The sequence below is a fragment of the Microcoleus sp. Pol12B3 genome, assembly GCF_036701355.1.
Lineage (GTDB): Bacteria > Cyanobacteriota > Cyanobacteriia > Cyanobacteriales > Microcoleaceae > Microcoleus.
Map to the genome: position 1 here is coordinate 1 of NZ_JAUBQS010000006.1, position 57,671 is coordinate 57,671.

Genomic DNA, 57,671 nt, shown 5'->3' on the forward strand with positions numbered 1-57,671 from the left:
ATAGGGTTTCATCATGAGACTCCTCAAAAGATTGGGGTAGTGCTATTATCCTCTATCCTTTACATAAAAGCACTACCCAGCCCTTTACTCCGAGTTAACATAATTTCTTTGATTAAGCCACCAATCAAATTCCGCACGTCATCGGGTATAACTTCGCCCAAAAGACGGGCGATTTGATAAAGTGTTAACTGCAAAGGTTCAAAGATAGCGATCGCAGATAAAATAGCCAACAGCCCCGGAAACAGCGCCAGCATAGAATTGTAGGCCATTTCCGCAGACAGCCCCGGCAAGCGCTGTTCTCCCGCCTTCGCCCCGACTTCCTTGAGCGTGCCCCAAGTCAAACACCGACAAAACAGCCAAAAACCCCCAAATTTCCGTTTGAGAGCTCGAAGCAAGCTTAAAAGCGCCTTAAACAAAGCTAAAATCAGGTAGCGCAACCAGTAATAAATGTTCATAGCGCACAGGAGAGGGGGAACTCGAAAATGGAAAATGGATGCAGGACGATCGCGCAACTGGAAATAAGGAGCGTTACTTAATTAAGCCATTGCTAATCTAAAATCTAAAATCTAAAATCTAAAATCAATATGGCTCAGGATGTCAGACAGTGGTTAGATGAAATCAAGCGGCTGCAACAGCAGTTAACAGAAGTTTCGCGCGATCGCGATGAGGCCGGTGAAAGTGCCGCTCAGTGGCGCCAACTCTACAATACCGAAGCCGAGCAGCGGCGGAATGATGCTAAATTAACTCAGCAAATCATCGCTTCTCTGGAAGCACAAATAGAGCAATTACAAAATTTTTCCCCCCTTGTGCCCGAAGGCGATGATGCTGGGGTTGCTCGCCAGCAAGAAATCGCACAACTGCAGACAGTAGGCGAACTTAAAGCTAAGTTAGCAGAAGTTCTCGAAGAGCGCGATCGGGCGATCGAACAAGTTAAACAACTCACTCAAGCCCTCAAACAAGAAGAAGCCCGTCACGCCGAAACTAGCAAAAATTTAACTAGCGCCCTCGGAGATGCTGTTGACTTGCTCGCGAAAGCCCAAAATCCCGCTCCTGCAAAAACCGAGACAGTATATTCTTTGGAGATAGTACCTACTCGCACTGCAAATCCTGGTGAAACTGCCCTGGAAATCCGCCAAACTTCCGCCCCAGGCAAAAATCCCGCCCAGCTTCCACCTTCTAAAAATCAGTTACTCGACTTACCGCCCTTTGGGAATTAAGAGTTAAAAATTCAGGAATTGTCGGCATGGCGAGTCCCCTTAGCAGGTGGGATTTAGTCAGCGATGCGTTGTTTTTGCTGTTCCTGCTATTAGAGGGCATTAATTCATCCGCTTCTTTATTATTCCCCATCTACAGATGGTTTACTAATCGATCTAACTGTACTATATCCCAACCTATAATCTGCATTCAAAATTTTTAAAACATCCAAAAAATATTCCTCGCATCGTACCAACCTACAGTCTTTAGATAGAACTTAATCGAGCTAAATTTTACTACTATCGACAACGACTGATGCGCGAGGAAACTTCATGAACGCAGAGATATCCATAGTCTGGAAAAAGATTCAGAGCATGATCGACAGCTTTACGATCATGCTGCCTAATATTGTGCTGGCCTTAATTGTCTTTGCATTTTTTTACTTTGTGGGGGGGCAAATTAAGAGAGTGGTCAGGCGGCTTACTCGCAACCACCACCAAGCTCGAAATTTGGGGCTGGTGTTAGGACGGTTAACCCAGAGTACGATCGTTCTAGTTGGTCTGTTTGTTGCGCTTTCGATTGTAATTCCCACATTTAAAGCTGGGGATTTGATTCAACTGCTGGGAATTAGCGGGGTGGCAATTGGTTTTGCCTTTCGGGATATCTTGCAAAACTTCTTAGCCGGTATCTTAATTCTGTTGACGGAACCGTTCCGAATCGATGACCAAATTGTGTTTAAAAACTTTGAGGGAACGGTAGAAAATATTGAGACCCGCGCTACAACAATCCTAACTTATGATGGTCGCCGGATTGTCATTCCCAATGCCGAATTGTTTACGAATTCGGTGACGGTGAATACCGCTTTCGATAAACGCCGCACGGAATACGATTTTGGTATTGGTTACAACGACGATATTGACCGCGCCAAGAAGTTAATGCTGGAAGGATTGTACACCGTAAATGAGGTGTTGAAAGATCCTGCACCCGATGTGCTGGTGGTTGAGCTAGCAGAAAGTACCGTCAATATTCGCGTTCGATGGTGGATTGCTCCGCCGCGCCGAATTGACGATATGCGATCGCGCGACAAGGTAATTTGTGCTATTAAAAAAAAGCTTGTGGAAAACGGCATCGATTTGCCTTATCCCACGCGACAAATTTTGTTTCACGACCAAACAGAAGAAACCGATGGCGATCGCTCCCAGCAGCGTGAAGGATGGCCTGCGGGTAAAAGCAAGGTTCCGAAACCTCGCCCTATTGGGGGCTCTGTGGGAAAACAGGCCTTTGGGCGATCGCAACTCGACGGCAACGGACAATCTTAACCCCATCACAAGTCATGCAAAATGTCAAGCTGAGCAAAACTTTGGGATGCGCTGCACTTCGATCGTGTAACCGGAATTGATATCACTCGCCGAGCGATCGAAGGAGTAACAAACCCGATGGATATCATGCCTAATTTTCAAGCAAAAACCACAGTCCGATTGCCGTAAACTAAAACACGATTTTGTAAATGATATCGCACCGCCCTTGCTAACACAACTCTTTCTAAATCTTTACCTTTGCGAACCAAATCTGACACTTCATCGCGGTGACTCACGCGCACAACATCTTGTTCGATAATCGGGCCCGCATCTAAATCAGGTGTAACATAGTGGGCTGTTGCACCGATAATTTTTACCCCTCTTTCATAAGCTCTTTCGTAAGGATTTGCACCCACAAACGCGGGTAAAAATGAATGGTGAATATTAATCACATTGGGAAACTTTATGATAAAGTCTTGGCTCAAGATTTGCATATATTTAGCCAAAACTACTAAATCAATCTTATATTTTTTAAGGATTTCTAACTGTTGTGCTTCTTGAATAGCTTTATTGTCTTTAGTAATGGGAATATACTCAAAGTCGATACCGTATTGTGTGGCAATGGGCTTTAAATTTTCATGGTTGCTGATAATCAGCGGAATTTCACCTCTGATTTCTTGCGCTCGCTGTCGCCAAATCAAGTCTAATAAACAGTGATCTTGACGGCTTACCCAGATTGCGATGCGTCGAATTTTATGAGAGAAATGCAATTGCCAATTGGCTTGTAAGTCCTTGGCAATTTCACTAAAAGCAGGTGTTATTTGTTCGGTGGTTAAGTCAAAATCATCTAATTGCCATTCGAGTCGGCTCAGAAATAATCCGGCGGTAAAATCTGTATGGTGATCCGCGTGAATGATATTGCCGTTGTGGGAGGCTATAAAATTGGCAAGTAAGGCGACGAGTCCTTTGCGATCGGGACAGGCAATTAACAGGGTTGCAGTAGGCTTAGTCATGGTAGAATAGCAAAAGTGTTAAGTGTTATTTTAGGCGATCGGATCGGGTTTATCGTCGAGCGGGCGATCGCCGATCGTTAGTGAAAACAGAGAAAGCCAGTTTTTGCGATCGACTGAGTTTCTGAAAGCCTGCATCGGTTAGGGGTAAATAGAAGTTTGAATCATCTTTCATCGCCGAAGGTCATTCGCGAATACACAATATGACTATCCATAGAATAGAGTACCTGATTCTTTCTTCGGTTATAGAACATTATGAAACTCTCAAAAATGTGGCATCGGATTGGAGACTCTCTCATACTGAGGTGGCAGTAGCAGCCGAGCGCTTATTTCATAAAGGTTACATTTTAGCTGCATTTTGCACTGAAACGGAAAAATTAATTGAAGATATTACCTTAAATCGCTCTCAAATTCAGGCACACTTGGATGGAAAAATCAACGCTTTTTACTACTTAACTCCTCAAGGGGGAGCAAGGTGGGAAAGCTTAACTCATCCCAATTGGAACCATTATAGACAATGGTATATGGGTTATAGACGTGATGAAATAACTGGCTTAATTAAATCACAAATAACCTGTTGTTCTCGGCAGATAATCGAAAAAATCATAAATCTTAGCGAACATTTAGAAAGCCAAACTATTCTTCTAGAAACTTGTGTTTGGGAGAAAATAGAGTGCTGGGAGGCAACGTACTGGAAAACTTTACCCAAAGCTTACAAAGTTACTTACCAGTATCGACATTTTGAATGGTGCATCAACTCAAATACACCCCAAGAGTGGATTGACAAAGATCGACAAGCAAGGCAGTGGAACTCAGAAATTTTGCATTGGTATACGGAGCCAGAATTAGATACAAACCCATCAAGTTTGTTTGGAGATGAATATCTCAACTCTTACCCAGCATTAGCACAAACTCCGAATCCAAAAATCGAATACTTGATTCTTGAGTTTGCTGTAATAGACAACTACTACGAACTAAGAAGAGTTGCATACTCAATGCACTTATCTCATGCTGAAACAGCACTTGCAGCGGATTCCTTATTTCAGAGAGGGGACATTAAAGCAAAGGTTTTTGCCGATGAAGATGACACCGAGGGAACTTCAAATGTTATCTTAACAAGAGCTGGCATTCAAGACCACTTAGACGGGAGACTTCTAGCTAGCTACTATTTAACTCCTCAAGGTGGTGCTAGATGGGAAGCAATGGCTGATCCTGATTGGAATAAGTTTTCCATTGTAAATTTTCTTGGTCAGTTTCCTTATGAAGAAGGATTTCTCGGTACTCAACGAGAAATAATAGAGCAATTACTGGCTTTAGATCGTTTGCTTTTCATGTATGAACATATCCCAGGAACCGAAAAATGGAATGTACTGGAACCCTGGAAAGCAACTTATTGGAAGACTTTACCGCGAGGCTATTACGTTAGTTGTGAATTTCAGCATAGTGATTTGTGTCCTTGGGAATTAGATGACAATACTCCGGCTGAGATAGTTGAGGAATACAAGCAGGCGAGTCAATGGTACGAGAATGTCAAGAAATGGTATACAGACCCTTCCTTTGATTAGAATTCAAAAGTTTTACTCGCTCGCTTGTTATATAAAACCCTCTGTAGATATCGCTTGTCGCCGAGCCTAGATCCCCCTAAATTCCCCTTAAGAAGGGGGACTTTGAGTAATTTTAGTCCACCTCATAAGAGATTTTAACTAAGAGTGGAACAGGCATCTTGCCTGTTTCGATGGGCTTACGGGCGGGCAAGATGCCCAACCCCTACTCCCCACAAGAGATTTTAACTAAGAGTGGAACAGGCATCTTGCCTGTTTCTATCTTCCTTCTTCCTTCTTCCCTGTTCCTTCTTCCTTCTTCTAAAATCCCATCGCCCCAGCTACCGCATCCAAAGTCGGAGCAATGCCGCTTTTAAACAGATTGTTGCTGTGATTAATTGCGGTATCCGGGTCTTTCAAACCGTTACCAGTCAGCACGCAAACCACCGTCGCCCCAGTGGGAACTTGGTCTTTTACCTTCAGCAAGCCGGCCACAGAAGCTGCACTCGCCGGTTCGCAGAAAATCCCTTCCTGCGATGCTAACAAACGGTAAGCGTCCAGAATTTCGGCGTCGGTGACAGCGGCAAAACTGCCGCGGCTGGCTTCGGAAGCTGCGATCGCCTGTTTCCAGCTAGCCGGATTCCCAATCCGAATTGCCGTCGCCAGGGTGTCCGGGTGCGCCACCGGTTCTCCCGTCACCAACGGCGCAGCCCCCGCGGCTTGAAATCCCATCATCTGCGGCAAGCGCGAACATTTTTTTGCTTGGTGGTATTGACAAAAACCCATCCAGTATGCTGTGATATTTCCCGCATTTCCGACGGGAATGCACAGCCAGTCGGGGGCGTCGCCCAAGGCGTCAACGACTTCAAAAGCTCCGGTTTTCTGACCTTCCAAGCGGTAAGGATTCACCGAATTTACCAAAGTCACGGGGTAGTTAACAGCCATTTCGCGGACAATTTCTAAGGCTCGATCGAAATTTCCGCCAATCGAAATGACTTCCGCACCGTAAAGCAAAGCTTGCGCCAACTTGCCCAAAGCCACGTAACCCTCGGGAATCAACACGAAAGCTCGCATCCCCCCGCGTCGGGCGTAGGCGGCGGCGGCGGCCGAAGTATTGCCGGTACTGGCGCAAATTACTGCCTCCGCACCAGCTTCCTTCGCCTTGGAAATCGCCATTGTCATCCCCCGGTCTTTGAAACTACCAGTGGGGTTGAGGCCGTCGTATTTGACCAAGACGCGCACGTCTCTACCGATGAGAGAAGCGATCGCAGGTGCTGGAATCAGGGGAGTATTGCCTTCTTGGAGGGTCACTACCGGCGTGGTTTCCGTCACCGGCAGGTAGGGGCGATAAGCTTCGATCAAGCCGGGCCAGCCGTAGCGTTTCGGCTCGGCTGCGCGGGCAGCGGAGTTAGCAGCAGAGTCAGTAGCAGGTAGAATCAGGGTCACGGTGTCAATGGTTTTAGGCAATGGCCGAAGAATTTACACTAATTTTAGCTCGATCGGTTAATTTGATGTTTAATACGATCGGTTCAGGTTAAAGTAACTTAATGGTGTGAATGTGTAGATATGTCTACTCAATTACTGATGTCAAATAATTCATCGACTCTTTCCCGGCCTCAAGTCACCGCGAGCAATCCCGAAATGGCTAGTTCTTCTACGCTATCGACCAGTTTAGCCCGCAAAGTAAATTCGGTGAAGTGCCCCTACCAAGCCGATCAGCAAGTTAAGTTCCTGCACTTGCAAGCGGAAATCGAATCCTTGCTGCTGGAAGTGCAAAGCCTCAAACAGCAACGCTCGATCGCTGGCTTGCCGGCTCTCGACCCCATTTCTGGCAGCAACAGCAATTAGCAGACAACAGTCGCTAATGCTAATTGTCCTGCCCCTGTGTTATAAAAACAAAGGTTTTGCTACCCGCAGTGTTTTTTGCCGAAAGTGCTAGAAATTCCTAACTGCGGATAGCGATCGCTAGCTTTTGCTAAAACGCGCTTGCCTACAGCTCAACTCGTCTGCTGCTTGCTGGCAACGAGCTGACATTTTATGGCGCTTTTTTATTGCGCTAATTTGTTAAGCCATCCTCATGGCATACGGAGAATCGAAATCAGTTTATGACAGCATCGATCGAAAAACCACTAAATTTGACATCCGCAAGTGACACTTCCAACCTGCGCCTCAAAGATATTCTCAAAACCCTGCCGCGGGAAGTATTCGTCAAAAATCCCCGCAAAGCTTGGACAAAAGTAATCGTCAACGTTCTTTTAGTTGCTGTCGGTTACTGGGGCATAGCAGTATCGCCTTGGTTTCTACTACCCCTAATGTGGATTTTCACAGGCACCGGATTAACCGGTTTTTTTGTGATCGGACACGACTGCGGACACCGGTCATTTGCTAACCGCCGCTGGGTAAACGATTTAGTCGGACATCTCGCATTCTTGCCGTTAATTTATCCGTTTCACGCATGGCGGCACGGACACAATTATCACCACAAACACACCAACAAACTTGGTGAGGATAATGCTTGGCACCCGATGACAGCAGCAGACTACGCTGGCGCGCCCAAGGCTTTACAAGTAGCTTATAGTTTAATATTCGGTTGGATGTGGTGGATCGGCTCGATCGCCCACTGGGCAAAAGTACACTTTATGTGGTGGCGGTTCACAGGAAAACAGAAACAAGAACAAGTGCGGTTTTCTGTCTTAGTGGTTTTAATCGGTGCTGCGATCGGATTTCCGATTTTAATTGCAACCACAGGCATTTGGGGATTTGTCAAATTTTGGTTGATGCCCTGGCTGGTTTACCATTTCTGGATGAGCACTTTTACGATCGTTCATCACACAGCACCAGACATTTCATTTAAAGAACCCGAAGAATGGAACGAAGCCCAAGCGCAACTATCGGGAACAGTTCACTGCGATTATCCCCGCTGGGTAGAGTTTCTGTGCCACGACATTAACGTGCACGTTCCCCACCACCTTTCAACTGCTATTCCCTGGTACAATTTGCGCCTCGCCCACAGCAGCTTAAAGGAAAATTGGCAAGATCATCTCTACGAAACAGAATTTTCTTGGTCTTTAATGAAGCGGATTGCCGACAACTGTCACCTATACAATCCCGCTGGTGGCTATCAAACATTGCAGGAATTTAACGCTAAAACCAAGTAAGTTTTAAACGCGATAAAGGCCAGAAAAACCCGGTTTGTAAAACACAACCGGGTTTTTCGATATTACAATCCGTAGCCTTTGTAAAGGGAGGAATGCGCGCCCTACTGTCAATATCATAATCCCTACCATTATTAAATCAGTCATTTCCAATCTAAAATCTAAAATCTAAAATCTAAAATCGAATGACTTTCAATCCCAATAACTGTCGCAACGAAAGCGAAGTAGAAAGCAAACTGATTGTCAGCTATCTGCTACCAAAGTTAGGCTATACGCCGGACACTTGGCACCAAGAAATAGCATTTGGGAATATTCGTTTAGACTTCCTCTCATTTGCCACCCAAGTTATCCCCATACTTGTCGATGCAGAGTCGCCGATGAGTGTAGTTATGGAGGCTAAACATCCGAAGGAAAATTTAGACCGCCACCTGCGAAAACTCCATCGCTATTTAACAAGTTTGAGCATCCGCTACGGACTCATAACTAACGGTAAAGAAATTAGAATTTACCAAAGAGTTGCCGATGATATTCAGCTAGTCTTTAAGTGTGCTGGAAAAGACCTTGAAAATAGAATTGATGAAATTATCGCTTTAATTGGCAGAGATAGTTTAAAATTTATAAAAAATCCCGATAATCTCAAACTGGAAGATAGTAAAATTAGTTTGGTTAGTCCTGAGTTAGTTAGCGAAGTCCCAGTACAGCCCAACAATCCCGCCCCCGCAGAACCTGAGCCAAGTCAAATCTCTGAACCGGAACAAATACCTGAAAATTATCCAGTTAAGCCTCAAGTTAAATCCGATGTAACCGTTCCCCAAAAAAGCCAAAATACTATGAAAATCATTGCAGTTTACCATAACAAAGGCGGCGTGGGTAAAACTACAACAGTAGTCAACTTAGCAGCAGCGCTGAGCAAGAAAGGTAACAGAGTATTAGTCATCGACTTAGACAGTCAGGCAAATACAACCTTTGCGACTGGTTTAGTAAAATTTGAGGATGAAGAACAAGACGATTTGAAAGATAATAATATTCTTCAAGTTTTGCAATCAGAAGACTTTTTCTCGATCGAAGAAGTAGCTCGCAAGTCTAATTTTTGCAATCCCGAAATTGATGTGATTCCTTCCCATATTGATTTAATGCAATATGAAACGGAACTCAATCAACTAGATTACAGCCGAATGATTTTAATTCAAAAACTAGCCGAAGTACAGGATAAATATGATATTGTACTGATCGATACGCCACCATCGTTAAATTTTTATGCTAGAGTTGCCCTAATTGCGGCTGATTATTTAATTATTCCTTCTGACTTAAAACCTTTTGCGAATCAAGGACTGATTAATGTCAAGGATTTTATTAAAAAAGTTAATGGATTCAAAAAACAAATTGGCAAGAAACCTCTAGAAGTTTTAGGCGTACTCTCTTGCAAAATCTCAACTAATAGTAAATTTGTACAGTACAGTTTGCCCAAACGGAGGGAGGCAATTCCCAAACGCTACGGCTTTGAAATCATGGACAGCGTAATTTACGAGAGAGACGATTTAGCAAAGTGTGCAGAACAATTTCAAATCGTGGGAAATATGGAAATCTCCGATCCCATTTCAGTGCTAGACTTTAAGCCTGATTGCATCGCATCCCAAGAATTTGAAATGCTAGCACTCGAAGTTTTGGAAAAAATAGGTAAAAACTAATGAAAAAATTATCTCCGTCACTGGTTGCAGTTAAAAAAATAACATCCGCAGTTCCCCGTTCCAATTTTGCAGAGCCTGATTTGGAGAAACTAGCGAGACTGATTTTAGAGTCAGGAGGATTGATTAATCCGATAATTGTCCGCCGCAACGGTATGGATGCCTACGAAATAGTAGACGGAAATTTTGAATACTACGCAGCGGCGAGAGCAAAGGAAATAGAACCTCTCAAAGGCGAGACAATCGGAGCATTCATCCTGGAAGAAGAAAATGAAGAACTTCTCCTCGAACAACTTGAGATTCTCAGAAAAACCGCAATCATTGACAATCCAAGTGTAACTGTGGTTCCGCAACCGTCCTCCAGTTTTGAACAGCGGCTGACCAATATTGAAACTCGATTGGAAAACAGAATTAATGAATTGAAAGCCGAGTATACGCGGGAAAAACAGGCGTTGATAGAGAGGGTTAAAGATGTTGAAAGTCGGATTCCCAAACCTGTTCCGCTGTTGGAAGCACTCAACACTCAAGATAAATTCAAATTGGCTACAAATTTGAAAAATGCTGGCATAAAAGCTCAAACAATAGAACAAATCATCAAAGAGCGAGATTTGCAGCAGTTTGCATCTTTTGAAAATGTGTTGGAACGCATGAAAGGTAAAGGGTTAGGCGAGAAAACAATGATTAAGCTTATTGACAAGTGGCAAAAATATTTATAAGCTTTCAGCCATCTCAATTGCATTTTTGGGGCGCTCAAAGCCCGCCCGAAAAAAGTTGAAAAACCCGATATGACTCGGCGGTTAAAACCCATCCTACACGAACTTCCGTCCCTCTCGCTGGAGACTAAAGAATAAAGGGGATATTAAAGCTGGCTTTCGTATAAATCGCAACTCCTGCGACCACTCGCAACCCCAGCCCGATCGCCCTGACGCCAAAAAAAGTAAAGATGAGTAAAGCTGTGTATCCTTGGTGTCCCGCAGGCAGTTAAACTCATCACAGTGGCTTTTTTTAGGAATTGCTGTAACTTTTGCCGTAGCTTTCGGGGCGGGACGCCATCGCCCGGGCTGTCACCGCACAGCCAGCCGCACAGTTACAGCAGCAACGCCATATCTCCCCCAGATAACCGAGTTAGATCGCAGACTGGGAAGACTCAGCCCAAGAAACCCTTTAACTTACCAGAGTCTGAGTAAGGTGTTTGTCTCGCACCCTACAATTAGAGTTCTTGGGTTAGTCCTGCATCCCTTAAAACGCCGGCTGTAAAGTGCAAACATACATAAATACCTACACAGCAGATTTTAATGACAAAAGGGGACTTGTAACAAGATGGATCGATCGTCCGATCAAAACCGAATAGTTGAATATTTGCGGATTAAGCCCATTAGTCACAGTCAGATTTACACTTCCCAAATTGCAATACCAGAGTCTCATCGTGGCGAAATTCCTCGCGAACGCCGCGAAGCTCTCAGGAGAAGTTTGATCGAGCAAGGCAGCAACTTGATTCCTTTAATTGTACGCCCTACAGAAGCTTACAGCAACGAAGAAGAATATGAAGTGGTCTGCGGCTCAGATTGGTGTATTGTTGCTAAAGAACTCGGCACCGAGCAAATGTGGGCGTGGGTATTTGAAATGAGCGACGAGGAGGTAGCTGTTGCTCAAACAGAAATGGAACATTTAGCTCCGCAACCGACTCAGAAACCTGCACAAATTGAGACTCTACTGCAAGAATTTGAGCTATCATTTCAAAAAAAGGTAGAGAGTCTAACAAAACAAATAGAACAATCTGTTAAAAAAAATGAAGATTTACTAAAAAAGCAAATAAAAGCTCTAACTGAGCAGAATTTTGAGCGTAACCAAATAGAACAGATCAAGCATTTGCTTGAACAAGTTGAAAAAACATTTCATGAAAAGGTAGATAAATTGGCTAAAAAAATTGAACAATCGAGCAGCAACCGTCCGCCGACATCTGCTGTTATTTCTGAGGTAAATCTTGAAGGTGCTTTGAGACAGTTGGATGAATTGGAAAAACTGCTGTCAAGAAAACTAGAACGCACAGTCCAAACAATTAATCAGTTTGTTTCCGACGCCATTGAAGATGTAGAAAATGACCTGAAAAATCAAATTGAAACGCTCCGCAGCCAACTGGGAGCCGCAGCGACTCACTCAGAAAGACAGCCGGAGGCACAGCCGAAGAAGCAGCCAAAAACGCAGCCGAAGAAGCAGTCGAAAGCACAGCAGAAACCTCAGTTACCGCAGTTGCAGTTGGAGTTGCCGTTTTCGTCTCCGTCCCCAGAAGAAGACTACGAAAGTCTTTCGTTGAGACGGTTGAAGGCGATCGGCAAAGACAGGAAAGTGCGGGGATACGCGCGCATGAAGCGACCGGAAATTCTGGCCGCTCTCAGACAAACTGACGGTCAATAAAACGCTAATTGCTAATAGTTAAAAACTAATTATTGAGTGCTAGATCGCGTTTTTGGGCAAAAAGCGCGATCGGGGTTTCATGATAGTCTTGGGCAGAGATATGAAAAGCTTGCTAAAATAGACACACAACCTCTTACTCCTCACCCAGCAGCCATGTCCGCAACCGCAGAATTAGCTACTACCCAAGAGATACTAGAACAAGAAATACCAGAAAATGTTATCTTTCCGCCCGGCGATTTATACAGTGACGAACCTCCCGTGGAAACAGAACTGGATCTCCGACAAATAATCCTACTCCTCAACTGTCTAGAATGGCTGTGGCGAGATAGAAATGATTTCTATGCTGCTGGAAACCTCACCCTTTATTACTGTTCCAAGCAACTCAAATCGAAGGACTTCTGAGGCTCAGACTTTTTTGTGGCACTCGGAAGTGAACGTAAAACTCGGAAAAGCTGGGTAGTTTGGGATGAAGAGGGAAAGTACCCCAATATCATCGTTGAAATCTTGTCGCCCAAAACAGCGGATATAGACAAAAACTTTAAAAGACAACTCTATCAAGATACTTTTCGCACTCACGACTACTTTTGGTTTGACCCAGAAACTTTAGAATTAGCTGGGTTTCATTTAGTTGACGGGGAATATGAACCAATTGCACCGAACGAATTCGGGCATCTGCGGAGTCAGCAGCTCGATTTGAGTCTCGGAATTTGTGGCGAAAAATTGCGTTTCTTTACAGCAGAAGGAGAGCTTGTCCCTACTCCTGAAGAGGTTGCAGAAAGGGAGACTGAACGAGCCGACGAAGAGGCTCAACGAGCCGGACAAGAAGCTCAAAGAGCCGATCGCCTGGCCGCGAAACTGCGAGAATTAAATATTGATCCCGATACAATCTAGCGATCGCCCTTTCATTCAATTTTCCTGTATTGTAAGCTGGTTTAGGCGATCGCATATCCCGTATGCTGCCGAACGTGATAGGGATGAAACCCCAAAACAATCTTGTCTTTAGGCACTCCTAATTCTACAAGTTCTGCGGTAATTCCAGTTTCTATACCATCTTGTTGAATCCAAATTTTGCCGTCCCTAATTTCCACATGAACGATACACCCATGAATTCTTTGAGGCCCTTGCCAACCTTCATGTATCAGTAAAAAATTGTTTTGTTCGCGGTCAACAATAACGCTGTTTTTTACTTGCCCGTATGGGTAAGGAATCTGGGCATAACTATCTAATATGTTCTCAATAAATTGGCGATATTCATCTAGTTTATCCATCTGACAATTATCTACTTTGATGAATCAAAAACAATTAATTTTAGTCTTTTTTTTCTCAACAAAAGTTGCCCCAGTGGCTCAGAGAAAATATCTAGATAAACTTCTTCCCGAACAGCCAGATATATATTCCGTTCTGGTTCCGAAAGCTCTAAGATATCTTCGTAGACAATATACTGTCCCAAAGCTTCTTCTAAGTCATGAACGGGTGAAATACTCAAAAAACTTTTTACTTATACAGCAATTTTGCGACCTTGCTTTTCGGCAGCAAGTATTTTTTCTGCACCCAAATCGACGTAGAGGGAACGAGCGCCAATTTCTAGGGTTAGCGGATCGTTTGTTATCGTCCAACCGTCTTTTTCTAGAGCTGTTCTGACAGTATTGTGGTAGATGTCTTTTGCTGGCATATTCTAAGCTTAACCATCAAATCTTACCCTAATTATAGAATAACACAAGACTTTTGAAAACTGATAGCTCATCAATTCAAACTACTTATTGCCGCGTGTATCGGTGCTTCACCCCAATCGGAAAATACTCTGCATCGCCCATCTCCGTTAATGTCACCACAGGTAACTGATATTCTGGCGGAACGTAATTAGCAAATTCGCTGTTTAGCCGCCGCAATTGCGCGAGAATTGAAGATGCGATCGCCTGCTGCATCTCCTCGTCGCCCTCCACCCCCGCTGCTAATTCCACAACCACCGATAAAAACCGATTTTGATCCGCATCTTCCTTGACTTGCAGTACAAATTTTCCCGTCACCCATTCCCGAATGGTGGGAACTTCTAAACCTACGGTGACATTTTCCGGGTAAATGTTGGCACCGAAGTAGGAAACGGTAAAGTGCGATCGCCCGAATACATAGACAAAGGGCAAGCAGCGAATTCCTCTGGGGAACTCAGAAACTTTCATACCTGCTTCTTGCTGCAAACGTGCCACAGGGTTAAATCCCCATTCTGCCAAAAAATTGAGCATTGCTTCGTAACAAATTAAACCGCCGTTATCCGAGATGTGATAGCGTATTAGCGGGATGCCGTTGTCGCCAGAAAATAACAGCGTGCCGTCATTATTCACTTCAAAAAAGCGGCTTTTCGGATCGTACTGCACCAGCGTTGGCAACCGCGATTCCCCGAATAAATTGCGTGCTGCTTCCGGGTTGTTGGCTAAAAAGCGGCGGATGCAAATGCTCAGCGGTGTCTCGTTGCCCAAAACGCCGGCATCCGCAGTACCGTAAAGGCTCGCAGAGTTGTAATATAGATTGTCAGAATTAGTGCGATCGCTCACCAAACTCCGCCATTCTTCGCTAAACACTTCCCCCGCAAACACCATCTTAATTCGGTATTTTTGCCACTCCACACCCCCAGAAATTCCGCTATCAATCACATCCTTGATAAATGGCGGATATCCCAACAAAACTACTTGCTCAAAATGCTCCCCAAGTTCCTGCACAACTCTGAATATTTCAGTCTTATTATTCCCAGGCGTCACAACTGTAACGGGATAGCCCTTACTCGCTATATAGCGGCAGCAATTTGCCGTGTACATTCCGCCTACCCAAGTTCCCAACGCAAAGCAAATGACAGCTAAAGTTGAGCAATTGTCGGCGTAAAAACTGTCGTGAAATATTTGTTCAAAACGAGTTGCAATTTGCAACTCGTCGCTGATAAAACGCGGCCAAAATGTCGGGTTTCCTGTCGAACCCGATGAAACAGCAATGAAATCGCAAGTTTCTAATTTGCCCTGGTGGCACAACTGAGGTAGTGGGTGACAGCGTAAATAATTCTCTTTGGTAATTAGGGGCAATTTTTGGAAGTCTTCAAAGGTTTGAATTGAGGCGGGATTGATGTTATGTTCAGCTAGGAAAGTCTGGTAAGCTGGTACTGTGGCAGCGACTTTTTGGAAAAGCGCGATCGCCCCGGCTTCGGCAACTCGATTCTGCTGGTGTTGCAATCGTTCCTCAAGCGGCGCCCTCAAAAACTCTTCAAACGCCCCAATTGCTCGCTGACGCTGTTCTGGCTGCATGATTTGCTCCTTAAAATGCGTATTTTGCACCTCGATCGCTCAAGATTCCATTAGTAGCGCGGCGCGACCGGATGGCACATTGGGCTGGACACTCAAAATTTGAACACATTTTGAGGTCGATCGAAAATATGGCGCAGTGGATAAACTTCCACAGCACGAAACCGCTGTTTTCACAATAACCACAGGGGATAGCCAAGCTGCCGATCGACTAATAAACACTGACACACTATGGCAAGATTAATTCAGCGATCGCCCAAAATCCTCAGTCTCAGTCAAGCGTGAAAATCCGACGCAGCAAGTTCCAATGAACAATCCCATCTACCCCGGCATAACTCTCAACAACCACTACCGCATCGTCCGCGAATTGGGACACGGAGGCTTCGGGCGCACCTACCTCGCTGAAGATGCCCACCGATTTAACGAACCCTGCGTTTTAAAAGAATTTGCGCCCCAAGTACATGGAAGTTACGCTTTACAAAAATCCGAGGAACTGTTCGAGCGGGAAGCGGGAGTGCTCTACAAGCTGCAACACAATCAAATCCCCCGCTTTCGCGAACTCTTCCGCGTCAGTATCAGCGATCGAGGCTACCTATTTCTCGTCCAAGACTACGTTCCCGGTCAAACCTACCGCTTTTTGCTCGACGCCCGCAAGCGTCAGGGTTTGCGGTTTATAGAAGCAGAAATCAATCAACTGCTGCTGCAGATTTTGCCCCTGCTCGAATACATTCACTCTTTGGGAGTGATTCACCGCGACATCTCCCCGGACAACCTGATTCTGCGGAGTTCTGACGGGATGCCCGTGCTAATCGACTTCGGCGGAGTAAAACAAGTCGCCGCTACCGTAGAGTCTCTTTTCGCTGAGGCTAACGGCGCTCCCGCCCCCGCGACTCGCATCGGCAAGCTCGGCTACGCTCCCGTCGAACAGATGCAGATGGGAATCGTCTATCCCCACAGCGATTTGTACGCTCTGGCGGCCACGGTTTTGGTGTTGCTGACTGGGAAGGAACCGCATCAGTTGCTCGACAGTCAGACGCTGAATTGGAACTGGCGGGCGGAATGTTCTCTGTCTCCGAATTTGTCCCTGGTGCTGGATAAAATGCTTGCTCAACAGCCGAGCCAGCGTTACTCCTCGGCTCGCGAGGTAATGCTCGCTCTCTCCGGCAATCCGCCTTTACAGCCACCTTTGCCACCCGCCCCGGATTTTGGGATCGCGCAGCCGCCGGATCTCTCCCCTATACCCGTGCCCGCCCCCGCGCCAAAACTGCCGGGAACTCCGGTGCGAGTTGCAGCTATTGGCAATCAGCAAAAAATGCCTGCTTGGAAAATGGTTTTGTTGGTGGTGGCGGTGCTCTCAACTATGGGGGGAGTTGGCTGGTTTGCGGGCAATTCTTTGTTAAATCTGCAATCAAAAGTACAGAAAGTTCCCCAGGCTCCCAACCCGAAGCAGCAGCAAGAAGATGCTTTGCAAGATCGCTTTGTCAAGCTCAAAATTGACGATCGATTCTATAGCGGTTACGTCAACCTTGTGGACGAGACTTTTTATGCCAAATACCCGGAATTGGGGGGACGATTGTTAAAAGAAGGCGAGGAAGATCGCCAGTGGCGCGAAAGGTGGCAAAAAATCGGCGACGAGTTGCTCCATAAGCTGGAAAATCTCAGCAGCAATGCTAGAGCGCGGTTGGGTACTTACGACACCGCCGATATCGATCGCTGGAAAACTGAGGTTAACAAGCTGAATTTGAGCAGTCGGGCTTTGTACGATTTGGCTGATGCTAGGTTCTTTTATTGGTTTCCAGAACAGCCGCGCGATCGCAATCTCATCGGTTTGCCGATCGGACAAATTTGGCAAGCAATTACCGCCGACGAACTCGAAGCCTTACAAGCTGGAGCAACTATCGAAAGCGTTGAATTTGACCGCCTATCGAAGAGCAAACGCCTCACAGGCAATCTCAAACCCGGAGAAGGGAAAGCTTACATTGCCAGGTTCGCTCAAAATCAAACTTTGCGCGTGAATTTGCAAGCACCGCCCAAATCTACTCTACTGTCAATTTATACTCCGGGGCGGACAAAGGGCGCGCGAGCTTTGCTGGAAGATGCAGAGGGGCTTAGTTGGTCTGGATTGCTGGATGATGCTGGTTATTATGAATTCGTGGTAGTTTCTCAAGCATCTGAGCCGATCGCTTACGAGTTGAACCTGACGGCGGAATAACTGCTATTGACCGAAAGCATCCAGGATACAAGCCCCCGGATTCATCCGTCCAGAAATAAAAAACCTGTATCCGATAAAGGATTCCCCGAATTTATCCGTGGGGTCAATGCTAAAATCCAAAATCTAAAATCTAAAATCTAAAATCGGTTGACGCTCTCGATCCACCCAGGCAATAATAAGGTAATACCAATCAGATAAGTTGTCGGGTTCAAACAAAGAATATGCTGAGATTCGCGATCGTAGCTTTAGTGACTTTGGGATTAGTATTAGTGACTGCACTAGGTTTACATCCGGCCAATGCAACAGTCAGCACTCCCGAATTTTATGCTTGGAACTTTGCCTCTGTAGGCAGTAGCGAGCTGGTTTGTAAAAAGACAGTGGTAGTTCCGCAAGACCTGATTATTCCGTCATCATCAATGCACCCTGTCAGTATTACTTCGGCAATTGTAGATGAAAAGTTTTGCGCGAATTCCACTAAGCCAGTGAATTAATAAAGTGGATAATATGATGTCTGGTTATACAACCATAATTAAATTCTTCTTCAGTCGATATGAGATTTGAGATTTACTTTACAGATGAATCTGGAAGCTTGAACTTTAGTCTCAAATTGTTATCTCTCCCCGACTGTTATGCTTCGCAGCGATCCATTTTGGGGCTGTGTCAGGAGGTACCGTCCTGATTCATCCATCGAGAGAAAACAAAAATCCTAAGTACAAACACGGGCTAATTATGAACAATTAACCGGACATCATATAAGTGATTGCCTGAGTAATTTCCGCCATCCGCGCACTGAAACTGTTGGCTGAATTTTTTTAAATGAGAAACGGGGGTATTTTGTAATAAAAATTTATCAAACGAGTAGGGCCCAGAAGTTTTCTGCTCTTGAAAGAGATCGAACTCTTCCCTATTTTAGCAGTGTTTTTATTGTGACTTAAGAACCGAAGTAAAATATTCAGCCATTTGGCTAATCGTTTATTGGCTAATTGGCCGACTCGGTAATTCGTTAGTTTGAATATGCTAGAGTTAGTCAGGTTGATATAGAGTGCCATCTGTTATCTAAGTATCATGCTCAAAATTTTGGTAATTGAGGACGACGAATTAATCCGGGAAACTCTTCTGCAACTCCTGGAATCTCACAGCTACCGGGTCATTGCGGCTGAAAACGGTCGAGCTGGGGTGCAGATGGCACTTTCGGAGATACCGGATTTAATTTTGTGCGACGTGCAGATGCCGGAACTCGACGGTTATGACGTGTTGCGGACTCTGCGGCAAAACTCGCTAGCTGCAACAATTCCATTTATTTTCCTCACGGCTCAAAGTGACAAAACCGATTTTCGTCGGGGGATGGAATTGGGCGCAGACGATTACTTGACAAAGCCGTTTACCAAAGCTGAATTGCTAGGAGCAATTGCTTCTCGCGTCTTGAAACGGCAAACTATTACTCAACCGCTGACAGTCGCGCTTCACCAAGCAGAAGCCAGACTCAAAGATTTAGTTAACGACTCCACTAAGGTTACGACCCTCTCTCCTGAAAAGTTTGCTCTCGAAGCTTTGTTGCGCCACGCTTTGGCACAAGGTGAGTTTCAGGTATATTATCAGCCACAAGTGAATATTGCTACCGGCAAAGTTATCGGCGCTGAAGCTTTAGTGCGCTGGCAAAATCCCGATCGAGGTATAATTTCTCCCTGCGAATTTATTCCCTTAGCAGAAGAAACAGGTTTAATTATTCAGATTGGCGAGTGGGTGCTGCTTTCAGCTTGCGCTCAAGCCGCTAGTTGGCTGGCGGCGGGGTTTTCGCCCTTTACAATATCAGTAAACTTGTCGGCCCGGCAGTTGTCGGACCCGGAACTCAAGGCGCGAATCGTCCAAATATTGGAAACTACAGGTTTAGAGCCTGCTAATTTAGAATTAGAAATGACCGAAAGCGCTTTGGTGGAAAATGCGACTGTAGCAGGCGCTACTTTAAACGAACTTAAAGCTCTAGGAATTCGGATTGCTATTGACGACTTCGGCACCGGTTACGCTACTTTAGGATATCTTAAGCAATTTGCTTTTGACACTTTAAAAATCGATCGAATTTTCGTCCGTAATGCCAGCGAAGATACTCAAAATGCTGCTATTACTACAGCAGTAATTTTACTTGGTCACAGTTTGAATATGACAGTAATTGCTGAGGGAGTGGAAACAGAAGCAGAACTAGATTTTTTGAAACAACATCAGTGCGATATCATGCAGGGGTATCTGTTCAGTCGCCCCGAACCCGCACCGATAATTGAAAGTATGTTGGTTGCCGACCCGAGTTGGTTCGCGCCGCCCCCAGCAGGAGCTGCTCGCGCTGTCCCTTTTGTACCTGTATCCGAACCTGAAAAATCTAAAAACCTTTCAATGTCGGGTCTAGGAATAGTATAAGTGTCACCCAGATTTCAGTTTTACAGGATTAAATTCTTTCTTTTACCTTCTATTTTCTGCATAAAAGTTGACGCTTCCTCATAAAAAGTTGTAGCTTTTGATGATATGCGAACCAAATAAGGATATTCCCCATATTGCTCTACTGCTTCCGCTTTTATGCGCTAGGCGCTCCTAATTGGACTATTTGAGAAAGTGTGGCGTCTTGAAATTGTGAGCCTTTATCCAGTTGCAGGAGGTAAACTCATTTAAGTTCCTACTTTGGGACTGGCAGTTTCAAGAACTGTCCAACTGGAATTGGTGCAAGCCTGTCATGGAAAGAATATTAGTGGTTGACGACGAAGCAGACTGTCAAACAGTCTTAGCAATGTACTTGGAAAGTCAGGGATATCGGGTGGAATGCGCTAATTCAGGGGTGGAGGCGCTCTCAATGTTTGAAAATGCCCCCCCTGATTTGGTAATTTCAGATGTGATGATGCCGGAAATGGACGGGTTTGAGTTTTGTCGCCGTTTGCGAACTACCCGTTTGGGACAGTTAGTCCCGTTTATATTTTTGTCTGGTCAAGGGGAGATTGAGTCAAAAGTTGAAGGTCATTCGATCGGCGCTGACGATTATCTGGTAAAACCTTTTCAGTCTGAAGAAATCTTAGCTAAGGTAAAGGCGCAGTTAGAGCGCTCTCACCGGATTCACGCCGAGATTGTCCGACTGCTTCAAACTTCTAGCGGTAGGGCGGTGGAACCACAATTTGTGGCAGTATTGCCAGCACCTGCACCTTTGCCTTTAACACCAGCCGAGGAAAGAGTTTTTTGGGAGGTTATCCAGGGTTATACTAACAAACAAATTAGCGATCGGCTGTTTATTAGCCCCCGGACTGTGCAAGCTCATTTAGGCAGCATTTTCAGCAAATTACAGCTAGAAAATCGGGCACAGCTTGTGAGATTTGCCCTCGAAAGAGGGTACAAACCGCCTCAAACTTAACTCGGATCTCAACCTAGGGTGCGCCAGCCAGCCAGTCAGTCGATTTTAGATTTTAGATTTTAGATTTATTCCACAGATTCATCTGGGAGCTACAACTTTAGTCTAAAATTTTGATCTTTCCACGGCTTAAGTCGGAGACTTCTAGCGGTTTTTGGGCCGGGTCAGTCGATTTTAGATTTTAGATTTATTCCACAGATTCATCTGGGAGCTACAACTTTAGTCTAAAATTTTGCTCTTTCCACGACTTAAGTCGGAGACTTCTATCGGTTTTTGGGCCGGGTCAGTCGATTTTAGATTTTAAATTTTAGATTTTAGATTTATTCCACAGATTCATCTGGGAGCTACAACTTTAGTCTAAAATTTTGCTCTTTCCACGACTTAAGTCGGAGGCTTCTATCGGTTTTTGGGCGGGAGCAAAAATTCCCGTAGCTGCAAAAAAAATGGAGGCTGACGCACTCAGCAAGCAGATTATTCCACATTCAAAACACAATAAGGAAAAGTAGTGATCACGCAAACCCCAGGCCCCAAATTCGTACCTCGCAAGTTGGCACGTTCCAAATCAGCTTGCCGCACGTTATTCGCCGCATCAATATTTGTCCCGGTCAATTGAGCCCTAGGAAGCCTAGTATTTGACAAAATAGCATTCTGCAAATTAGTATCGCGCACATCGGCGAAAGACATATCCGCTCCGCTTAAATTCGCACGATTCAAATTAACTCTAAACAACAGCGAACGCCTCAAATCTGCATTCGACAAATTAGCTTGCAGCAGATAAGCTTCCCCCAGATTGGCATTAAAAAGTTTAGCACCGCGCAAATCCGCACTCGTCAGATTCGCTCGCCCCAAAAAAGCATTAGACAAATCCGCATTTCGCAGATTAGCACCATTCAATTCAGCACCGTACATCTCGGCATTAACTAAGTTAGCATTTGCCAAATTAGCATCACTTAAGTCCGCTTCTAGCAAATTAGCTTCATAAAGATTTGCTCCGCTTAAATCGGCTCCTCTTAAATTAGCTCTGTACAAGCTAGCCTTGAACAAATCAGCATTTCTCAAGTCACAGCCCTCGCACTCTTTAGTTTCCAGCAATTGCCTAACATGATCGGGATTTTGAGCTTTAACGGGAGCTACCAGCCCAAACAAAGCTAAACTTGCCGTTACAGTTGCCAAGAGTTTAAGTTTCACAAACAAACCTCACTGCTACTTCAAACAAATTATACTAGCAAACTATAGACTTTAAACCGATATCCTTCTCTCTTTTCTCTTGCTATTCGTTCTCGGCGCCCTCTGCGCTAAATCTTCAAAAAAATGATTTGCAGCCAAGGATATAGACCTGCTGACAGCAAGGCGGGCCAAGCCCGCCCTACTTAACTTAATTAAGCTTCATCTAAAGCAGCAACACCAGGCAATTCCTTACCTTCGAGCAGCTCCAAACTAGCACCGCCACCAGTAGAAATGTGGCTCATTTGTTCACCTAAATTCAACTGTTCAACAGCCGCCACCGAGTCACCACCACCGATAATGGTGGTAGTACCAGTTTTAGTAAGTCCCGCCAAAGAATGAGCGATACCTTCAGTTCCCACAGCAAACTTCTCCATCTCAAACACGCCCATGGGCCCGTTCCAGATAACAGTTTTGCAATCGGCCAAAGCATCTTGGAAAGTTTTTACTGAATCCGGGCCGATATCCAAACCCATCCAACCGTCGGGGATGCTTTCAACAGAGACAGTTTGAGTGTTAGCATCAGCAGCAAACTTGTCAGCAACTACCACATCAGTAGGTAACAGAAAAGCAACTCCCCGTTCCTTCGCCTTAGCTTCCAAAGACTTAGCCAGTTCCAGCTTGTCCTCTTCCACCAAAGACTTTCCAACGTTCAAGCCGCGAGCTTTGTAGAAGGTGAAAACCATGCCACCGCCCAACAGCAGTTTGTCGCACTTTTCGAGCAGTTTTTCAATGACTCCAATCTTGCTGGAAACCTTAGAACCGCCGATTATAGCAGCTAAAGGACGCTGAGGATTGTCGATCGCACTGCCGAGATATTGCAGTTCCTTCTCCATCAAAAACCCAGCCACAGAAGGACTCAGGTACTTAGTAACGCCTTCAGTAGAAGCGTGAGCCCGGTGAGCCGTACCAAAAGCATCATTGACATACAAATCGGCCACAGAAGCTAACTTCTTAGCAAATTCCGGGTCGTTTGCCTCCTCCTCTGGATAGAAGCGAACATTTTCCAGCAACAGCACATCGCCATCTTGCATCCCGGCGACTGTAGCAGCGACTTCATCACCGATGCAGTCATCAGTCTTTTTGACTTCTTTACCCAACAATTCCGACAGGCGCACAGCAACCGGCGTCAAGCGCAACTTCTCTGTCACACCCTTGGGACGGCCGAAGTGGCTGCACAAAATCACCTTAGCGCCCTTGGACGCTAAATCTTGAATTGTCGGCAGAGCCGCCCGGATGCGAGTATCATCGGTGATATTGCCGTTGTCGAGCGGCACGTTAAAGTCCGCCCGTACCAATACCCGTTTGCCCGATAAGTCCGATGCCGATAAATTTGCTACAGTTTTTTTTGTCACAGGATTAACCTCCTAATATGTGTGTTTTTGTCGAATTCCGTTGAAATGGCGGCACTGGTCACTTGCACTTGGGCCTCGGACGCATTCAACCGCGTCCGTACAAAAAACGGAAGATGAAACAAACGGCACTGATTGGCTCAACGTAAACATTTTATCGGAGTCCGCGTCCCGGAGATGCGCAGTATGTTCAAGACTGTCTTATTTCCTGTAGATCAAAGCCGAGAAGCCCGCGAAGCTGCCGAAAAGGTGGTCAATATCGTGAAAACCTACGGTTCTCGCTTAGTTATTCTCTCGGTAGTCGAGCCCCCAGCCGAGGAGGCCGACGCCCCCGCGCGAGAGGTGATGACTTCCCCCGAAGCAGTCGCCAAACTTCTTTCTGAGGCCCAATCGATGTTTTCCCAGCAGGGAATTGAAGCTGAAATCATCGAACGGGAAGGCAAACCTGCTTTCACGATTTGCGATGTGGCTGACGAAATTGGGGCCGATTTGATTGTGATGGGCTGTCGGGGGATGGGTTTAACCGATGAGGGGGCGTCTGACAGCGTTACCAATCGGGTGATCAATCTGTCTCCTTGTGCAGTTTTGATTGTGCCTTAGTCAGTTGACAGTTGTCAGTTGACTGTTGACTGTTGGCAGTTGGCAGTTGACAGTTGACTGTTGTCATTCAACAACTAACCAATAACAACTGTCAACTAACTAATAACAACTAACTAATAACAACTAACAAGTAACAAAAGTCAACAGTCAACAGTCAACAGTCAACAGTCAACTAACTAATGAAAATTCACTGGTATCCCGGTCACATTGCCAAAGCTGAACGGGCATTAAAAGAACAGCTAAAGCGGGTAGATGTGGTGCTCGAAGTCCGAGATGCCCGCATTCCATTGGCTACTTATCACCCCCAAATGCCAAGTTGGGTGGGGGGCAAGCCGCGAGTATTGGTCATCAACCGCATGGATATGATTACGCCTCGATCGCGCGAGGCGTGGGAAACATGGTTTGAGGCCCAGGGGGAAACTGCGTATTTTACTAATGCCGAGCACGGTCAAGGAGTAGACGCTGTGGCGGATGCGGTGCAGAATGCTGGGGTGCAGCTAAATAAAAGAAGGTTCGATCGAGGTATGCTGCCCCGTCCAGTCCGTGCAGTGGTGATGGGCTTTCCCAATGTCGGAAAATCTGCTCTAATTAATCGGCTGTTAGGGCGGAGAGTAGTAGATAGTGCTCGCAGAGCTGGAGTAACTAAATCGCTCCGATGGATTCGCATTTCTGACGAAATTGAATTATTAGACGCGCCTGGAGTGATCCCAACCCGAATTAACAATCAAGAAAATGCCATAAAATTAGCTATTTGCGAAGATATTGGCGAAGCAGCTTACGACAACCAGGTAGTAGCAGCAGCGATGGTAGATTTGCTGCAAGGGCTGGAGGCGGCTGATGACACGTTGATATCACTATCTGGTTTCAAATCCAGGTATAAATTAGATCCAGCCTCTAGTAATGGTGAAGATTATTTGCACGAGGTCGCAAAAGACAAGTATAAAGGAGATGTCGAACGAACGGCGCGGCAGATGTTAAACGATTTTAGAACTGGTGTGTTGGGTCAGCTTTCTTTGGAGTTGCCGCCGGCGTGATAAGGCTCGTGCCATACAACTAATCAGGAATGGTATTAAATAGAGACTTGCTGGCAGTGAGAATTTGAACTTCGTCTCCTATGTGTACTATTTTTTCGGCTGATTGAGGTGGCACTCTGGTGTTAACTATCAGCCGACTAATGTGATTTAAATGCCTTTTTACCAAGTCAGGCATTCTTTCATTATGCTTTGCTGCTAGTATTTTTTTAAAATTTGGATAAGCTTCTTTCGCTGCATAATTTTGCATAGATAGGAGACAGGCCTGGCCCGGATTAATACCTTCTAATATTACAGTCCCTATTTTAAACCTAACAATTTCATCAGATTGTGAGAAAAGTTGGTCTTCCCAAAAAGCCGGGACATCTCCTATTTCAATATTAGCTCGCAAGCGATGGCGCATCTCGTTAACGCAAACTCTCGGAAACCAAGATGCAACTTCGGCAATTGTTTCGGTACTGATAATGGTTGGCCCTGGTGCAGCAAGATTGTCGGGAAAACCAGTCAGCAAGTTTTCAATTAACTTGACGGAGAAACCGAAGTAATTGCTCAACCAAGATTCTATTCCCAAGCGTTCTCTATCTACATGAAAAAATATTTCTTGTTCGGTGCCTTGAATTTTCAGGCCGGCAATTCTCTTTTTAATGTCAAAGGATAAGCGTAGAAAACAGACTCCGCTGTTGTGCTTGCTGTTAACCAGTTCTCCTGCTGCATCGCAGATTGCAAAAGAGCGATCGCCTTCTAGAGCTCCGCTGGCTAGAATAGTTGCTTGACTGACTGCTATGCCGTCAAGGGACTTGACCGGATAGATATGAATGCTGGCGACGTAGGACATTTCGAGCCCTTGATAAATAATTTTCGTTTTAGATACATTCTAGCATCCCGGTAGAAGGATGACCGCCGTTGACTTTACTAAATAAAATATGAATGAAATAAAAATAGGTCACTTTTTTGAAGTTGACATTTTGCCGGAGCTGCGTGTAAAGAAAAATCAAAGAAGTCTGAGTGAGATTGTGGTAGATATTATGCTATAAAATAGAAAAAATTGAACCGAGTTATAAGCAATGACTGAAAGCGGAAAACAAGGCATGATTTCGCGACGCAATTTAATGTTGAAGGCTGGTGCAGGGATGCTCGCGGCAAGCTTGGCACCAGTGCTTTTACAAGCCCAAGCAGCAAAAGCAGAGGCAATCTCTGACCTGACTCCCGACGCTGCTCTCAAGAAATTGATGGAGGGGAATCAACGCTACATTGAGCAAAAACGGACATTTCCCGACCAAGCTCGATCGCGGATTGTAGAAGTAGCACAGGGTCAACATCCGTTTGCAACTATCCTGGCTTGTTCTGATTCGCGCGTTGCTCCCGAAATTATTTTCGACCAAGGATTGGGGGATTTATTTGATATCCGAGTAGCTGGCAATTTTCTCGACGATGTGGTTCTCGGAAATATAGAATATGCGGCCTTAGAATTAGGCGTGCCACTATTAGTAATTCTGGGTCACGAACGCTGCGGTGCTGTCAAAGCAGCTTTAGATGGCAAAACTGTGCCTGGTCACATTAGCACTTTGGTGGCGGCGATTAAACCCGCAATTGATTCGACTAAAGGTCAAACAGGCGATGCGTGGGATAACGCAGTCAGAGCTAATGTGAAAATGAATGTAAATAACTTACAATCATCGTCGCCTATTTTAGCTGAAGCAGTCAAAGCGGGCAAGCTTAAAGTTGTTGGGGGGCGCTACGATTTGGATAGCGGCAAAGTGGAGATAATTGCTTGATTTTAGTGGTTGTATCTCATATCTTGGAATATTTTTAATGAACAGGCTTTCGGGCCTGTTCCACGAGAATTTGATTGTGGGGTGGGCATCCTGCCCGCCCATAAAAGCCATAATTTCAGTTACATTAAACCCATTTCTTGCAGTCCCCGGCGCAGGCGTTCTGCTTCAAATGGGCGGCGCTGTTCGTGAAGGGCGATCGCTCTTTTGAATTCTGCTAAACTCTCTGGCATTTTGCCAATCTTCAGCAAGGCTACTGCCAAGTTTTGATGAGCTTCGGCGTGTTCGGGATCGATTTTTATCGCTTGTCGGTAATAGGCGATCGCATCTGCTAAATTTCCGGCTGCCTTCAGCGTCAGTCCTAAATTATAGTGACCTACTGCAAAATAGGGGTCAATTTTTAAAGCTGCTTTGTAAGCTTTTTCAGCAGATTTCAAATCTCCTTCATCTTTGAACAAATTGCCCAAATTATTGTAAGCGCCCAACTTGAGCGGGGGGAAAACATTGGTATTAATTGCGGCTTGATAGTGTTCTTTTGCTTTACCAAATTGCTGCTGCTGGCGATAAGCAATTCCCAAATGATAGTTAAGCTCGTAAACAATAGAATCATCAATGCCCTCGGCAGTTAAGCCTTTGGTTAATAAATTAATTCCCCGCCCAATTTGCCCGGTTTCTACATACAGCGCACCTAATTTGCTACAAGCATAAGCATCGTTTGGATAATAAGCGATATACCGTTCCATGGCTGCTTGAGCTTTTTGGAATTTACTTTTTGCTGCGATCGCATCTTTTTGATAACCAGAGTGCCAAATCGCCACATCGGGGAGAGCAGCTATTTTCCACTTTGGTTCCCTCTGCAAAATCTCACCTACGCTGTCGTCTACCATGGCGTGGTAAGGGCGAGAAAAGCGGATGTCGGGGCGATTGCGAAACAAGCGCGACACCAAGGAATAGGGAGATTGAGAGGCACCGATTTCTTGGCGGATGAGATTGATTAGCAGCAGCCGATCGCTCGCAATTGCCTGCTTCATTTGAGGTACCATCTCCGGTACCAAAACCTCATCTGCATCCAACACCAAAATCCAGTCGCCCAGGGCGTGCTTCAGACACTCATTGCGCGCCGCTGCGAAGTCGTCGCACCATTCAAAGTCATAAACCCTCGCCCCGGATTCTCGGGCAATTTCACGGGTGCGATCGCCCGATCCCGTATCCACCACCACTATTTCGTCCACAACACCTTTAACGCTGTCCAAAGTCCGCGACAGTGTTGCCTCTTCATTCTTCACAATCATGCACAGAGTCAGATCCATCGGGCGCAAACTTTCCTCGTTTCACAAAATTATTGTAATTTTTTTACCAGTAAAACACAAAAAGTCCCAGAAACAATTCTCCTATTTCCTTTTTGCCTTGAGCATAAGTACCTTTCTTCCCTAGAGAAAGTGGGTTAACTCTTTTGAGATATTAAAAAGGCTCAAACTCCGACAATTAATGGGAAATCCTACCACTTTCGGTTCCTCCCTACGGTAGAGGTAAGGACTGGAGAGCACTTGTTATTCTAAAAACATAAGACAAGGCACGAGAAAAGTTTAAGTATTCAGGAGAAAGAGAAATGGGAATTATTGCTTGGATCGTTTTAGGACTGATTGCCGGTGCGATCGCCAAAGCCATTTATCCGGGAACTCAAGGCGGTGGTTTTCTGGCAACAACAGGTTTAGGAATTTTGGGCGCGCTAGTGGGAGGTTATCTGGGTCAAGTCTTGCTGGGGACTAGCGGGGGAGCATCCTTTGGAGCATTGACTCTACCCAGTATAGCTTTTGCAGTTGTAGGTGCGATCGTTCTACTTTTCATCTGGGGATTGTTAACTCAGCGTGCTGCATAACAAATACTACCAATTCCCAGTCGATAGACTTTTAGGGTATTCATAAACCCGGTTTCTTCAAGAAACCGGGTTTTTCAGTGGTTGGTAGGATGCGTCAGCCTACTTTTACCAAATCCGCGTTAAAAACCCCGATCGGACTCAGCGCTTGCAACGGTTCAAGAGCAAAACTTTTCTCCGCACAGAGGGGGACTGAAGAATAAAGGGGGAAAAATGCCGGACTTGGTATTAATTAATCAATCCGCAAATTGAAAGGCAAGCGAACATAAATCCCCTGCGGGTCGTTCATAGACTTGATCGCAGCCAATTCATCTTGCATTTTCTTAAATTCGGCCGTTAGCGGGTCGAGTTTGGTGGCTGGTTTCAAAACGTGAACGCCTGAAATTTTTTCCAAAATTCGCTCTTCCAAACTGCGGCGTTTGGGATATTCTTCCACCTTCCAATCGTCGCCGAGTTTAGCTTGCTTAGCAGCCTCTCTGACAGCATCTTCAAGCCCGCCAATTTCATCGACCAAACCCAACTGTTTCGCGGCTGTGCCAGACCACACCCTGCCTTGAGCGATTTCTTGTACCTTGTTTTTCGGCAGTTGGCGGGAGTTGGCGACTTTAGTAATAAATCGATCGTAAATGCGATCGACTATCCTCTGAATATTCGCCAATTCTTGAGGATTTTTGGGACGGGAAACCGTGTTAGTGTCCGCAAAGCGGGCGGTTTTTACCACGTCCCAAGTTAGGCCGTTGTTAGCAGCCAACTTTTCGGCGTTGAACAGCATTCCAAAAACGCCTATCGAACCGGTAATCGTATTGGGTTCGGCAAAAATGCGGTTGGAACCCATCGAAATCCAATAGCCGCCGGATGCTGCTAAATTGCCCATCGAAACGATAACTGGTTTCTTTTTGCCCGTCAGCATCACTTCGCGTCCGATTACTTCGGCCGCCGTCGCGCTACCTCCGGGACTGTTGACGCGCAAAACCACTGCTTTTACGTCGTTATCTTCTCGGATTTTCCGCATTTCTTTAGCGATGCGATCGCCTCCTACTTGAGTCGGGCCCCCTTCGCCGTCTACAATCTCTCCCTCTGCGTAAAGTATAGCAATTTGGTTTTTCTTGTCAGCGCGAGTTGAGTTTTTATCTTCAGCGACTCTGGCATAGTTTTTCAAACTAATTTGCTTGAAAGATTTGTTTTCGCCATCGGTTCCTGTGAGCTTTTTAAGTTCAGTCGATATTTCATCAAAGTAAACAACTTTATCAACTAACTTGCTTTTTAGAGCTTCGTCAGCCATCAAAGTTCCGCCCTTATCTGCAAGCGCTTGCAGTTGCGGAACAGTCACTTTACGGATCGGGGCGACAGTTTTCAGGTATTCTCCCCACATATCTCCGAGCAACTTTTGAGTTTGCTGGCGATTTTCGGGACTCATTTTTGTGAGCAAAAACGGCTCAACGGCTGACTTGTATTTGCCGACGCGAGTCACTTGCACTCCCACGCCGTATTTCTCCAAAGCACCGGTGAAAAACATTGCCTGACTGCTAAAACCGTTGAGTTCCAAAGCGCCGTAAGGATTGATTGCTATTGTATTAGCAACGGAACCGAGGTAATAATCTCGCTCATTCCAGTCCATCTGGTAAGCAAAAATGGGCTTTTTGGCATCTCGGAAACGCTGCAAGGCTCCTCGAACTTCTTTGAGGTTGGCAAACCCGCTGCTGCTCGAATCCGAGCTGCCTTCGAGATAAATGCCAACGATTTTGGGATCTTTTTTTGCATATTCGATCGTGTCTAAAACAGTCCGCAGCGTCACTGTATCCCCGGCATCTTCCGAAAGGACTTCTTCAATCGCCGCGCCAGTGCTACGGCTCGGTTTGCTGTCGGTAATATTTAAAGAAAGGTCTAATACCAATACCGACTTATCTTTAACTTGCGGGCCCGAATCCTTAGACGACGATGCGGCCAGAGCAATTAGCAGTACCAGTCCTCCCAATCCGATGCTGCCTAGCAGCAACAGTCCTAGGAAGGTTCCCAGTAAACTTGCACAGGTATATTTTAGAAAATCTTTCATTTAGATAATTAGTCAGTTAACAGTTGACAGTTGACAGTTGACAGTTTTCAGTTTTCAGTTGACAGTTGACAGTTGCCCTTAATCAATAAAGTTCAGACAATAAATTGTCTTGAAATTATATGCGTTTATCTGTGTTTATCTGCCTAGCATCTGCGGTTGACCTATTAATCAAAGATTCAGGCAAAAGCTCTTATGACAATTGACAACCCTTCGACTTGCTTCTGCTACGCTCTTCGGACAAGTCGCTGGCTGACAAGCTGTCAACTCTCAACTGTCAACTGACTGCTGACTCACTTTTATCTTAACCTTTCCAAAACCCCAGAATGTTTTAACTCATCCAAGCTAGCGCATCCCGTACAGAACATCACGGTAGCGATTTCTGCAATTAACACCTCAGCTAGAAGGGCTGTGGCTGATTCCGATTCCGCTGCAGCTTGCAGAAATGGCCGCGCCAGTCCTGCAATATCCGCGCCAAGAGCGAGAGCCTTCGCTGCATCCAGCCCATTCTGCAAGCCTCCAGAAGCAATCAAAGGAACATCCGGCGCTGCGGCGCGGGTGCTGACAATGCACTCGGCTGTCGGTATTCCCCAGTCGGCAAAGGTTGCGCCCAACCTGCGCTGCTTGCCATCTTTAGCTCGCTCTCCTTCTATTTTCGCCCAAGAAGTGCCTCCTGCCCCGGCAATGTCGATCGCACCTACCCCCGCAGCGAGCAATTTCTTTGCCATTTTTCCTGAAATACCGTTGCCGACTTCTTTCGCAATAACTGGTACTGGTAATTTATCGCATAATTTGGCAATTTTATCTAGCAGTCCTTTAAAGTTAGTATCACCTTCGGTTTGAACGCACTCTTGCAGCGGATTGAGGTGCAAAATTAGAGCATCTGCTTCGAGAATATCAACAATTTTTTGGCACTCTTCCAAACCGTAATTATAGTTTAATTGAACTGCTCCGATGTTGGCAAATAGCAGAATATCGGGAGCGCGGCGACGGACGGCAAATGTAGGAACTAGTTGAGGATTTTCTACAACAATTCGCTGGGAACCGACTCCCATTGCTAGTTTGTATTCTTGAGCGACATCGGCGAGGCGATAATTGATTGTCTGAGCTAATTCTGTGCCACCGGTCATCGAGGAAATGAGCAGGGGAACGGCTAGTTTTTTGCCGAGAAATGTGGAGGTTAAATCAATTTCAGTGCGATCGAGTTCTGGCAAACAGCAGTGTTCAAAACGGTAGCGTTCTAGGCCGCTGGTAGTTTCGCGAAATTGTACGTCTTCTTCGAGACAAATCCGCAGGTGCTCTGCTTTGCGAGTTTCGGTTTGCGAGGGGGATGTTAGCGGCAAGTTCACAGTGGCTATTTGGGGAAAGAGTTTTGATTTGGGAATATAGCAATTTTATTTCATTTTTGAATTTTTTAATGAACCGCAGAAAACTCAGAGAGCGCAGAGGAAAAGAAAACAGAGATGTGCGTAAATCCTGCAAGGGTTGCTGTATTATCCAGGAACAGTCAGCGGCATTCCGTTATCGGAAGGTTTTAACTTGAGTAAAAAAGGAACTGCTTTTTGCACCCAGGCTTTGGCTGATGTGTAACTTGCTGCATCTTCGCCGAAACAAATGTCCAGCATATCCGTGTGAATTATCCCCGGATTCAAAGGAACTGCTGCCATACCTGCGGGCAATTCTTGAGCGAGCGATCGCGTAAGTCCTTCTATTGCCCACTTGGAAGCGCAATAGGGCGCGACTTCCGGCGAAGTTGACCTTCCCCAACCAGAACTCAAGTTGACAATTATGCCGCTTTTTCGAGCAATCATTGCCGGGACAAAGTGACGAATTACATTAGCTGTACCTTTAATATTAACATCAATTACCTGGGAAAATTCTTCGTCACTGACATTCCAAAGAGGGGCGAGATGATTAGCTACACCTGCATTATTAATTAGCAAATCTGGCGGCTCTTTTTTGACCAGTATTTCTGTTGCCCAAGCTTTAACTCGATCGTCTTTGGTGACATCCAAACAAGTAAAATGGTGGGGCGCACTATATTTTTGTTGGAGTTTTTCCACCGCTTGCGAAGAACGGGCGCATCCCACAACTGTATGTCCCAATTCAATAAACTTTTCGGTCATGGCAAGACCTAGACCGCGACTAACTCCGGTAATTACAATTAATTTTGTCATAGATTTGCTCCAAGTTTGACATTAAGTAATACAATACATATTGACTGGTGAATTGACAAATAGAGCGCAGGGAGAAAGGATGAAAGTAAAAGCAGCAGTTGCTCGCAGTGCCGGCCAACCTTTGAGCATTGAAACGGTGGATCTGGAGGGGCCGCAGGCTGGAGAGGTGCTGGTGGAAATAAAAGCCACAGGTGTTTGTCACACTGATGCTTACACTCTTTCCGGTGCCGATCCTGAAGGTTTGTTTCCGGCTATTTTAGGCCACGAGGGAGCCGGGATTGTCGCAGAAGTTGGGCCGGGAGTCACGAGTGTCAAAGTGGGCGATCGGGTAATTCCTCTCTACACTCCCGAATGTCGGAACTGCGAATATTGTTTGAGTGGCAAAACGAATCTCTGTCAAGCCATTCGCATCACTCAAGGTCAGGGAGTCATGCCCGACGGCACGAGCAGGTTTTCCATAGACGGGCAGAAACTTTACCATTACATGGGAACTTCTACCTTCGCCAATTATACAGTATTGCCAGAAATTGCAGTAGCAAAAATTCGCGAAGATGCTCCTTTGGATAAAGTTTGTTTAATCGGCTGCGGCGTAACAACTGGCATCGGCGCTGTCATCAATACGGCGAAAGTAGAACCGGGTTCTAATGTGGTAGTTTTCGGTTTAGGCGGCGTGGGTTTGAATGTAATTCAAGCAGCTCGTATGGTGGGAGCTAACATGATTGTCGGCGTAGACTTGAACCCCAACAAGCGAGAGATGGCGGAAAAATTTGGCATGACTCACTTTGTCAATCCCCGCGAAGTGGAAGGTGAGTTAGTGCCTTATTTAGTAGATTTAACCAAAGGCGGAGCTGATTACAGTTTTGAATGTATCGGCAACATTAATGTGATGCGCCAAGCTTTGGAATGCTGCCACAAAGGTTGGGGTGTGAGCGTAATTGTCGGGGTAGCGGGAGCCGGTCAAGAAATTAGTACCCGCCCGTTTCAGCTAGTAACTGGTAGGGTTTGGAAAGGGACGGCTTTTGGCGGGGCGAAAGGCAGAACTGATGTTCCTAAGATTGTTGATTGGTACATGGACGGTAAAATTGATATTGACAGTCTGGTAACTCAGGTAATGCCGATCGAGAAGATCAATGAAGCCTTTGATTTAATGCACAAAGGCGAAGTAATTCGCACAGTGTTGACATTTTGAGTTGTTGAAGGAAGGAGGAAGAGGGAATAAGGAAGACAGGAATTACGGAAAAAGTGGTTTTACACGCTACTTAGAGCCGTAACGTGCACGGATGCACCTTAAATAACTTCTCTCTTCTCTTTCCCTCTGCGCCCTCTGCGCCCTCTGCGGTTAATAAAAAAATCTAATTCACAAATGAAAAAGAATTAATATGATATCAGAATCCATAAAGCTGCACAAAGAACATAAAATTTTTGATGGCAAACTAGGCTTTTACAGCCATCAATCCTCAGCTTGCAACAGCGAGATGAAATTCGCTGTTTACCAGCCGCCGCAAGCTTTATCTCAACCCGTACCAGTTTTGTATTTTCTATCAGGTTTAACCTCCACGGAAGAAAACTTTATGGCAAAAGCGGGGGCGCAACAATTGGCGGCAAAATACGGGTTAATGCTGGTTGCGCCCGACACTAGCCCGCGCAATACGGGCATCTCTGGCGAAGATGACGATTGGGATTTAGGAAGTGGTGCGGGTTTTTATGTTGATGCGACAGCCTCACCTTGGAATTCTCACTATCGGATGTACAGTTATGTGGTTGATGAATTGCCGAATTTAATCGCCGAAAATTTTCCAGCGATACCCGAAAAACAGGGAATTTTCGGTCATTCGATGGGCGGACACGGGGCTTTAATTTGCGCTTTAAAAAATGGCTCTCGCTATCTTTCTGTTTCAGCTTTTGCGCCTATTTCCGCGCCAATGCGCTGCCCTTGGGGGCAAAAAATATTCGGACACTACCTAGGTGGCGACAAAGAGATGTGGAAAGCTTGGGATGCTAGCGAGTTGGTGCTTGAGGCGCAATACAACCGTCCGATTCTGATTGACTGCGGCACTGCTGATTCGTATCTGGCTGACGGGCAGTTGTTGCCGGAAGTGTTCGCCGAGGCTTGTGCAAAAGCGGGACAGCCACTAACTTTAAGGATGCAGGAAGGTTACGATCATAGCTATTATTTTATAGCGAGTTTTATGGAGGAACACATTCGCCATCACGCGGCTGTTTTGTGGGGGTAAGTAATATCAAATCCGGTTACATCTTACATCTTCGCCATTCTCAATAACAGGCTTTCCGGCCTGTTCCACAAAAAGTGAATTTGTTGTGGGGTGGGCATCCTGTCCTCCCATAAAAGGCTTATTTAAAATGGTGCAACATTTCAGTTACAGCCGAATGATACAAACGAGTATTTTTGCACTATCTATGGGGTAAGGTGCGCACTGCGCACCCTACAATCTGAGTGAAGTCGCTTTTACGAGCACAGGTATTTTCGGTTAATTAAGATTAATCGGAAATACCCATTCTTTATAATTGCTGTCGCGATTTTCGATAATCTCCGTCAGTTTGTCCAAAATCTTTTCGGTGATGGGTCGATTTTTGGGCAAGTGATAGTTTTCCACTCGCTTAATAGGGGTAATTTTTGCTGCGGTTCCGCAGAGAAAAATCTCGTCTGCAATCAACAATTCTGATTTATCAACTGGTCTTTCTGTGACTTCAATTCCTAAGTCTCTAGCGATAGTTATAACGCTGTCTCTGGTAATTCCTTCGAGAATATCTTGCTCGAAACCGGGAGTAACTAATTTACCGTTTCTGGCGACAAATATGTTCATCCCTGAAGCTTCGCTGACTTTTCCTTGAGAATTCATCATGATCGCTTCGTCGAAGCCGGATTGTACTGCTTCTGTTTTAGCTAAAGCTGAGGTGATGTAAGCGCCACTAATTTTACCTCTTAAGGGCAAACTGCGGTCTTCTTGGCGGTACCAAGAGCTAATTCTACAGTTGACTCCTTCTTTGGGTAAATAGTCTGAAAGTTCTAATCCGTAGACAAAAAAGTCGGTTTCTACGTTGTGCAGTCGCGGGGCAATTCCTAAACTTGATGTGTAGATAAAAGGGCGGATATAAAATGATTTTGTTGGTTGGTTTTTCTGAACAAAATCAATGATTATTTGTTGGATTTTGCTGGCGGGTAAATCGCAGTGAAGGAAGCTAGCACTTTGACTTAATCTTTGACAGTGGCGGTCTAATCTAAATAGCAATATTCGATCGGCATTTTCGGGGTCTGGGATTCCCCGCAACCCGCCTAAAACTCCGGTTCCATAGTGCAGTGCGTGGGTGGCTATGGAAATTTTGGCGTCGGTAAAGGGGAGAAATTGGTTTTGAAAGTAGGCAATTGGTAGAAAACTATCCATGATTCAAGCTGGCGATGAGTTTTGCAGTCCGCTAGGAAAGCTGAATTTGGTTATATTACCATAAGTTATACCCTTTTATATTTTAGATTTTAAATCTTAGATTTTAAATGACTGATTTGGTATCAGTTTGGAGGTTGTCAAAAGTAACATTTTTTTATTGAATGAGAAGATGATTAGTGTGTTATTGGAGGGTGCGATAAAATAATATAAAATGCGGTGATTTTGGTTGATAATTGTTTTGGATAAAAGTGCGCTCCTCTTCGAGGGCTTCGCTAATGACTAAAAAGAAAAATCAACCCAGGGGCAACTATGGCACGTAAATGTTTCATCATTGAAATGGGGATGGGTATAGACCAGCACGGGCAGGAACCGACTGTAGCCTGTGCAAGGGCTGTACGGAATGCGATCGCCCACAATGCTTTGCTGGGCGTCTGGGAAGTGGCGGGTTTGACTGACCCCAATCAGATGATTGTTGAGGTTAAGGTGGCTGTTCCTTACCCGGAACAAGTGCGGGAACAGGAGGTGTTGGCGGTACTCCCTTTCGGCAGCAAAACTCTGATTGTGGAGCAAGGAGGCATGATTGTGCCAGGAAGGGCGATCGCCTCTCTGAAGGATAAAAATGACGAAATGCTAATCGCTGTGGCGGCTGTGAGTGTTTTTGTGGACACTGAGGACTAATTAACTTGGTGTTGTTTGAATAATTCTGCGGTGAAATTACGATCGCCTGTCTGTAAAAAAAATGATTAATTTAGGCTAAGTATCAGATTGGCAAAGGTAGAGTGCGATCGCATAAAACCCGATCGGACTCTACCTCCTCTACCTCCTATTGGGGCTGGCTGGTATCTGCCAACATTTGGTTAACCATTTGCAAGTGCGCCTGAAGGTTCGGCAACTTCTGGGTGGCCCAAGCCTTCAAGTCGGGATCTTGTCCCTGTTGAGATTGAGCCTGAAACAGAGCAATAGCCTGATTGTGGCTCTCAATCATAGCCTGCTTGTAAGCAGTGTCAAAACTTGTACCGGAGAGTCCCGAAAGTCGATCCATCAAAGCTTTGTTCTGGCTGCTCATCTCGGTTGGCAATTCAACCTGCTTTTGCATTACTAACTGCATCAGCTCTTGATTTGCCTGAGTGTGTTCCTCTACCATTTCTTGGCCGTATTGTTTCACACCAGCACTCGAACCGCGCTGCACTGCCAATCTGCCGAGTTCCACTTCCAGCATACCAAGTTGACCTGCTTGCATGGCAAAAGTTCTGTCTCTGCTGCTGAGAGAATTAGGCGAAGTTTCGCCACTTGTTGGAGTGCTGGGAGAACGGCCGGGAGTGTTGTTGATGGGGCTATTTGGAGAACGGCCGGGAGTGTTGTTGGTGGGGGTATTTGGAGTGTTGGGAGAACCGCCAGGATTGTTGTTGTTGTTTCTATCTGTAGCAGGAGGTCCCGGAGAATTAGGATCGTTTAAGTCGCTATCAGCAAGCTCAAAAACCCGATCGCTCGACTGGTTGAAGCCGTGAGTCTGGCGGTTTAATTCTGCGAATCCCGGCACAGCTATCAAGGAACTAACGCCGGCAATTCCGGCAACTGTTACCAAATTTTTGAACAAACTTTTGCGATTGAGTGAAGTCATGACTTTCTAAGCCTCTAAGTTGTTTTCAAAAGTACGTGAAGCGAAGCTATCCCGTAGGGAATCGCCCGAAACTACCGATGGGAGGGTGTACTGCCTTTCCTAAACAAGTTGATCAAACCAAACGCACCCAGGGCACCCAGCCACCCGAAATTGTTGGGGCTATCGCGCCGATCACTCAAAACTCCTGAATTAGTATCAGCCGAAGTCGATGTGGTACCGGTTGTACCGGTTGTGCCGGTGCCACTCGTACCGGTTGTACCGGTTGTGCCGGTGCCACTCGTACCGGTTGTACCGCTTGTACCCGTACCAGTCGTATCGGTTGTACCCGTACCAGTCGTATCGGTTGTACCCGTACCAGTCGTATCGGTTGTACCGCTTGTACCCGTCGTACCAGTCGTACCGCTTGTACCCGTACCAGTTGTACCGCTTGTACCCGTACCGCTTGTACCGCTTGTACCCGTACCAGTTGTACCGCTTGTACCGCTTGTACCCGTACCAGTCGTATCGCTTGTACCCGTTGTACCCGTCGTACCAGTCGTACCGCTTGTACCGGTGCCAGTCGTACCGCTTGTACCGCTTGTACCGGTGCCAGTCGTACCGCTTGTACCGCTTGTACCGATGCCAGTCGTACCGCTTGTATCGGTGCCAGTCGTACCGCTTGTACCGCTTGTACCACTTGTACCGGTGCCAGTCGTACCGCTTGTACCGCTTGTACCGGTGCCAGTCGTACCACTTGTACCGCTTGTACCGGTGCCAGTCGTACCACTTGTACCGCTTGTACCGGTGCCAGTCGTACCGCTTGTACCCGTACCGGTCGTACCGCTTGTGCCCGTCGTACCGCTTGTGCCACTGCCGACGCTACCGCCTGTACCCCCGCCTGCACCTCCAGCACCGCCCGACTGGGCAGAAGCAGGCACTGCGAAGGAAACAGTTGCTAAACCTAAAGTACAAGCGCTTGCTAAAACAGTTTTCAACAATTTAGAAGATTTCATGGTAATGCTTGCTTTTACGTAGAGTCTTGCGATCGCTTGTGATGCCAAAAATGCAGGGTCAAATTGACAGCGTAACGTGCAAATTTTCTAACCTTCGCTGCGGAATAATGAAGGTAAGGGAGCAAATTTAGTCCCGTTTCCTTGATGATTTTTCCCTGATTAATTACACCGCCGCGTTAACAGTTTATAAGCTATTACGTATGCTTCAAGTTCGCCATTCATCTTTAGGAATATTTGACAAAATGGCTTTTTATTTCAGGTGGTGGATGAAATTTGATTGAGCGACAGACTAGCTTAATCAAATTTTGTGTGCGGGGTAGAGAAACCAGGTTGATATGAAAAATTTTGGGTGGAGTAACGAGACATATACGAATTAACTGGCTTTCTCAGACAAGGACCCGCTTCTTCCTATGAATTTTCCCCGGATGCAGGTGCTTTGAGGCAGAAATTGTTGATTTTCTCACCGTCAATTTTGGTTTAGCACTCCGCCAGATGAGTTAGTTTAATTTTTTTTGAGCGCTATTTTTTATTAACTTGCGGCTGACAATTTGGGCACTGGCAGAATACCCCTCAAACTTTCTTTCCCAGGAAACTAAATTATCTCAAAACGCGCCAGCGACCGCTCCAAGTCGCAAAAGCGCCTGCTACCCCGCAACAGCAAGGCTTGTGACTGGGATTGGAGTTGTCTCGAACACGAAGGCGAACTGAGGGCTATGCGAGTTGTGGTCGCGCGACATGAAATTAACCAGCGGCTACACTCGGCAGAATTGCTTGTAAGTGCGATCGGGCAAACTCTGATATAGTAAAGCCACAGGTATGCCAGAGAGCGCTTGTTCTCTAACAAATTTTCCAACGAGAGATCAACTATGCTGCATCGAATTCTTGCCAGAAGTCGCTATCTAATGTTAATCGCTGTATTCGGTTCTTTTACAACGTCTGTGACGCTTTTGATCTACGGTGCCCTGGAAACCGTCATTACCATCGGCCACACAGTTACAGTACCGGTTTCCAGCGAAAACTCCAAACAACTGATTCTGTCTGGCATCGAAGTTGTAGATTTGTTTCTCCTCGCCACAGTATTTTACATTACTGCACTCGGACTTTACGAGCTGTTTATAGACGAGCGCATCAAAGTACCACACTGGCTGGAAATTCACACCATCGACGACCTGAAAACCAAACTCACCAGCGTGATTGTAGTCGTGTTGAGTGTATTGTTTCTCTCAGAGGTAGTTAGGTGGAACGGCGGAACCAACATCCTTCCCCTGGGAGCGGGTATCGCTTTAATAATCGCTGCGCTGACTTATTTTCTAAGTTCGCAAGTTAAAAAGCCGAAATCAGATTAATCGCTGTTTGAGCAAGGAAATTACCCAAATCCTGCCCAACCAGCAACGCCAATCTCATTGCCTTCTCGGAGCAGAATAAATTTAATATTACATCTGTCCTCAGAATGAGAAAACTGCGGTATAAAACTTGCTTTTAGAGAGAGGAAAGTAGTGGCTTCTAGTATATAACATTTAATTTGTGTTTAATAATTAGAGGTCATTATGCCAGAACAACAATTTGATACCTTACCTTCAGAAGCACAAGGACTGCCCCAAGGAGCGAAACAAATTTTTCAGGCGGCTTTTAAGAGCGCTAGTGAAGATGGAATGAGCGCCGATGGTGCTACTAGCGTTGCTTGGAACAGCGTAAAATCTGAATACGTTCAAGGCGAAGGTGGCACGTGGCATCACAAGGGCGACGATACTAACCAAACCCGCAAATCTGTACAGTCTGGTGGCAATTAGTTATCAGCCATCAGTAAAATTGTGTCCGCTAACATAACCCCTATCCGTTGTTTAGTGAGGGCTTCATTCCTCAAATTTTGATGAGAACGAAGAATCCTCACTACCAACCAATTGCAGTGACGTTATTCTAGCGGGCCTGAGATCGTCAGTCATTAGCAATGTACTCATCACTTGCGGTTAATGCTTTACGTTGATACCTGTTGGAATCGCGGTGGTACAGAAGTTAATGCAGCCTGTTAATCGGTTGCCCCATATCCCATTGCAATTCGGCTAAAACGAGCAAGCTAAATACCATTACGGTTCCCGTAAATAGGAAAGACCAACCGCCCGTGTAAGGCAAAATCAAAATCCCCAACAGGTGAAATAAACTTGCTGCTAAAATCGCGCGCGATCGCACGGCAAATCCAGTCCCCAAATACCCTATTCCGCTCATTCCCAACCACAGGGGACAGAGATTCGCCAACACTTTTCCCCAACGCAGAAAAATGGCTAAATCGGTCAGCAGCAATCCTAATAACATTAGTATTACCCAACCGTAAAGCACCCAAGCCAGGCGTTCTATTTTGACCCAAGAATATGTCATGCTTACCATTGCTGCTGTACCTACGAGGCTGAGCGCTGACCACAAACCTGCTTGCAGCATCCAACTCACAGAAAAAAATTGTGCTGTGCCGAAGATGGGTATTAACAGCAAGCTCCAAAGCAAGCAAGTTCGATCGAGACAAGTATAAAATTGTGAATAAAATCGATCTTTGCCAAGGGGAAACTGAACCTGCCAAAGCCCTTCTAAATCTTGAACCTCGATGTTAAGCTGTTTCCGGCGCAGAGGCGGAACTGAATAATTAAAAAAGGTCATATCTGACAATATTAAAATTTACCATCATTTGTTTAGGTACTATCTCACCAGCAATCGCTATATAATTGCAATCTGTCAATCGGATTAATATAGTTAATTTGATAATCTGTCCGCAGTAATAGTTATTCGCTCGCACCCGATAAAACAGGAAGAGAGAGATTGCACAAGTTGATAAAATAGCTCTTGCGACAGATGGCTGGGATATTAGTTATTCGATACTTTAAAAATAGTCAACTTTGTTACAGAATTTATGCTCACTTCATCCCATCCTCTGAAACAGGTATTCCACTGCCCGGAAGAATCGGATTTTTACGCGCACTGCTTGGAAAGTTTAGTGTTAAATGCTAGTGACAATTCTCGACTTATCGTAGAGTTTGGTTCAGGAGAGGGAAGTCCAGTTATTAAGTCTTTGCTGAGAAGTGATTTTGATGGGACAATACAGGGATTTGAGCTAAATAATGTAGCTTGGAAAATTGCTCAGTCTCAAATTAAGGAATATCAACTGATCGAAAAATACACTGTCAACAATGGCTCTTTTTTTGATTCGCCTTTATACGAATCGGCGGATTGTGTCATCTCAAATCCGCCTTACTTGCCGGCGGTGGATGATAAGATTTACCAGCCGCTGTTGCACGGCGGGAGTGATGGTTCGACAATTGCTAAGAAACTTTTATCTTTGGGCTGCGATGAAGTTTTGCTGATGGTTTCTAGCTATTCTAATCCTGTGGGTTTGATCGATTATGCCTTGGATCGAGGCTACTCGGTTGCGAATTTTGAAATTGCACCTTTAACTTTTGGCTATTATAGTTCGGAACCCAAAGTGAAAAGCGCGATCGCCACTCTGCGAAAACAGGGAATGGCTTTTTATTCGGAAAACATCTATCTGCTGGCTGGAGTTTTGTTTAAGAAGCACCAAAAGTCGCAAAGAGATTTGTCGATCGAGCTAATTCAGTTAATGACAGCATTTTAAAATACAGCGCTGGTAGAGTGCCCCTGAGATGTTGCACTATTGTCAGCAACAGGCTTTCCGGCCTGTTCCACAAGAAATACACTCTTTGTGGAACAGGCCGGAAAGCCTGTTCCTCAAAGGCTTATTGAGAACGGTCCTATATCGTAGGGTGCATCAGTCTCTGACGCACCCTACGATATAGCTGTTAATTGTGCTCTGTGGCTTGGATCGATCGCACCACAGCAGCCGCAGCCCGATCGCCGATCGACTTCTCCTGATCGTACCCCAACACCAGCTCCCAAGCCTCGTGCGGGTATCTATCCACCAGCGGGATCGCCACTTCATCCAACATCCAGCGGCCGTGACGCTCATCTTCTTTGATGTGCAGTTCCCAATAACCCATCGCAGCTTGCGAGAGGCCCAAACGCTGGGCGGCGGCTAGATAATTGCGGTAAGCAACGGGCCCCGCCACCTCAAAATAAGTGAGTCCGCCGTTGTAGCGCAGAAAATGGCGCTTGCGTTCCGTCAGCAGGAAGTTGTGATTAATGCTTGCGAGCACTTGCCAAGGCACTAAATCGAAGTACGCTTCTGGTTCTGTACTCATCCCAAATTCAGCCAGCATTTGGGCAAAAAAGGTCGAATGCTTGCGGGGAAGGCGACCACCGCCGTATTCTTCCATCAGCACCCGCGTCAGGGTGCACTGAATTTCGTTGCCGGCACCGCCGAGGATGCGAGAAAGGCGGCTGGCTTCCACTAAACCGTCGAAAGACGCGATCGCCAACAGGTGTTTGTATCCCTCTTCAGTCATCTGTTCCCGCTGGTAGCGATCGAGCTCAGTTAGCGGAGGATCGACATCGGCGGCCGCGCGATCGCGCAGGGCTTGCTTGACATCCGGCAATTTTTGCAGCGCTGCAACGTCGATTTGCGCCAGTTCCCACTGCTGCCAAGGTTCCTCAATGCGATCGCGCACAGAACGCAAATAGTGCGATCGTTCGTTGTTGTAGCGGCGCAAATCGTCGTACCAAAACAAGTTGAGGCGGTTGACGCGGTAAAGTACGCGCTGCAAAAAGCGGTGAGCGGCCTCATCGCCCGGTTCCTGTTGGTAAGCTGCTTGAATTGCGTAGGCGATCGCGCTTTCAAAATCGCTGACAAGTAACGGTTTTGTCGCCACCGTCTTGTCTAAATCCTCGACTTCTAGCAAATTGACAAATTGTCGATCGGCTGCTTCGTAATTTGGGGGTGCGGGTTGCTTTTTGGGAAGACTCGGCGAGTCGGAAGAAGGAAGTATCTCTAGGGTGTTTTGCATGGAATAAAGTTATGCTAACTCTAATTATTGTGCTGCCTGCCCAAACAGCCAACCGTTGCAGATTGCTGAGGATAATGGCTACTTTTCTTGAAGATAGCTAATCTGTCAGCACTATACACCTTTCTATTGATAGAGATTTGACAGAAATCAATTTGGTCACAACTGCCCCGATTCATTCCGAAAGCAGGGTGACTGAGGGAGACTCGATCAAGCTGTGTAAAGTAATTGGGGCTAATATCTGGGCATCTTTTGCAGCAGGCACTGCTTCCCGCCACGCTTTGATACCGCCTGAAAGGACAACAACATTCAGGCTAATATCCTTAATCTTATTAGTCTCATTTCCTCCCGATTCTTGGGAATACCGAGCGACTTTTTCCAACTGTTTGTATGCTTTAACCGATCGCCCTCCTCTGGCACAATAAAGTACAATTACTGGCTGAGGTTGATCGGATTTAACCCTAGCTTTTACAATGGATTGAATCTGCTTGACACCGAACCCCATCTCAATATCAATTATGGGAACAAGGGGACTTTCACCGATGCGGTCTTCGGCGTATTCTTCGGGCGATCGCACATCTATCAAAATCACTGGTTTCAACTTACCCTGCTGCAATTCGGCAACAGTTACTTGTTTCGTATTTAAACTGGCGATAAAAGTTAGGATATCCATGTGGTGAAATAAGGCAACTGCACCCACAGAAGCAACACTCGTCAAGCCAAAACCCATAATTACCAGCAAAATCCGAGAATAGCGATTAATACCTGGTTTTGCATTTTTATCTAGCATTTTTCATGATCCTTGAAAATGGAAAGAATATTTGTCCGACATATCCAACAGGTATAGAATCAGAAATTCCATATTTATGAGGCATTTTTTTCGCTGGCATATACATAGTGCCAAATAGCAAATCTAACAGTGGCAACTGAACAGCAAAGTTTTTGTTGTAGATTTCGGGAATTTTACTGTGATGCCAGTGATGAAATTGTGGGGTTGCTACAAACCATTTTAGGATGCCAAATTTTAATTGAATATTAGAATGAATTAAGAAAGCGATGGCGGCCGAATAAAGAGCATAAACTACCAAACTCTCCTTAGTAAATCCCAACCAGTAAAGAGGCATAATTTTGCAAATCTGAGTAAAAACTTGCTCGCAGGGATGCACCCGCACTGTTGCTAACCAATCCATGTGTTCAATGCTATGATGGACTGCATGAAATTGCCAAAGCCAGGGTACTTCATGCAGTAGTCTGTGAACAATATAATATGCCATATCTGAAACGATAACTGCTTCTGCCAACTGCAACCAGACAGGTTGAGAGGCTACTTTGCTTTGCAATTCCTGGTTGAGTAGATTAGTCATCAGCGACAAAATTACAGTCACAACAATAGCCCCGGATCTGCCAATAAAGTGACCTGTAAAAAAATAAGTGGCATCGGTTGCCCATCCGAGACGGAATATCTTTTGCTTGTGCAAGGATAAGACTCTTTCGAGGGGAATGAAGATGCAAGCTAAGATGATGAACCCTTTGACAATTTCTGGCATAATTTTGCTTCCAATTTACTTATTCACTTCTACTGTCCCATCACCGCAAGCTAATTTTCGGTTAATATTTATTGGTGCAGCAGGTGGAGTTGGACTATCAGATTTTGCGATACATAATATAGTTATTATCGTACTTGTATCGGCAGCTTTCTTACCATTGGCAAGAGGAGCGGGTACTAAAAAAACAGCTCCGACAACGCTCTTGGTATCCTTTTGTACCGTGCGGGCTACGCCGTAACTAAATGCAGCTTTTTTACCAGCAATTACTGAATAATTGTAGTTGGTTGTTTGAGACTTAAGGCCAAGATCGAGGGCATCAAGGGAAGTTGCAAAAACACCTTTTTCGGCAAAATAAGCTTGTTGAGCGCGGTTCATTGAGCTAACATATTGTTTAGCTTCTGACTGCTTCGCTTTATTGCCACAAGAGAGCAGATTCGGTAACGCGAGCGCACCAACTATTATGCTACCCAAAGGAAAATAAATAAAAGTGATTCTCAGTAAAGTTCCTACCCATGATTTACGTTTTTTGTCAGGGAGAATATTTTTTTCTGAAGATTCCGCTTTTTTATCGAGGGCATCGAGTTGAGGATTTTTATTAAGCTGCATGATTGTTCTTCAAATGTGTTAGCCGATTAGTTGTCCAGCGAGTAATTATTGGAGGAGAGGCGCGACAATATTCAGGTTTCAGGTAAATGCCTCATTGAGGTTAAACTGAATATATCACTGAGTGCGGCGGGGTATGTAAACCTCGCATATTGTGCCTTGCTTCTACTCTATCTCTATTAAATCACCAGGCTATTTGAGAACTCGACTGACTTTTCATCGACTTCTCATCGACTTTAGACATCACTGGCATTTAATAGGGCGTGTGACTATAATCGAAGAAATAATTAGAGGAACGGTAAGTTATGGCAGTGCAGTTGCTCAAAAGACTTTTCACCGTAGAAGAATACCATCTGATGGGTAAAGCTGGTATTCTTTCAGAGGGCGATCGCGTAGAATTGATAGAAGGAGAACTTGTTCAAATGGCCGCAATTGGAACTCGTCACGCTTCGTCTGTGAGGCGCTTAGCCAGACTGTGCAGCCAAATTCCAGAAAATTTGGTTATTTTCGACGTGCAGAACCCCGTGCTGTTGAGCGATCGCACGGAACCGCAACCCGATTTAGTATTGCTGCAACCTCGCGCCGATTACTATTCAACCGCCCATCCCCTACCATCGGAAGTTTTACTATTAATAGAAGTAGCTGACACTTCCATAGACTATGATAGAGATGTGAAACTTCCTATTTATGCCCGATCGCAAATTCAGGAAGTATGGATTGTCAATTTACAGGAAAACTGCTTGGAAGTTTACCGCCAGCCAACGGTTAACGGTTACAGTTTAATGCTGAGGTTTTGGCGGGGCGACGAAGTTTCGCCGCTGGCTTTTCCCGAATTTGTAGTTAGTGTGGATTTGGCGATCGGGTAAATATGGATTATTTGCAGTCAAGGCGATCGCGAAAATACTCCTCATACAAATTGCATCTCGCACTGCAATAATTGCCCTCCTGTTTCACCAACCCCATACTGTTTAATTTAAACGCCACTTCTAGCCTTAATCGGACTGGCTTTGACACACTCGAAACCTCTCTCATCGCCTCGATTAATTCTGGATATTTTTCTAAATTCCACAAATGTCGGCGCAAATGGTCGCTGTAAATTCCTGCCTCGGTTGCCGCCGATTTCAGCAATTGATTTAAAGTCACATCTTGACGGGCAATGCGATACATAGCCAGCCGCACTAAGTAGGGATGTCCTCCCACTAGCGCCATCATTTCTGCCACTTCTGTAGCACTCCAATTGATTCCGTGTCGGGCTGCTAAGTCTTGCACTTGCTGCGAATTAAACTCTGGCAAATCAATGGGCAACCCCACATTAAACGGCGATTTATTCACATCCAGCGGGATGTAAACTTCGGTCGAATGCACCACAATCAAACGCAATTTTTTCCAAATGTCTCGCCGTTTTGCTTCTTCGTGTAAAGCTCGCAATAAGCCAAAAAAGTCGTCGGCAATTTCCGGTGATTCAAACAGGCGATCGCTCTCATCCAAGCCTAACGTTAGAGGTTTTGAGGATTCTGACAGCAAATACTGTTCAAAATAAGCCTTGCAGCACTGATTGCTGCCAATCAAATCGGCTAATTCCCAACACTTGGGCAACTGCTCCAGCATTCCTAACTCTTGACCGATGCTCGCACAAAACCACTGCAAAAATGTGTCTGAATTAGCGAATATTTTCCTATTGGCTAGCTGAAAACTCAGCGCTACCGTGCGAGAACCTTGCTGTTCTGCATGATGCAGAATCCTCGCCATCAAGGAAGTTTTGCCCATTTGTCTGGGTGCTTTGATGCGGATTAGCGCTCCCGGTTGGGCGATCGTCTCGTAACAGCGGGATTCGATCGGAGGGCGATCGATATAAAAACGAGAAGCTATTTCAACTTGTCCTCCCGGCAATTCTGGCTGCGCTGCTGGCAGGGGTTGAATTATTGACTGTTTTGTGCTAGTAATTACTTTCCATTCTACAGCCAATTCATGGTCGGCAGTTAACGATGTGCGACCTTCTTTGATAATGGTTAAAATTTGTGATAATAACTTAAATGAGTCGCCAACACCGCGCCACAGCCAGGGCTGAATTCCTGCTAAATAGCTCAGTAAATCAAAAGAAAGCGGTATATTTAATTCAAGTAAAATCGGTAAGATTGCGGGTTTATGAGCAGTTGAATTGTGCAATTCTTTGGCTAGCTGCACTTGTTCCAATATCATTTCGCTAGCGGCCGATTCTTGGGAAATCAGCAACAGCAAATAATCGCAACGCTTTAAATATGAGGCTGAGTCGCTGCTGTTGTTAATAAAAAAGACTTCGTGGCCTCCCGCACTCAAAGCTTGGTGTAACTGCTGAGAAAGGGTAGTGTTTGAGGTCGATCGGGCGTTGGCGTTAGCGAAGCGATCCGAAGGAAAGCCCTCGAATACGATCGCCACTTTTGCCCTCACCAGCACTACCTCCTCTGGCTCTGAATTCGCCTCAAAATCGGCTATATCGCGCCATTCCTGCCCCAATCCTCGACAAATTTCGATGAAATTGGCATAATCCACAGGTTTGCCATTCAGAAAATGGCTGACAGTAGATTGGGCCATCCCTAAATCCTCAGCCAGAATTTTCTGACTGGGAAAGCCATTTCTCAGGAGACAGGATTTAACTGCGCGAATGCACTCTTCGCGCACCCTTAGCGATCGTGGCATTGCTTATCACAATCAAAACACTGAAACCATCATAAATGGCAACCGCCCCTCAAGTCGATGAAAAGTCGATGAAAAGTCGATGATTTTTCAAATAACTCAGTCGCCAACTCAAATAGCCACCTGATTAGATTAGAAATAACAAGGTTGAATCCCATCAAAACGAGGTAAAAGCATTGTGTATTCTATCCTAATTTGGTCGCTGGCGTCAGCCACTAATCAACCAGCTTTTGCCTTCACCCCGCCGCTATTCTGGCTCCTGCTTGGAGTTGTGCTTAGTGCGTTCGAGCTATTAATCATCAAAACTCAGCCCCAAAAATACAGATTTTACCTGCTAATGATGGGAGCTTCGGCTTTAATTGAATCATTTATTTTGTGGAGAGGTTCGGTAGCATTTCAGTTTAGTTGGGCCAACATAATGTATGAAGATTTTGACTGGCAAATCTTCTACTGGATGGGGATAGCCCTCGCGCTGAGTATCTGGATTCGACCGATTTTCATTGTTCGCAAAAAGTTTGTCATTCCCGAAGCAACGGAAGCGACAACAATCTCCGAAATTTTCCCCGGAGAAACCGGAATGGTGATTTATGAAGGGGCTTCGTGGAAAGCCCGCAATGAAGATTCCCAAGGGGCGATCGCACCCCGACAAAAAGTTTACGTTTTGCGCCGCGAAGGAAACACGCTGATTGTTGTACCTGACAGATTAATTCACCTCAACGGCTAAATCTGAGTTAGCTCTTTTATGACTCGGCGATTGAAATCGCTTCTTGCCAAACAAATTCCGCCTTCGCGGACTAAGAAATTAGTATCAACTGTCAACTGTCAACTATTTACCAGGAGATTCACTATGTATCAGTATTTTTTGATGGTGTTGTTTGCAATTACCGGAGTATCCTTAGCCAGCAGTGTCAAAATCGTCCGTCAAGGAGATGAGGCTTTAGTTGAAATTTTCGGAAAGTACGATCGCAAGAAACTCGAACCTGGTTTGACTTTTTTGATTCCCTTTGTGGAAACAGTCGCCTATAAACAAACTCTGCGCGAGCAAATTTTAAACCTGCCACCCCAACAGTGCACGACGCGCGATCGCGTTGCCGTCACCGTTGAATTTATTGTGTACTGGCGAATAATTGACTTAGAAAAAGCGTCTTACAAGGTGCAGAATCTCAAGGAAGCGATGTTAAATATGCTGATTCTTTCAATTCGGACTCACATTGCGACATTAGCTCTGGAGGAACTTTACACGGCTCGCAATGAAATCAATAATGCTTTAGTCGAGGAGTTGGATACAACGACAGATCCTTGGGGTGTGAAGTTTACTAGAGTGGAATTGCGCGATTTTGCGATCGGCAGTAAAGTTGTTCAGCCGACATCCATTGAGCGGAAAGAAGTACAAAAGCTGCGAGCTTAGGGATTAGTATTTCCTCGTTTTTCTCGTTACCATAAAGAGCCTTGTAACGAGGAAAACGCTCTAGTTTTCCGACTTGAATTCGCCTTTTATATACCATTTAAGGAAACAACATTATGACCAAATATCAAGAATCAAGTATTAGCAATTCAGCTTATAAAGGTTGCGGATGCTTATTGCTGTTAATGGGCATTGGAGTAATTGGTGCGATCGCTCTGCCATCATTTCTTAATACTAGCCATCGCTGCAGGATTCCCGAAGCAAAACTGTATGTTAGCTCGATGAACAAAGGTCAGCAAGCCTATTTGGCAGAAAACAATGCTTTTTCCAGTTCTGTTGATGCTTTAGGACTTGGCATTAAAACAGAGACAACACATTTCAAGTATTCAATTCGTGCCACTAAGAAAGCAGCATTGAATTATGGAGTAGCAAAGGAAAAAAAAATAAAAAGTTATGTCGGGGGTGTTTTTCTGGTTCCTGCTAAAAAGTTTGAGCCAAATGCTGCTAAAGAGGAAAGAACTACAACGTCCATATTGTGCGAAGCTGATTTTCCCGGGACAATTAAACCAGCGGAACCCACCTATGAAAATGGTAAAATTGCTTGTGGTCAAGGCACGACACAAGTGACCAGATAATCTAACTATACGCAATATAAAGACAGTCGATTACCAATATCAAATCGGCATTCACTTTAGATTTACCGGACTAAAGTTTTTACAACAAACAGAGAGGATACAAAACAATGAGTCAACATAATTCTAAATCAGCTAGCATTGAATCTAATGGTTGTCGATGGTTAGTGAGTTTAATGGTGATTGGAGTATTAGCTTCCGTAGTTGTGCGACCCTTTCAGGCTAGGGTTAGGATCAACAAGCAATGGGAACCCAGAATGTATATTAGCTTAATCAACAAACGTCAGCAAGCCTATTTTGCCGAAAAAAGTGTTTTTAGCACTTCTGTTAAGGCTTTAAGAATTCGCATCATTAAAACCGAGACAGAAAATTACAAATATTCCCACCATACAACAAAAAAAGCGACATTTAATTATGGAGTTTCAAAGCATAAAGATATTAAAAGCTTTGTCGGTGTAGTTTTTGTAATTCCTGCTACAAAAGTTGAATCAAATGCTTCTAAAAATAAAATAAGGACAACATCTATATTGTGCAGATCTGATTCTCCTGGTACAATCAAACCACCAGAACCAACTTATCAAAATGGTAAAATTGCTTGTGCTATAGGCACCATTGAAATGCCACAAACTTATGACTAGAGGCTAGATCATGACAGTCGATTACCAATATCAAATCGGCGGCAGTCTCCCGCAAAATGCACCTACTTATGTAGTGCGACAAGCTGACTCAGAACTTTATCAAGCCCTCATAGCCGGAGAGTTTTGTTACGTGCTCAATTCCCGACAAATGGGCAAATCCAGTTTGCTAGTGCGAACTGTACAAAAACTCTCGGCTGATGGCATTGCCTGTGCTACGATCGACCTTTCGGACATTGGCAACCAGCAAGTCTCTCTAGATAAGTGGTACGGTGGCGTCGCTTACAAGCTATTGTGCAGTTTCAACCTGTTTAACCCAGTCGAGTTTATGACTTGGTGGCGGGAGAGAGAGTTGATGCCCCCGGTGCAGCGCTTAGCAGAGTTAATTGAAGAATTGCTGCTAGTCAAAATTTCTCAAAACCTGGTCATTTTTATTGATGAAATTGATAGCGTTCTGAGTTTCCAAGAACCGCTAGATGATTTTTTTGCATTAATTAGATGTTGCTACAATAAACGCGCTCACAATTCAGAATACCAGCGCATTACATTTGCTTTGCTGGGAGTAGCTACGCCATCTGATTTAATTAGCGATGCAACTCGCACGCCCTTTAATATCGGCTTAGCTATTGAATTGAACGGTTTTAACTTACAGGAAGCTCTGCCTTTAGCCAAGGGATTTGAGGGAAAAGTAGACAATCCTCAAGAGGTTTTAAAAGAGATTTTGGATTGGACTGGAGGGCAGCCATTTCTGACTCAAAAGCTTTGCAAGCTGATTTTGCACAATATAAAAAGCTTAGCATCGGCTTCTATTATATCAGACTCAACGGATGAAAGCAAAACTGAAACTTTTACTACAAATCAATTATTAATTAGCGAGATAGTGCAATCTCGTATTATTGATAATTGGGAATCATCCGATGAACCTGTACACATCAAAACAATTCGCGATCGCCTTCTCAGAAGTCAGCACCGCGCCAGTAGGTTATTAGGACTATATCAAAAAATATTGCCACTTTCAGAACCCCCCGATTGTAGGGGCGGTGCCCCCGTGCCCGCCCTGGCAGGGGGGATCTGCGCCGATGATACTCCCGAACAAACTGAATTGCGGTTGAGCGGGTTAGTAGTAAAACGAGCCGGCAAATTAACCGTATCCAACCGCATTTACGCAGCTATATTCAACCATAACTGGGTAGAAAAAGCACTCGGCGACTTGCGCCCCTATGCTGAATCCCTAACAGCATGGATAGCTACAAATTGTCAAGACGAATCTCGCTTGTTGCGCGGTCAAGCACTGGAAGATGCGCGACAGTGGGCGGCAAATAAAAGCTTGAGCACCCAAGATTATCAATTTTTAGGTGCGAGTCAAGAAGCGGAATTTGCCAAATTTCGCTATCAAGAAAAACAGCATCAAGCTGAAATAGAACAACTGCGTCGCGAAAAAAAGTTACTACAGGAACTAAGCGAAGCACAAAACCAGAAAAAAGCGATTGCAGTTAAACTTTGGCGGGAGCAACAACTGAGAGTGCAAACAGTTACAGGAGCCGCAGCCATATTAATATCAATCCTGATAGTAGCTTTTTGGGTAAAACCGTCCATCGAAGAAAGAAACAACAAAATTCTCACTCTCAGTTTGCTATCAGAAACGCTATTTGCTGCAGATAAAAAAGAGGAAGCTCTGCTAGAAAGCATCAGAGCTGTTACAGAAATGAAACGATCGCTCGGAGTCAGCTCAGATATTCAGATGCGAGTGGCGATCGCCCTCGAACAGGCAGTTTACAACTTTCGGGAACGCCGCCGCTTGCAGACTCAAGCCAGTACCCTTGCTTTCGCGAGTTTCAGTCCCGACAGTCAAACGATTGTGACTGCTACGGATGATAATTATATCAAACTTTGGCAAACTAATGGAACTTTGCAAGCAACATTAACAGGGCATACGGATAAAATTATCAGGGCCATCTTCAATCCTAGCAGTCAGATTATTGTCTCAGCAAGCGACGACCAAACTGTAAAAATTTGGCAAAAGAATGGCAAATTGATCCACAATTTAAAAGGACATAGCGATCAAATAACAAGCGTCTCTTTGAGTCCAGATGGTAATATTATTGCTTCTACCAGTGCCAATGGCACTGTTAAACTCTGGAAAATCAGCGGTGAAGAATTGGCAACTTTTCAAGTGGATCGAGGTTGGATAACCAGCGCGAGTTTTAGCCCAGACGGTCAGATAATTGCTGCGGCTGGTACTGATGGCACTGTTAAACTTTGGAGCTTGAGAAAGGTTACGGAAAAGTTGCAAAAACAGCAGTCAATCGAAGCCAGCACTGATATCAAATTGCTCCGAACTTTACAGATGGAAAGTGATAAAATTATGAGTGTAACTTTCAGTCCCGATGGAGCAATGCTGGCGGCTGCAAGTGCTGGAGGAACTGCGAGAATTTGGAGCAAAGACGGCACACCGTTAAGTATTTTAAAGCATACAAGTGGAGTGACAAATATCAGCTTTAGTCCCGACAGTAAAATGTTGCTATCTGCTAGCACAGACAAAATGCTGAGGCTGTGGAACGTTGACGGTACATTGCTCAAAACTTTAAAAGGTAACAAGGATGCTGTGTGGAGTGCGAGTTTTAGTCCAGACGGCAAGGCGATCGCTAGTGCTAGTGCTGACGGTACGGTGATGCTGTGGAATTTTAATCTTGACGATTTATTGCAGCAGGGTTGTAATGGAGTCCGCAATTATTTGCAGACAAATCCGATCGCAAATCAAAACAATCGCCACCTCTGCGATGGGATTGGAACTCAGTCGGAACTCACGCAAAAAAAACCGGGTTAAGAGTCAAAATGTTGAGTTTGGCAGCAAAGTATCTAGGCAGAAACTGGCTTTTTGACCGCCCCTGCGTCTAGGGCTGATATGGTTTAATTTGGTAGCAGCTAATAGGTAATAGGTCAGCCCGATCGGTGTATTCAACTCTAGAGCAAAAGTACCAGCGCCTGCAAAAAGACTTAACAGGCGGAGTCATCGCCCTGGGCGGCATTTTCTGCACGGGTACTCTTTGGTATTGGCAGGTGGAAAAATGGTCTTTGCTAGATGCCGCTTACATGACAGTATTTACCCTAGCAACTGTGGGCTACGGTGAACTTCAGCCCCTCGGTCAACGCGGCCGAATGTTTACCATATGCCTGATTTTGATGGGGGTGATTGTGATTGGTTTCATCGTCAACCGCTTTACAGAAGCGCTGATTGAAGGATATTTTCAAGAAGGAGCAAGAATTAGGCAGCAGCGGCGATTGGTAGATTCTTTGATCGGGCATTACATTCTCTGCGGTTTTGGGCGCACTGGCCGCCAAATTGCCTTGGAATTTCAGGCCGAATATATCTCTTTTGTGGTGATAGATTCGGCGATACAGTCGGTTGAGGCAGCTTTGGCGCTGGGGTACACGGCTGTCCAAGGAGACGCGACTCTGGACGAAATTTTGCTGAGTGTGGGGATCGATCGCGCAATTTGCATAGTAGCAGCTTTGCCTTCGGATGCCGAGAATTTATACACTGTGCTGTCGGCGAAAACTCTGAATCCGAAGGTACGGGCGATCGCCCGCGCCACCACAGAAGAAGCCGTAAAGAAGTTGCAGCGAGGCGGGGCCGATGCCGTCGTATCCCCCTACATCACCGGCGGAAAGCGGATGGCGGCGGCTGCTTTGCGGCCTCAAGTTATGGATTTTTTAGACGGTGTTTTGACGGGCACCGATAGTTCTTTTTACATGGAAGAATTTCTCGTCGATCCCAATACTTGTGTCTACGTCGGGCAAACTTTGAGAAATGCCAAATTGCGATCGCAATCGGGGGCCTTAGTTTTAGCGGTGCGGCGCGCTAGCGGGACTTTGATTGTGGGGCCTACGGGAGAAACTGCGATCGAAGGAGGAGATATGCTGATCTGTTTGGGTACTGCTGAACAACTGCGAACTCTCAATCAAATCCTCAGTCCCCTGAGTTTTCGCCTCCCCCGGCCTCCCAAGTAGAAGTAGTACGATCAATCGCAATTTAAACCCGCCGCTGCTGCTGTCGGAAATTCGATCGGCACAAAAGTCACCCCAAACTGCTCCTTAGAACACTTGACAATATGCACTAATATCGGACTAAAATTTTTGCGCGAACCCGTTTTGTCAAACTGAATTGTTCCGGTGGCTCCTGTGGCGCTAAAATTTGGATCGGCTAAGGTTTTTTGCATCCCTTCGCGGCTGGGTTGGTGCTGCATTTCTATGGCTTGAATCAGCGCCTTAGCGGCATCGTAGGTTAATGCAGTTCGGTGACTGACATTTCCTTCCCAAAGCTTGCGAGTATTCTCAAGGAATTTGCGGTTGGGAGATTTTAAATGATGCCAAGAAACTGCGGCCGCCATTTTCTCAAAAGACGGTAACTGAGCAGCAGCTTCTAAAGTTTTTTGACTGTATATTCCCCCCGTGCCGACAACCCAATTGCGGTCGAGATTGGCTTGCAAAAGTGCCATCGCATTGTTGAGAGCGATCGGGATGTGACTCGGACTTAAAACTATCGTTGTTTTCTCTGTTTGCCTAATTTCTTGTATGGCTTTTTTCACGTTAAAGTCGCTGTGTGACAAATCGAATTCGGTGATATTTGCAATATTTCCTCCCCGTTCTCTAAACTGTTTTCTGAATTCTTCCCAAAAAGAGGAAGTGGCTTCGCTGGTGGTGCTGTAGAAACCTGCTACTTTGGTTTGACCTTTTTTTTCAATCAGATATTTCGCGAATACTTCAACACTAACTTTAGTCCGAGGCACAGTCCTAAAGAAAAAATTTCGGGGTTTTTCTGTGGCTTCTTCCGTCGTACTGCCTGGGGAAATTAATACTAAATGATTTTGGTTGTAAATATCGACTGTATGGACTGTCATTGCGTTAGTGTAGTGACCGATAGCGCCCAAAACACCGCCCAGTTTGACTAGGGAATTAGCGCGGGCGAGCGACTCTTCTTTTAGATTGGCATCGTCAGCAATTATGACTTGTAAACCTTTACCTTTAATAGCTTGATTCTCTTGAAAATCTAAACCATTTAGGTTGCGATCTATCTCAGAATTGAATAATTTTAAATTAACTTCCGTTTGCGCTTGAGCAACTCCCCGCAAGATTTCTTTAGGCAAATCTATCTCGGCTCTACCTTGTTCGTTGGTACTAACGGGAACGATTACGGCAAGCGTGTAATAATCGGCTTTTTTAGCCTTTAATAAGGCATTATTCATGTAAATTAAAGTTTCGGGATCTTTGCGTTCTTCTTCATGCCACGACCTTTTAAAGTAATTAAATGCTTCCCGATAATTGGATTTGGCAAATTCATTAACTCCTGCTTGCTTTAATCGAGGAGTCGAGGATTTTAGTAGAGATTCTTCGCCGCAGCTTAAAGCATCACCTTGCAGTAAAAGACAAGTTTTCGGGGTAAAAATGTTGTGAAAAAAAAGGGCGATCGCACATCCGGCAATAATTCCCGCAATTGCCAACAGCGATCGGCGAAAGTGCGATCGACAAAATCCCGAAAACCGATCGCGTTTCGGCGGTGGCGATAGGGATAGGATTGGATGATTATCTGGCAACTGTTGCGGTACATTCAAATTCTGTGACAGTGGGGGCGCCGGGTGTAAGGTGGCGATCGAATTCAAAGCCTGCAAAACATCAGCAACAGATTGGTAGCGATCGGGGAAGTTGTAGCGCACCATTCTGTTTAAAATCGTTTCCATGCCGGCGCTAATCTGTACCATAGGGCGATCGGGAGTCGAGTAGCGCCAAACGATATCGCCCCGCCGGGAATCTGTCAGGAAATCTTGAGCAGGAGACAAGCCTGTAAGGGCTTGAATAGCGACAATACCTACAGAGTAGATATCGCTACAAAATTGAGGATTGCCAGCAATTTGTTCTGCCGGCGAATATCCTTGCGTATAAATAGTTCTGCTGATAGTGTTTCCCGAATCAGTTATTTCCAAGGAACTGATTTCTTTGACAGCC

General features: G+C 45.3%; 51 protein-coding genes and 2 pseudogenes (1 of these 53 running past the window's edge). 30 read left to right on the forward strand and 23 right to left on the reverse strand.

Going from position 1 to position 57,671, the window contains the following annotated elements:
* Positions 1 to 59: 59 nt before the first annotated feature.
* Positions 60 to 455, reverse strand: coding sequence for a YhjD/YihY/BrkB family envelope integrity protein (locus QUA53_RS04410; RefSeq protein ID WP_333094627.1), 396 nt, complete (start codon positions 453 to 455; stop codon positions 60 to 62).
* A 129-nt stretch (positions 456 to 584) separates the two neighbouring features.
* On the opposite strand from QUA53_RS04410, the gene QUA53_RS04415 reads away from it, so the two are divergent.
* On the forward strand, positions 585 to 1,217 hold the full coding sequence (locus tag QUA53_RS04415) for a hypothetical protein (protein ID WP_333094628.1): 633 nt from the start codon (positions 585 to 587) through the stop codon (positions 1,215 to 1,217).
* Positions 1,218 to 1,526: 309 nt separating this feature from the next.
* Positions 1,527 to 2,513 carry a mechanosensitive ion channel family protein gene (locus tag QUA53_RS04420; RefSeq protein ID WP_333094629.1) on the forward strand — a complete coding sequence of 329 codons (987 nt, stop codon included), beginning with the start codon at positions 1,527 to 1,529 and terminating at the stop codon, positions 2,511 to 2,513.
* A 137-nt stretch (positions 2,514 to 2,650) separates the two neighbouring features.
* Here the strand turns inward: QUA53_RS04420 and purU are convergent, their stop codons facing one another.
* A complete protein-coding gene (purU, locus tag QUA53_RS04425) occupies positions 2,651 to 3,505 on the reverse strand; it encodes a formyltetrahydrofolate deformylase (RefSeq protein WP_333094630.1) in 855 nt (284 codons plus the stop codon).
* Positions 3,506 to 3,705: 200 nt separating this feature from the next.
* Here purU and QUA53_RS04430 point away from each other — a divergent pair, with 200 nt between their 5' ends.
* Positions 3,706 to 5,067 (forward strand): hypothetical protein, encoded by a 1,362-nt coding sequence (locus QUA53_RS04430; protein ID WP_333248706.1) that lies wholly within the window; start codon positions 3,706 to 3,708, stop codon positions 5,065 to 5,067.
* Positions 5,068 to 5,364: 297 nt separating this feature from the next.
* Here QUA53_RS04430 and thrC read toward each other — a convergent pair whose 3' ends face one another.
* Positions 5,365 to 6,489, reverse strand: coding sequence for a threonine synthase (thrC, locus tag QUA53_RS04435; protein WP_445304911.1), 1,125 nt, complete (start codon positions 6,487 to 6,489; stop codon positions 5,365 to 5,367).
* Between the two features lie 120 nt (positions 6,490 to 6,609).
* Between thrC and QUA53_RS04440 the strand changes: the two genes are divergently transcribed.
* The 6 genes and pseudogenes from QUA53_RS04440 to QUA53_RS04465 all read left to right on the forward strand — a co-directional run bounded on the left by QUA53_RS04440 (position 6,610) and on the right by QUA53_RS04465 (position 13,189).
* The gene (locus tag QUA53_RS04440; RefSeq protein WP_333094632.1) at positions 6,610 to 6,891 is read left to right on the forward strand and encodes a hypothetical protein; all 282 of its coding nucleotides are present in this window, start codon (positions 6,610 to 6,612) and stop codon (positions 6,889 to 6,891) included.
* A gap of 257 nt (positions 6,892 to 7,148) precedes the next feature.
* Entirely contained in the window at positions 7,149 to 8,201 is a 1,053-nt protein-coding gene (locus QUA53_RS04445) for a fatty acid desaturase (protein WP_333094633.1), read from the forward strand.
* Positions 8,202 to 8,383: 182 nt separating this feature from the next.
* On the forward strand, positions 8,384 to 9,886 hold the full coding sequence (locus tag QUA53_RS04450) for an AAA family ATPase (RefSeq protein ID WP_333094634.1): 1,503 nt from the start codon (positions 8,384 to 8,386) through the stop codon (positions 9,884 to 9,886).
* Entirely contained in the window at positions 9,886 to 10,599 is a 714-nt protein-coding gene (locus tag QUA53_RS04455) for a ParB N-terminal domain-containing protein (RefSeq protein ID WP_333094635.1), read from the forward strand. The genes QUA53_RS04450 and QUA53_RS04455 overlap by 1 nt, the downstream gene beginning before the upstream one ends.
* Positions 10,600 to 11,203: 604 nt before the next feature.
* Positions 11,204 to 12,298 (forward strand): Rho termination factor (modular protein), encoded by a 1,095-nt coding sequence (locus tag QUA53_RS04460; protein ID WP_333094636.1) that lies wholly within the window; start codon positions 11,204 to 11,206, stop codon positions 12,296 to 12,298.
* Positions 12,299 to 12,451: 153 nt separating this feature from the next.
* A pseudogene (locus QUA53_RS04465) lies at positions 12,452 to 13,189 on the forward strand (Uma2 family endonuclease).
* Positions 13,190 to 13,230: 41 nt separating this feature from the next.
* On the opposite strand, the gene QUA53_RS04470 reads toward QUA53_RS04465, so the two are convergent.
* The 3 genes and pseudogenes from QUA53_RS04470 to QUA53_RS04480 form a co-directional block, all read right to left on the reverse strand.
* On the reverse strand, positions 13,231 to 13,566 hold the full coding sequence (locus QUA53_RS04470; protein ID WP_333094637.1) for a XisI protein: 336 nt from the start codon (positions 13,564 to 13,566) through the stop codon (positions 13,231 to 13,233).
* 11 nt (positions 13,567 to 13,577) lie between these two features.
* A pseudogene (locus QUA53_RS04475) lies at positions 13,578 to 13,970 on the reverse strand (XisH family protein).
* A gap of 85 nt (positions 13,971 to 14,055) precedes the next feature.
* Positions 14,056 to 15,585 carry a phenylacetate--CoA ligase family protein gene (locus QUA53_RS04480; RefSeq protein WP_333094638.1) on the reverse strand — a complete coding sequence of 510 codons (1,530 nt, stop codon included), beginning with the start codon at positions 15,583 to 15,585 and terminating at the stop codon, positions 14,056 to 14,058.
* A gap of 304 nt (positions 15,586 to 15,889) precedes the next feature.
* Here QUA53_RS04480 and QUA53_RS04485 point away from each other — a divergent pair, with 304 nt between their 5' ends.
* The 4 genes from QUA53_RS04485 (at position 15,890) to QUA53_RS04500 (ending at position 21,179) form a co-directional block, all read left to right on the forward strand.
* Positions 15,890 to 17,794, forward strand: a complete 1,905-nt coding sequence (locus QUA53_RS04485) for a serine/threonine-protein kinase (RefSeq protein WP_333094639.1) — start codon at positions 15,890 to 15,892, stop codon at positions 17,792 to 17,794.
* A 221-nt stretch (positions 17,795 to 18,015) separates the two neighbouring features.
* Positions 18,016 to 18,285: a hypothetical protein gene (locus QUA53_RS04490; RefSeq protein ID WP_333094641.1), complete on the forward strand. Its 270-nt coding sequence runs from the start codon at positions 18,016 to 18,018 to the stop codon at positions 18,283 to 18,285.
* 574 nt (positions 18,286 to 18,859) lie between these two features.
* Positions 18,860 to 20,203, forward strand: a complete 1,344-nt coding sequence (locus QUA53_RS04495; RefSeq protein WP_333094642.1) for an EAL domain-containing response regulator — start codon at positions 18,860 to 18,862, stop codon at positions 20,201 to 20,203.
* 310 nt (positions 20,204 to 20,513) lie between these two features.
* The gene (locus QUA53_RS04500; protein ID WP_333072892.1) at positions 20,514 to 21,179 is read left to right on the forward strand and encodes a response regulator; all 666 of its coding nucleotides are present in this window, start codon (positions 20,514 to 20,516) and stop codon (positions 21,177 to 21,179) included.
* Positions 21,180 to 21,647: 468 nt separating this feature from the next.
* Here the strand turns inward: QUA53_RS04500 and QUA53_RS04505 are convergent, their stop codons facing one another.
* Positions 21,648 to 22,364, reverse strand: a complete 717-nt coding sequence (locus QUA53_RS04505) for a pentapeptide repeat-containing protein (protein WP_333065852.1) — start codon at positions 22,362 to 22,364, stop codon at positions 21,648 to 21,650.
* 191 nt (positions 22,365 to 22,555) lie between these two features.
* Positions 22,556 to 23,755 (reverse strand): phosphoglycerate kinase, encoded by a 1,200-nt coding sequence (locus QUA53_RS04510; protein ID WP_333094644.1) that lies wholly within the window; start codon positions 23,753 to 23,755, stop codon positions 22,556 to 22,558.
* A gap of 183 nt (positions 23,756 to 23,938) precedes the next feature.
* On the opposite strand from QUA53_RS04510, the gene QUA53_RS04515 reads away from it, so the two are divergent.
* Positions 23,939 to 24,352: a universal stress protein gene (locus QUA53_RS04515; protein ID WP_333094646.1), complete on the forward strand. Its 414-nt coding sequence runs from the start codon at positions 23,939 to 23,941 to the stop codon at positions 24,350 to 24,352.
* Between the two features lie 179 nt (positions 24,353 to 24,531).
* Positions 24,532 to 25,386 (forward strand): ribosome biogenesis GTPase YlqF, encoded by an 855-nt coding sequence (gene ylqF / locus QUA53_RS04520; protein WP_333094647.1) that lies wholly within the window; start codon positions 24,532 to 24,534, stop codon positions 25,384 to 25,386.
* A gap of 19 nt (positions 25,387 to 25,405) precedes the next feature.
* Here ylqF and QUA53_RS04525 read toward each other — a convergent pair whose 3' ends face one another.
* On the reverse strand, positions 25,406 to 26,218 hold the full coding sequence (locus QUA53_RS04525; RefSeq protein WP_333094649.1) for an MOSC N-terminal beta barrel domain-containing protein: 813 nt from the start codon (positions 26,216 to 26,218) through the stop codon (positions 25,406 to 25,408).
* A gap of 229 nt (positions 26,219 to 26,447) precedes the next feature.
* Between QUA53_RS04525 and QUA53_RS04530 the strand changes: the two genes are divergently transcribed.
* Complete coding sequence (locus tag QUA53_RS04530; RefSeq protein ID WP_333094651.1) at positions 26,448 to 27,158, forward strand: carbonic anhydrase; 711 nt, start codon at positions 26,448 to 26,450, stop codon at positions 27,156 to 27,158.
* A gap of 119 nt (positions 27,159 to 27,277) precedes the next feature.
* Here the strand turns inward: QUA53_RS04530 and QUA53_RS04535 are convergent, their stop codons facing one another.
* Complete coding sequence (locus QUA53_RS04535) at positions 27,278 to 28,465, reverse strand: tetratricopeptide repeat protein (RefSeq protein ID WP_333094653.1); 1,188 nt, start codon at positions 28,463 to 28,465, stop codon at positions 27,278 to 27,280.
* 299 nt (positions 28,466 to 28,764) lie between these two features.
* On the opposite strand from QUA53_RS04535, the gene QUA53_RS04540 reads away from it, so the two are divergent.
* On the forward strand, positions 28,765 to 29,034 hold the full coding sequence (locus QUA53_RS04540) for a GlsB/YeaQ/YmgE family stress response membrane protein (protein ID WP_333037423.1): 270 nt from the start codon (positions 28,765 to 28,767) through the stop codon (positions 29,032 to 29,034).
* Between the two features lie 229 nt (positions 29,035 to 29,263).
* Here the strand turns inward: QUA53_RS04540 and sppA are convergent, their stop codons facing one another.
* The 3 genes from sppA to QUA53_RS04555 all read right to left on the reverse strand — a co-directional run bounded on the left by sppA (position 29,264) and on the right by QUA53_RS04555 (position 33,258).
* Positions 29,264 to 31,084: a signal peptide peptidase SppA gene (gene sppA, locus QUA53_RS04545; RefSeq protein ID WP_333094654.1), complete on the reverse strand. Its 1,821-nt coding sequence runs from the start codon at positions 31,082 to 31,084 to the stop codon at positions 29,264 to 29,266.
* 296 nt (positions 31,085 to 31,380) lie between these two features.
* Positions 31,381 to 32,430 carry a type 2 isopentenyl-diphosphate Delta-isomerase gene (gene fni / locus QUA53_RS04550; RefSeq protein ID WP_333094656.1) on the reverse strand — a complete coding sequence of 350 codons (1,050 nt, stop codon included), beginning with the start codon at positions 32,428 to 32,430 and terminating at the stop codon, positions 31,381 to 31,383.
* Positions 32,431 to 32,574: 144 nt separating this feature from the next.
* The gene (locus QUA53_RS04555) at positions 32,575 to 33,258 is read right to left on the reverse strand and encodes an SDR family NAD(P)-dependent oxidoreductase (protein WP_333094657.1); all 684 of its coding nucleotides are present in this window, start codon (positions 33,256 to 33,258) and stop codon (positions 32,575 to 32,577) included.
* Between the two features lie 79 nt (positions 33,259 to 33,337).
* Between QUA53_RS04555 and QUA53_RS04560 the strand changes: the two genes are divergently transcribed.
* The gene (locus tag QUA53_RS04560; RefSeq protein WP_333094658.1) at positions 33,338 to 34,447 is read left to right on the forward strand and encodes an S-(hydroxymethyl)glutathione dehydrogenase/class III alcohol dehydrogenase; all 1,110 of its coding nucleotides are present in this window, start codon (positions 33,338 to 33,340) and stop codon (positions 34,445 to 34,447) included.
* Positions 34,448 to 34,637: 190 nt separating this feature from the next.
* A complete protein-coding gene (gene fghA / locus QUA53_RS04565; protein WP_333094659.1) occupies positions 34,638 to 35,492 on the forward strand; it encodes an S-formylglutathione hydrolase in 855 nt (284 codons plus the stop codon).
* A 255-nt stretch (positions 35,493 to 35,747) separates the two neighbouring features.
* On the opposite strand, the gene QUA53_RS04570 is transcribed toward fghA, so the two are convergent.
* Positions 35,748 to 36,662: a branched-chain amino acid transaminase gene (locus QUA53_RS04570; RefSeq protein WP_333094660.1), complete on the reverse strand. Its 915-nt coding sequence runs from the start codon at positions 36,660 to 36,662 to the stop codon at positions 35,748 to 35,750.
* Between the two features lie 309 nt (positions 36,663 to 36,971).
* Here QUA53_RS04570 and QUA53_RS04575 point away from each other — a divergent pair, with 309 nt between their 5' ends.
* Positions 36,972 to 37,340 (forward strand): Lin0512 family protein, encoded by a 369-nt coding sequence (locus tag QUA53_RS04575; RefSeq protein ID WP_333094661.1) that lies wholly within the window; start codon positions 36,972 to 36,974, stop codon positions 37,338 to 37,340.
* A gap of 145 nt (positions 37,341 to 37,485) precedes the next feature.
* Here QUA53_RS04575 and QUA53_RS04580 read toward each other — a convergent pair whose 3' ends face one another.
* Positions 37,486 to 38,283, reverse strand: a complete 798-nt coding sequence (locus tag QUA53_RS04580) for a DUF4142 domain-containing protein (RefSeq protein WP_333094662.1) — start codon at positions 38,281 to 38,283, stop codon at positions 37,486 to 37,488.
* Between the two features lie 71 nt (positions 38,284 to 38,354).
* Positions 38,355 to 39,275 (reverse strand): hypothetical protein, encoded by a 921-nt coding sequence (locus QUA53_RS04585; RefSeq protein WP_333094663.1) that lies wholly within the window; start codon positions 39,273 to 39,275, stop codon positions 38,355 to 38,357.
* A gap of 866 nt (positions 39,276 to 40,141) precedes the next feature.
* Between QUA53_RS04585 and QUA53_RS04590 the strand changes: the two genes are divergently transcribed.
* Together QUA53_RS04590 and QUA53_RS04595 are read left to right on the forward strand one after the other, a co-directional pair.
* Complete coding sequence (locus tag QUA53_RS04590) at positions 40,142 to 40,621, forward strand: YqhA family protein (protein WP_333094664.1); 480 nt, start codon at positions 40,142 to 40,144, stop codon at positions 40,619 to 40,621.
* Between the two features lie 201 nt (positions 40,622 to 40,822).
* The gene (locus QUA53_RS04595) at positions 40,823 to 41,065 is read left to right on the forward strand and encodes a ChaB family protein (protein ID WP_333094665.1); all 243 of its coding nucleotides are present in this window, start codon (positions 40,823 to 40,825) and stop codon (positions 41,063 to 41,065) included.
* Positions 41,066 to 41,288: 223 nt separating this feature from the next.
* Here QUA53_RS04595 and QUA53_RS04600 read toward each other — a convergent pair whose 3' ends face one another.
* Entirely contained in the window at positions 41,289 to 41,921 is a 633-nt protein-coding gene (locus QUA53_RS04600) for a hypothetical protein (protein ID WP_333094666.1), read from the reverse strand.
* A gap of 250 nt (positions 41,922 to 42,171) precedes the next feature.
* On the opposite strand from QUA53_RS04600, the gene QUA53_RS04605 reads away from it, so the two are divergent.
* Complete coding sequence (locus QUA53_RS04605) at positions 42,172 to 42,891, forward strand: SAM-dependent methyltransferase (RefSeq protein ID WP_333094667.1); 720 nt, start codon at positions 42,172 to 42,174, stop codon at positions 42,889 to 42,891.
* Between the two features lie 184 nt (positions 42,892 to 43,075).
* On the opposite strand, the gene QUA53_RS04610 is transcribed toward QUA53_RS04605, so the two are convergent.
* From QUA53_RS04610 to QUA53_RS04625, 4 genes are all read right to left on the reverse strand, one after another.
* Positions 43,076 to 44,176, reverse strand: a complete 1,101-nt coding sequence (locus tag QUA53_RS04610; protein ID WP_333094668.1) for an iron-containing redox enzyme family protein — start codon at positions 44,174 to 44,176, stop codon at positions 43,076 to 43,078.
* A 172-nt stretch (positions 44,177 to 44,348) separates the two neighbouring features.
* Positions 44,349 to 44,963 carry a rhodanese-like domain-containing protein gene (locus tag QUA53_RS04615; protein WP_333094669.1) on the reverse strand — a complete coding sequence of 205 codons (615 nt, stop codon included), beginning with the start codon at positions 44,961 to 44,963 and terminating at the stop codon, positions 44,349 to 44,351.
* Positions 44,953 to 45,720, reverse strand: a complete 768-nt coding sequence (locus QUA53_RS04620; RefSeq protein ID WP_333094670.1) for a sterol desaturase family protein — start codon at positions 45,718 to 45,720, stop codon at positions 44,953 to 44,955. Before QUA53_RS04620 ends, QUA53_RS04615 begins: the two co-directional genes overlap by 11 nt.
* A gap of 15 nt (positions 45,721 to 45,735) precedes the next feature.
* Entirely contained in the window at positions 45,736 to 46,326 is a 591-nt protein-coding gene (locus QUA53_RS04625; protein WP_333094671.1) for a type IV pilin-like G/H family protein, read from the reverse strand.
* 302 nt (positions 46,327 to 46,628) lie between these two features.
* On the opposite strand from QUA53_RS04625, the gene QUA53_RS04630 reads away from it, so the two are divergent.
* Positions 46,629 to 47,189, forward strand: coding sequence for a Uma2 family endonuclease (locus QUA53_RS04630; protein WP_333094672.1), 561 nt, complete (start codon positions 46,629 to 46,631; stop codon positions 47,187 to 47,189).
* Positions 47,190 to 47,196: 7 nt separating this feature from the next.
* Here QUA53_RS04630 and QUA53_RS04635 read toward each other — a convergent pair whose 3' ends face one another.
* Complete coding sequence (locus tag QUA53_RS04635; RefSeq protein WP_333094673.1) at positions 47,197 to 48,999, reverse strand: AAA-like domain-containing protein; 1,803 nt, start codon at positions 48,997 to 48,999, stop codon at positions 47,197 to 47,199.
* Between the two features lie 175 nt (positions 49,000 to 49,174).
* On the opposite strand from QUA53_RS04635, the gene QUA53_RS04640 reads away from it, so the two are divergent.
* The 6 genes from QUA53_RS04640 to QUA53_RS04665 all read left to right on the forward strand — a co-directional run bounded on the left by QUA53_RS04640 (position 49,175) and on the right by QUA53_RS04665 (position 55,679).
* Positions 49,175 to 49,720: an NfeD family protein gene (locus QUA53_RS04640; protein WP_333094674.1), complete on the forward strand. Its 546-nt coding sequence runs from the start codon at positions 49,175 to 49,177 to the stop codon at positions 49,718 to 49,720.
* A gap of 123 nt (positions 49,721 to 49,843) precedes the next feature.
* Positions 49,844 to 50,404 carry an SPFH domain-containing protein gene (locus tag QUA53_RS04645; RefSeq protein ID WP_333094675.1) on the forward strand — a complete coding sequence of 187 codons (561 nt, stop codon included), beginning with the start codon at positions 49,844 to 49,846 and terminating at the stop codon, positions 50,402 to 50,404.
* A 113-nt stretch (positions 50,405 to 50,517) separates the two neighbouring features.
* A complete protein-coding gene (locus tag QUA53_RS04650; protein ID WP_333094676.1) occupies positions 50,518 to 51,036 on the forward strand; it encodes a type IV pilin-like G/H family protein in 519 nt (172 codons plus the stop codon).
* 107 nt (positions 51,037 to 51,143) lie between these two features.
* Complete coding sequence (locus QUA53_RS04655; RefSeq protein ID WP_333094677.1) at positions 51,144 to 51,671, forward strand: type IV pilin-like G/H family protein; 528 nt, start codon at positions 51,144 to 51,146, stop codon at positions 51,669 to 51,671.
* Positions 51,672 to 51,681: 10 nt separating this feature from the next.
* Positions 51,682 to 54,495, forward strand: a complete 2,814-nt coding sequence (locus tag QUA53_RS04660; protein WP_333094678.1) for an LpqB family beta-propeller domain-containing protein — start codon at positions 51,682 to 51,684, stop codon at positions 54,493 to 54,495.
* A 125-nt stretch (positions 54,496 to 54,620) separates the two neighbouring features.
* Positions 54,621 to 55,679: a potassium channel protein gene (locus QUA53_RS04665; RefSeq protein WP_333094679.1), complete on the forward strand. Its 1,059-nt coding sequence runs from the start codon at positions 54,621 to 54,623 to the stop codon at positions 55,677 to 55,679.
* An 11-nt stretch (positions 55,680 to 55,690) separates the two neighbouring features.
* Here the strand turns inward: QUA53_RS04665 and QUA53_RS04670 are convergent, their stop codons facing one another.
* Positions 55,691 to 57,671, reverse strand: the 3' portion of a protein-coding gene (locus QUA53_RS04670; RefSeq protein WP_333094680.1) for a bifunctional serine/threonine-protein kinase/ABC transporter substrate-binding protein. 485 nt of this gene lie beyond the right edge of the window; only the last 1,981 of its 2,466 coding nucleotides appear in the window; its start codon lies beyond the right edge, outside the window; it ends in the stop codon at positions 55,691 to 55,693.

Bases quoted from the DNA above. Each gene is read 5' to 3' on its own strand.
- QUA53_RS04420 (WP_333094629.1), top strand. From the start codon at position 1,527: ATGAACGCAGAGATATCCATAGTCTGGAAAAAGATTCAGAGCATGATC.
- sppA (WP_333094654.1), bottom strand. From the start codon at position 31,084: ATGAAAGATTTTCTAAAATATACCTGTGCAAGTTTACTGGGAACCTTC.
- QUA53_RS04480 (WP_333094638.1), bottom strand. From the start codon at position 15,585: ATGCAGCCAGAACAGCGTCAGCGAGCAATTGGGGCGTTTGAAGAGTTT.
- QUA53_RS04485 (WP_333094639.1), top strand. From the start codon at position 15,890: ATGAACAATCCCATCTACCCCGGCATAACTCTCAACAACCACTACCGC.
- QUA53_RS04430 (WP_333248706.1), top strand. From the start codon at position 3,706: ATGACTATCCATAGAATAGAGTACCTGATTCTTTCTTCGGTTATAGAA.
- QUA53_RS04625 (WP_333094671.1), bottom strand. From the start codon at position 46,326: ATGCAGCTTAATAAAAATCCTCAACTCGATGCCCTCGATAAAAAAGCG.
- QUA53_RS04525 (WP_333094649.1), bottom strand. From the start codon at position 26,218: ATGTCCTACGTCGCCAGCATTCATATCTATCCGGTCAAGTCCCTTGAC.
- QUA53_RS04575 (WP_333094661.1), top strand. From the start codon at position 36,972: ATGGCACGTAAATGTTTCATCATTGAAATGGGGATGGGTATAGACCAG.
- QUA53_RS04635 (WP_333094673.1), bottom strand. From the start codon at position 48,999: ATGCCACGATCGCTAAGGGTGCGCGAAGAGTGCATTCGCGCAGTTAAA.
- QUA53_RS04490 (WP_333094641.1), top strand. From the start codon at position 18,016: ATGCTGAGATTCGCGATCGTAGCTTTAGTGACTTTGGGATTAGTATTA.
- QUA53_RS04470 (WP_333094637.1), bottom strand. From the start codon at position 13,566: ATGGATAAACTAGATGAATATCGCCAATTTATTGAGAACATATTAGAT.
- QUA53_RS04540 (WP_333037423.1), top strand. From the start codon at position 28,765: ATGGGAATTATTGCTTGGATCGTTTTAGGACTGATTGCCGGTGCGATC.
- QUA53_RS04595 (WP_333094665.1), top strand. From the start codon at position 40,823: ATGCCAGAACAACAATTTGATACCTTACCTTCAGAAGCACAAGGACTG.
- QUA53_RS04660 (WP_333094678.1), top strand. From the start codon at position 51,682: ATGACAGTCGATTACCAATATCAAATCGGCGGCAGTCTCCCGCAAAAT.
- QUA53_RS04495 (WP_333094642.1), top strand. From the start codon at position 18,860: ATGCTCAAAATTTTGGTAATTGAGGACGACGAATTAATCCGGGAAACT.
- QUA53_RS04515 (WP_333094646.1), top strand. From the start codon at position 23,939: ATGTTCAAGACTGTCTTATTTCCTGTAGATCAAAGCCGAGAAGCCCGC.
- QUA53_RS04615 (WP_333094669.1), bottom strand. From the start codon at position 44,963: ATGCTAGATAAAAATGCAAAACCAGGTATTAATCGCTATTCTCGGATT.
- QUA53_RS04610 (WP_333094668.1), bottom strand. From the start codon at position 44,176: ATGCAAAACACCCTAGAGATACTTCCTTCTTCCGACTCGCCGAGTCTT.
- QUA53_RS04415 (WP_333094628.1), top strand. From the start codon at position 585: ATGGCTCAGGATGTCAGACAGTGGTTAGATGAAATCAAGCGGCTGCAA.
- QUA53_RS04645 (WP_333094675.1), top strand. From the start codon at position 49,844: ATGTATCAGTATTTTTTGATGGTGTTGTTTGCAATTACCGGAGTATCC.
- QUA53_RS04500 (WP_333072892.1), top strand. From the start codon at position 20,514: ATGGAAAGAATATTAGTGGTTGACGACGAAGCAGACTGTCAAACAGTC.
- QUA53_RS04560 (WP_333094658.1), top strand. From the start codon at position 33,338: ATGAAAGTAAAAGCAGCAGTTGCTCGCAGTGCCGGCCAACCTTTGAGC.
- QUA53_RS04555 (WP_333094657.1), bottom strand. From the start codon at position 33,258: ATGACAAAATTAATTGTAATTACCGGAGTTAGTCGCGGTCTAGGTCTT.
- QUA53_RS04605 (WP_333094667.1), top strand. From the start codon at position 42,172: ATGCTCACTTCATCCCATCCTCTGAAACAGGTATTCCACTGCCCGGAA.
- ylqF (WP_333094647.1), top strand. From the start codon at position 24,532: ATGAAAATTCACTGGTATCCCGGTCACATTGCCAAAGCTGAACGGGCA.
- purU (WP_333094630.1), bottom strand. From the start codon at position 3,505: ATGACTAAGCCTACTGCAACCCTGTTAATTGCCTGTCCCGATCGCAAA.
- QUA53_RS04600 (WP_333094666.1), bottom strand. From the start codon at position 41,921: ATGACCTTTTTTAATTATTCAGTTCCGCCTCTGCGCCGGAAACAGCTT.
- QUA53_RS04580 (WP_333094662.1), bottom strand. From the start codon at position 38,283: ATGACTTCACTCAATCGCAAAAGTTTGTTCAAAAATTTGGTAACAGTT.
- QUA53_RS04450 (WP_333094634.1), top strand. From the start codon at position 8,384: ATGACTTTCAATCCCAATAACTGTCGCAACGAAAGCGAAGTAGAAAGC.
- QUA53_RS04410 (WP_333094627.1), bottom strand. From the start codon at position 455: ATGAACATTTATTACTGGTTGCGCTACCTGATTTTAGCTTTGTTTAAG.
- QUA53_RS04655 (WP_333094677.1), top strand. From the start codon at position 51,144: ATGAGTCAACATAATTCTAAATCAGCTAGCATTGAATCTAATGGTTGT.
- QUA53_RS04570 (WP_333094660.1), bottom strand. From the start codon at position 36,662: ATGGATAGTTTTCTACCAATTGCCTACTTTCAAAACCAATTTCTCCCC.
- QUA53_RS04445 (WP_333094633.1), top strand. From the start codon at position 7,149: ATGACAGCATCGATCGAAAAACCACTAAATTTGACATCCGCAAGTGAC.
- QUA53_RS04590 (WP_333094664.1), top strand. From the start codon at position 40,142: ATGCTGCATCGAATTCTTGCCAGAAGTCGCTATCTAATGTTAATCGCT.
- QUA53_RS04535 (WP_333094653.1), bottom strand. From the start codon at position 28,465: ATGGATCTGACTCTGTGCATGATTGTGAAGAATGAAGAGGCAACACTG.
- QUA53_RS04530 (WP_333094651.1), top strand. From the start codon at position 26,448: ATGACTGAAAGCGGAAAACAAGGCATGATTTCGCGACGCAATTTAATG.
- QUA53_RS04650 (WP_333094676.1), top strand. From the start codon at position 50,518: ATGACCAAATATCAAGAATCAAGTATTAGCAATTCAGCTTATAAAGGT.
- QUA53_RS04585 (WP_333094663.1), bottom strand. From the start codon at position 39,275: ATGAAATCTTCTAAATTGTTGAAAACTGTTTTAGCAAGCGCTTGTACT.
- QUA53_RS04620 (WP_333094670.1), bottom strand. From the start codon at position 45,720: ATGCCAGAAATTGTCAAAGGGTTCATCATCTTAGCTTGCATCTTCATT.
- QUA53_RS04460 (WP_333094636.1), top strand. From the start codon at position 11,204: ATGGATCGATCGTCCGATCAAAACCGAATAGTTGAATATTTGCGGATT.
- QUA53_RS04455 (WP_333094635.1), top strand. From the start codon at position 9,886: ATGAAAAAATTATCTCCGTCACTGGTTGCAGTTAAAAAAATAACATCC.
- fghA (WP_333094659.1), top strand. From the start codon at position 34,638: ATGATATCAGAATCCATAAAGCTGCACAAAGAACATAAAATTTTTGAT.
- QUA53_RS04630 (WP_333094672.1), top strand. From the start codon at position 46,629: ATGGCAGTGCAGTTGCTCAAAAGACTTTTCACCGTAGAAGAATACCAT.
- QUA53_RS04440 (WP_333094632.1), top strand. From the start codon at position 6,610: ATGTCTACTCAATTACTGATGTCAAATAATTCATCGACTCTTTCCCGG.